The organism is Providencia sp. UF-224 (genome assembly GCF_058245955.1).
The window spans coordinates 401,987-459,657 of the sequence record NZ_JBSICC010000001.1 but is presented as its reverse complement, the minus strand read 5'-3'; the positions used below and the strand labels follow the sequence as shown (position 1 = coordinate 459,657).

General features: G+C 41.4%; 52 protein-coding genes, 1 tRNA gene and 3 pseudogenes (2 of these 56 running past the window's edge). 38 read left to right on the top strand and 18 right to left on the bottom strand.

Features of this window, described 5'->3' with window-relative positions; all coding sequences use genetic code 11:
• Positions 1-185 carry the 5' end (the start) of a CMD domain-containing protein gene (locus AC4IFO_RS02265; RefSeq protein ID WP_490731469.1) on the bottom strand. Its footprint begins 940 nt before the window's first position, so the window shows 185 of its 1,125 coding nt (coding positions 1-185); it begins with the start codon at positions 183-185; the stop codon falls past the left edge of the window.
• A 214-nt stretch (positions 186-399) separates the two neighbouring features.
• Here AC4IFO_RS02265 and AC4IFO_RS02260 point away from each other — a divergent pair, with 214 nt between their 5' ends.
• Together AC4IFO_RS02260 and AC4IFO_RS02255 are read left to right on the top strand one after the other, a co-directional pair.
• Positions 400-1,242: a MetQ/NlpA family ABC transporter substrate-binding protein gene (locus tag AC4IFO_RS02260; RefSeq protein ID WP_490731467.1), complete on the top strand. Its 843-nt coding sequence runs from the start codon at positions 400-402 to the stop codon at positions 1,240-1,242.
• Between the two features lie 210 nt (positions 1,243-1,452).
• Positions 1,453-2,190, top strand: coding sequence for a cyclase family protein (locus AC4IFO_RS02255; RefSeq protein ID WP_490731465.1), 738 nt, complete (start codon positions 1,453-1,455; stop codon positions 2,188-2,190).
• Positions 2,191-2,250: 60 nt separating this feature from the next.
• Here the strand turns inward: AC4IFO_RS02255 and AC4IFO_RS02250 are convergent, their stop codons facing one another.
• Positions 2,251-3,483, bottom strand: a complete 1,233-nt coding sequence (locus tag AC4IFO_RS02250; protein ID WP_490731463.1) for an ArsB/NhaD family transporter — start codon at positions 3,481-3,483, stop codon at positions 2,251-2,253.
• Positions 3,484-4,084: 601 nt separating this feature from the next.
• Between AC4IFO_RS02250 and AC4IFO_RS02245 the strand changes: the two genes are divergently transcribed.
• The 4 genes from AC4IFO_RS02245 (at position 4,085) to AC4IFO_RS02230 (ending at position 8,372) form a co-directional block, all read left to right on the top strand.
• On the top strand, positions 4,085-6,034 hold the full coding sequence (locus AC4IFO_RS02245) for a PTS mannitol transporter subunit IICBA (RefSeq protein ID WP_490731461.1): 1,950 nt from the start codon (positions 4,085-4,087) through the stop codon (positions 6,032-6,034).
• 11 nt (positions 6,035-6,045) lie between these two features.
• Positions 6,046-7,209: a mannitol-1-phosphate 5-dehydrogenase gene (locus AC4IFO_RS02240; RefSeq protein WP_490731459.1), complete on the top strand. Its 1,164-nt coding sequence runs from the start codon at positions 6,046-6,048 to the stop codon at positions 7,207-7,209.
• Positions 7,210-7,287: 78 nt separating this feature from the next.
• Complete coding sequence (locus tag AC4IFO_RS02235) at positions 7,288-7,836, top strand: MltR family transcriptional regulator (protein ID WP_490731457.1); 549 nt, start codon at positions 7,288-7,290, stop codon at positions 7,834-7,836.
• A 113-nt stretch (positions 7,837-7,949) separates the two neighbouring features.
• A complete protein-coding gene (locus tag AC4IFO_RS02230) occupies positions 7,950-8,372 on the top strand; it encodes a GNAT family N-acetyltransferase (protein ID WP_490731455.1) in 423 nt (140 codons plus the stop codon).
• Between the two features lie 21 nt (positions 8,373-8,393).
• Here the strand turns inward: AC4IFO_RS02230 and AC4IFO_RS02225 are convergent, their stop codons facing one another.
• Both AC4IFO_RS02225 and AC4IFO_RS02220 read right to left on the bottom strand, forming a co-directional pair.
• Positions 8,394-8,807, bottom strand: a complete 414-nt coding sequence (locus AC4IFO_RS02225; RefSeq protein ID WP_490731453.1) for a hypothetical protein — start codon at positions 8,805-8,807, stop codon at positions 8,394-8,396.
• Positions 8,808-9,710: 903 nt separating this feature from the next.
• Positions 9,711-9,887 carry a hypothetical protein gene (locus AC4IFO_RS02220; RefSeq protein WP_490731451.1) on the bottom strand — a complete coding sequence of 59 codons (177 nt, stop codon included), beginning with the start codon at positions 9,885-9,887 and terminating at the stop codon, positions 9,711-9,713.
• Positions 9,888-10,707: 820 nt separating this feature from the next.
• On the opposite strand from AC4IFO_RS02220, the gene AC4IFO_RS02215 reads away from it, so the two are divergent.
• A complete protein-coding gene (locus tag AC4IFO_RS02215; protein ID WP_490731449.1) occupies positions 10,708-11,835 on the top strand; it encodes a hypothetical protein in 1,128 nt (375 codons plus the stop codon).
• A gap of 61 nt (positions 11,836-11,896) precedes the next feature.
• On the opposite strand, the gene AC4IFO_RS02210 is transcribed toward AC4IFO_RS02215, so the two are convergent.
• Positions 11,897-12,223, bottom strand: coding sequence for a hypothetical protein (locus AC4IFO_RS02210; RefSeq protein WP_490731447.1), 327 nt, complete (start codon positions 12,221-12,223; stop codon positions 11,897-11,899).
• A gap of 127 nt (positions 12,224-12,350) precedes the next feature.
• Here AC4IFO_RS02210 and AC4IFO_RS02205 point away from each other — a divergent pair, with 127 nt between their 5' ends.
• The 4 genes and pseudogenes from AC4IFO_RS02205 (at position 12,351) to AC4IFO_RS02190 (ending at position 13,511) form a co-directional block, all read left to right on the top strand.
• On the top strand, positions 12,351-12,689 hold the full coding sequence (locus AC4IFO_RS02205; protein ID WP_490731445.1) for a hypothetical protein: 339 nt from the start codon (positions 12,351-12,353) through the stop codon (positions 12,687-12,689).
• A 168-nt stretch (positions 12,690-12,857) separates the two neighbouring features.
• Positions 12,858-13,193, top strand: coding sequence for a hypothetical protein (locus AC4IFO_RS02200; protein WP_490731510.1), 336 nt, complete (start codon positions 12,858-12,860; stop codon positions 13,191-13,193).
• Positions 13,133-13,324, top strand: a pseudogene (locus tag AC4IFO_RS02195) (hypothetical protein); the annotation flags it as partial. The gene AC4IFO_RS02200 and the pseudogene AC4IFO_RS02195, both read left to right, overlap by 61 nt.
• A 13-nt stretch (positions 13,325-13,337) precedes the next feature.
• A complete protein-coding gene (locus AC4IFO_RS02190; RefSeq protein ID WP_490731508.1) occupies positions 13,338-13,511 on the top strand; it encodes a hypothetical protein in 174 nt (57 codons plus the stop codon).
• 261 nt (positions 13,512-13,772) lie between these two features.
• On the opposite strand, the pseudogene AC4IFO_RS02185 reads toward AC4IFO_RS02190, so the two are convergent.
• Together AC4IFO_RS02185 and AC4IFO_RS02180 are read right to left on the bottom strand one after the other, a co-directional pair.
• Positions 13,773-13,883: pseudogene (locus tag AC4IFO_RS02185) on the bottom strand (Arm DNA-binding domain-containing protein); the annotation flags it as partial.
• A gap of 164 nt (positions 13,884-14,047) precedes the next feature.
• Positions 14,048-14,122: transfer RNA gene (locus AC4IFO_RS02180), tRNA-Arg, on the bottom strand.
• A 277-nt stretch (positions 14,123-14,399) separates the two neighbouring features.
• Between AC4IFO_RS02180 and AC4IFO_RS02175 the strand changes: the two genes are divergently transcribed.
• Together AC4IFO_RS02175 and mlaA are read left to right on the top strand one after the other, a co-directional pair.
• Positions 14,400-15,032, top strand: a complete 633-nt coding sequence (locus AC4IFO_RS02175; RefSeq protein ID WP_490731443.1) for a LysE family translocator — start codon at positions 14,400-14,402, stop codon at positions 15,030-15,032.
• A 281-nt stretch (positions 15,033-15,313) separates the two neighbouring features.
• Positions 15,314-16,066 (top strand): phospholipid-binding lipoprotein MlaA, encoded by a 753-nt coding sequence (gene mlaA, locus AC4IFO_RS02170; protein WP_206082411.1) that lies wholly within the window; start codon positions 15,314-15,316, stop codon positions 16,064-16,066.
• Between the two features lie 555 nt (positions 16,067-16,621).
• On the opposite strand, the gene fadL is transcribed toward mlaA, so the two are convergent.
• Complete coding sequence (gene fadL, locus AC4IFO_RS02165) at positions 16,622-17,905, bottom strand: long-chain fatty acid transporter FadL (protein WP_490731441.1); 1,284 nt, start codon at positions 17,903-17,905, stop codon at positions 16,622-16,624.
• A 353-nt stretch (positions 17,906-18,258) separates the two neighbouring features.
• Here fadL and AC4IFO_RS02160 point away from each other — a divergent pair, with 353 nt between their 5' ends.
• The 4 genes from AC4IFO_RS02160 to sixA all read left to right on the top strand — a co-directional run bounded on the left by AC4IFO_RS02160 (position 18,259) and on the right by sixA (position 23,144).
• A complete protein-coding gene (locus AC4IFO_RS02160) occupies positions 18,259-18,555 on the top strand; it encodes a YfcZ/YiiS family protein (RefSeq protein WP_275074618.1) in 297 nt (98 codons plus the stop codon).
• 272 nt (positions 18,556-18,827) lie between these two features.
• Positions 18,828-20,147, top strand: coding sequence for an acetyl-CoA C-acyltransferase FadI (gene fadI / locus AC4IFO_RS02155; RefSeq protein ID WP_490731439.1), 1,320 nt, complete (start codon positions 18,828-18,830; stop codon positions 20,145-20,147).
• Complete coding sequence (gene fadJ / locus AC4IFO_RS02150) at positions 20,147-22,336, top strand: fatty acid oxidation complex subunit alpha FadJ (protein ID WP_490731437.1); 2,190 nt, start codon at positions 20,147-20,149, stop codon at positions 22,334-22,336. Before fadI ends, fadJ begins: the two co-directional genes overlap by 1 nt.
• Positions 22,337-22,661: 325 nt before the next feature.
• Complete coding sequence (gene sixA, locus AC4IFO_RS02145; RefSeq protein WP_490731435.1) at positions 22,662-23,144, top strand: phosphohistidine phosphatase SixA; 483 nt, start codon at positions 22,662-22,664, stop codon at positions 23,142-23,144.
• A 20-nt stretch (positions 23,145-23,164) separates the two neighbouring features.
• On the opposite strand, the gene smrB is transcribed toward sixA, so the two are convergent.
• Entirely contained in the window at positions 23,165-23,710 is a 546-nt protein-coding gene (gene smrB / locus AC4IFO_RS02140) for an endonuclease SmrB (RefSeq protein WP_490731433.1), read from the bottom strand.
• Positions 23,711-23,928: 218 nt separating this feature from the next.
• Here smrB and hutI point away from each other — a divergent pair, with 218 nt between their 5' ends.
• The 11 genes from hutI (at position 23,929) to AC4IFO_RS02085 (ending at position 36,013) form a co-directional block, all read left to right on the top strand.
• Positions 23,929-25,167: an imidazolonepropionase gene (gene hutI / locus AC4IFO_RS02135; protein ID WP_490731431.1), complete on the top strand. Its 1,239-nt coding sequence runs from the start codon at positions 23,929-23,931 to the stop codon at positions 25,165-25,167.
• 302 nt (positions 25,168-25,469) lie between these two features.
• Positions 25,470-26,201 carry a histidine utilization transcriptional repressor HutC gene (gene hutC / locus AC4IFO_RS02130; RefSeq protein WP_490731429.1) on the top strand — a complete coding sequence of 244 codons (732 nt, stop codon included), beginning with the start codon at positions 25,470-25,472 and terminating at the stop codon, positions 26,199-26,201.
• 291 nt (positions 26,202-26,492) lie between these two features.
• On the top strand, positions 26,493-28,208 hold the full coding sequence (hutU, locus tag AC4IFO_RS02125) for a urocanate hydratase (protein ID WP_490731427.1): 1,716 nt from the start codon (positions 26,493-26,495) through the stop codon (positions 28,206-28,208).
• 12 nt (positions 28,209-28,220) lie between these two features.
• Complete coding sequence (gene hutH, locus AC4IFO_RS02120) at positions 28,221-29,753, top strand: histidine ammonia-lyase (protein WP_490731425.1); 1,533 nt, start codon at positions 28,221-28,223, stop codon at positions 29,751-29,753.
• Between the two features lie 90 nt (positions 29,754-29,843).
• On the top strand, positions 29,844-31,235 hold the full coding sequence (locus AC4IFO_RS02115) for an amino acid permease (protein ID WP_490731423.1): 1,392 nt from the start codon (positions 29,844-29,846) through the stop codon (positions 31,233-31,235).
• 212 nt (positions 31,236-31,447) lie between these two features.
• Complete coding sequence (gene prmB, locus AC4IFO_RS02110) at positions 31,448-32,380, top strand: 50S ribosomal protein L3 N(5)-glutamine methyltransferase (RefSeq protein ID WP_490731421.1); 933 nt, start codon at positions 31,448-31,450, stop codon at positions 32,378-32,380.
• Between the two features lie 113 nt (positions 32,381-32,493).
• Complete coding sequence (gene aroC, locus AC4IFO_RS02105) at positions 32,494-33,582, top strand: chorismate synthase (RefSeq protein ID WP_219247134.1); 1,089 nt, start codon at positions 32,494-32,496, stop codon at positions 33,580-33,582.
• A 173-nt stretch (positions 33,583-33,755) separates the two neighbouring features.
• Positions 33,756-34,559 carry a TSUP family transporter gene (locus tag AC4IFO_RS02100; RefSeq protein ID WP_353243200.1) on the top strand — a complete coding sequence of 268 codons (804 nt, stop codon included), beginning with the start codon at positions 33,756-33,758 and terminating at the stop codon, positions 34,557-34,559.
• Positions 34,560-34,576: 17 nt separating this feature from the next.
• Entirely contained in the window at positions 34,577-35,125 is a 549-nt protein-coding gene (locus tag AC4IFO_RS02095; protein ID WP_490731418.1) for an elongation factor P hydroxylase, read from the top strand.
• 27 nt (positions 35,126-35,152) lie between these two features.
• Entirely contained in the window at positions 35,153-35,425 is a 273-nt protein-coding gene (locus tag AC4IFO_RS02090; protein WP_219247140.1) for a YfcL family protein, read from the top strand.
• A 69-nt stretch (positions 35,426-35,494) separates the two neighbouring features.
• Complete coding sequence (locus tag AC4IFO_RS02085) at positions 35,495-36,013, top strand: GNAT family N-acetyltransferase (RefSeq protein ID WP_490731415.1); 519 nt, start codon at positions 35,495-35,497, stop codon at positions 36,011-36,013.
• Positions 36,014-36,048: 35 nt separating this feature from the next.
• Here AC4IFO_RS02085 and mnmC read toward each other — a convergent pair whose 3' ends face one another.
• The gene (mnmC, locus tag AC4IFO_RS02080; protein WP_490731413.1) at positions 36,049-38,088 is read right to left on the bottom strand and encodes a bifunctional tRNA (5-methylaminomethyl-2-thiouridine)(34)-methyltransferase MnmC2/FAD-dependent 5-carboxymethylaminomethyl-2-thiouridine(34) oxidoreductase MnmC1; all 2,040 of its coding nucleotides are present in this window, start codon (positions 38,086-38,088) and stop codon (positions 36,049-36,051) included.
• Between the two features lie 202 nt (positions 38,089-38,290).
• Here mnmC and fabB point away from each other — a divergent pair, with 202 nt between their 5' ends.
• Both fabB and AC4IFO_RS02070 read left to right on the top strand, forming a co-directional pair.
• A complete protein-coding gene (gene fabB / locus AC4IFO_RS02075) occupies positions 38,291-39,505 on the top strand; it encodes a beta-ketoacyl-ACP synthase I (protein WP_490731411.1) in 1,215 nt (404 codons plus the stop codon).
• 162 nt (positions 39,506-39,667) lie between these two features.
• Entirely contained in the window at positions 39,668-40,231 is a 564-nt protein-coding gene (locus AC4IFO_RS02070; RefSeq protein WP_490731409.1) for a hypothetical protein, read from the top strand.
• A gap of 44 nt (positions 40,232-40,275) precedes the next feature.
• Here the strand turns inward: AC4IFO_RS02070 and AC4IFO_RS02065 are convergent, their stop codons facing one another.
• The 4 genes from AC4IFO_RS02065 to AC4IFO_RS02050 form a co-directional block, all read right to left on the bottom strand.
• Positions 40,276-40,644 carry a hypothetical protein gene (locus AC4IFO_RS02065; protein ID WP_490731407.1) on the bottom strand — a complete coding sequence of 123 codons (369 nt, stop codon included), beginning with the start codon at positions 40,642-40,644 and terminating at the stop codon, positions 40,276-40,278.
• A gap of 602 nt (positions 40,645-41,246) precedes the next feature.
• Positions 41,247-42,755, bottom strand: a complete 1,509-nt coding sequence (locus tag AC4IFO_RS02060; protein ID WP_490731405.1) for a tripartite tricarboxylate transporter permease — start codon at positions 42,753-42,755, stop codon at positions 41,247-41,249.
• Between the two features lie 11 nt (positions 42,756-42,766).
• The gene (locus AC4IFO_RS02055; RefSeq protein ID WP_353243190.1) at positions 42,767-43,198 is read right to left on the bottom strand and encodes a tripartite tricarboxylate transporter TctB family protein; all 432 of its coding nucleotides are present in this window, start codon (positions 43,196-43,198) and stop codon (positions 42,767-42,769) included.
• 11 nt (positions 43,199-43,209) lie between these two features.
• Entirely contained in the window at positions 43,210-44,184 is a 975-nt protein-coding gene (locus AC4IFO_RS02050; protein WP_219247153.1) for a Bug family tripartite tricarboxylate transporter substrate binding protein, read from the bottom strand.
• Between the two features lie 312 nt (positions 44,185-44,496).
• Between AC4IFO_RS02050 and tctD the strand changes: the two genes are divergently transcribed.
• On the top strand, positions 44,497-45,165 hold the full coding sequence (gene tctD, locus AC4IFO_RS02045) for a transcriptional regulator TctD (protein ID WP_490731505.1): 669 nt from the start codon (positions 44,497-44,499) through the stop codon (positions 45,163-45,165).
• The gene (locus AC4IFO_RS02040) at positions 45,162-46,592 is read left to right on the top strand and encodes a sensor histidine kinase (protein ID WP_490731402.1); all 1,431 of its coding nucleotides are present in this window, start codon (positions 45,162-45,164) and stop codon (positions 46,590-46,592) included. The genes tctD and AC4IFO_RS02040 overlap by 4 nt, the downstream gene beginning before the upstream one ends.
• Before the next feature lie 43 nt (positions 46,593-46,635).
• Here AC4IFO_RS02040 and AC4IFO_RS02035 read toward each other — a convergent pair whose 3' ends face one another.
• From AC4IFO_RS02035 to AC4IFO_RS02020, 4 genes and pseudogenes are all read right to left on the bottom strand, one after another.
• Entirely contained in the window at positions 46,636-47,898 is a 1,263-nt protein-coding gene (locus tag AC4IFO_RS02035; RefSeq protein ID WP_490731503.1) for a hypothetical protein, read from the bottom strand.
• Positions 47,899-48,384: 486 nt separating this feature from the next.
• Positions 48,385-48,456, bottom strand: a pseudogene (locus AC4IFO_RS02030) (hypothetical protein); the annotation flags it as partial.
• Between the two features lie 12 nt (positions 48,457-48,468).
• Positions 48,469-51,303 (bottom strand): tetratricopeptide repeat protein, encoded by a 2,835-nt coding sequence (locus AC4IFO_RS02025; RefSeq protein WP_490731400.1) that lies wholly within the window; start codon positions 51,301-51,303, stop codon positions 48,469-48,471.
• Between the two features lie 364 nt (positions 51,304-51,667).
• The gene (locus tag AC4IFO_RS02020) at positions 51,668-52,588 is read right to left on the bottom strand and encodes a DMT family transporter (RefSeq protein WP_490731398.1); all 921 of its coding nucleotides are present in this window, start codon (positions 52,586-52,588) and stop codon (positions 51,668-51,670) included.
• Between the two features lie 101 nt (positions 52,589-52,689).
• Here AC4IFO_RS02020 and AC4IFO_RS02015 point away from each other — a divergent pair, with 101 nt between their 5' ends.
• The 6 genes from AC4IFO_RS02015 to accD all read left to right on the top strand — a co-directional run.
• Entirely contained in the window at positions 52,690-53,511 is an 822-nt protein-coding gene (locus AC4IFO_RS02015) for a helix-turn-helix transcriptional regulator (RefSeq protein WP_490731396.1), read from the top strand.
• Between the two features lie 78 nt (positions 53,512-53,589).
• Positions 53,590-54,726, top strand: coding sequence for a 4-phosphoerythronate dehydrogenase PdxB (gene pdxB / locus AC4IFO_RS02010; protein ID WP_490731394.1), 1,137 nt, complete (start codon positions 53,590-53,592; stop codon positions 54,724-54,726).
• A gap of 79 nt (positions 54,727-54,805) precedes the next feature.
• Positions 54,806-55,816, top strand: coding sequence for an aspartate-semialdehyde dehydrogenase (locus tag AC4IFO_RS02005; protein ID WP_490731392.1), 1,011 nt, complete (start codon positions 54,806-54,808; stop codon positions 55,814-55,816).
• Positions 55,816-56,631 (top strand): tRNA pseudouridine(38-40) synthase TruA, encoded by an 816-nt coding sequence (gene truA / locus AC4IFO_RS02000; RefSeq protein ID WP_490731390.1) that lies wholly within the window; start codon positions 55,816-55,818, stop codon positions 56,629-56,631. Before AC4IFO_RS02005 ends, truA begins: the two co-directional genes overlap by 1 nt.
• Before the next feature lie 65 nt (positions 56,632-56,696).
• Positions 56,697-57,383 carry a DedA family protein gene (locus tag AC4IFO_RS01995; protein WP_273839202.1) on the top strand — a complete coding sequence of 229 codons (687 nt, stop codon included), beginning with the start codon at positions 56,697-56,699 and terminating at the stop codon, positions 57,381-57,383.
• A gap of 104 nt (positions 57,384-57,487) precedes the next feature.
• Positions 57,488-57,671, top strand: partial view of an acetyl-CoA carboxylase, carboxyltransferase subunit beta gene (accD, locus tag AC4IFO_RS01990; protein ID WP_490731389.1) — the start only. It continues 788 nt past the right edge of the window; the window shows 184 of its 972 coding nt (coding positions 1-184); its start codon is at positions 57,488-57,490; the stop codon falls past the right edge of the window.

Sequence of the window (57,671 nt, the reverse complement as noted above, 5' to 3'; positions counted from 1 at the left end):
ACTTGATGTGCAAAATGATAACGAACATCAACAGGGAATAGTGTTGATGGAACAGAGAAAATTTCGCTGTATGCGGCTTGGGTATTTAATGTTGCAGCTGAACGGTCTTGGCGGATTAACGCTAAATCGGAATCTGGTGGCAAGTGTGTCAGTGTATTAATTAAATCATTATTGAAAATGGTCATAGAGTAACTCTCTTTTTTTAAACGTTTTTTTATCCCCTTCATTACATATCAATCACATCATTTATCGAACGATCTGTTTGTTATATCCATATAACCTAAAAGAATTAAAACTGATTCTTATATTACTAACAAACTAAGTTATAACTATCTGATCTAAGAACAACCAAATTAATATGATTATACTGGCTGAAATATTTTCACAGGGTTGTTACAAATGCTAAAACAAAAATTAATAAATCTATCTTTAATCGCGGCAGCTGTTATTGCGCTTTCAGCATGTGGCGATAACAATGAAAAAGATAATCCAAATAAAAAACAAATCACGATAGGTTTTGGGGTTGGAAATTATATCGATCAAGTTGATAAAGGCATTGTCCCTATTTTAGAGAAAAAGGGATATAAGGTTAATTTGCGCCAATTTTCACAAAATAGGCAAATCAACCCAGCATTTGAAGAAGGTTCTATTGACGCATCGGTGAATCAAAGCCGTGCGTACATGGATGCTTATAACAAAAAGAATAATATTAATATGGTGGCACTAACTGATTCACCAAGTGCGCCGCAAAGTTTACGTTCTAATAAGCATAAATCAATTGAAGATGTTAAAGATGGTATGATTGTTGCGTTATCTAACGACCCTGTTAATGCAGAGCGCGGCGCGAGGATCCTTGAGCAATTAGGTTGGATTAAAATTAAACCTAATGTCAGTACACTGAGCTTTAGCGTTAATGATATTTCGTCAGGTAAATATAACTTAGATGTGCGTGAAACGGATGCTGCTCAAGGTTTAAGATTACTTGATGATGTTGATTTTGTAGTGGTAAATGGAAATTATGTCGCAAGTGCAGGCCAACGTATTGCCGACGGGTTAGTTGTTGAAAACTCACCGTTAGAGCACCGTGTTATTGTCACTGTAATGCAAAAAGACCTTGATTCTCAATGGGCTAAAGACTTAAAAGAGGCCTTTGAATCTAAAGAATATGCAGATTATATTCGTTCCCAGCGTATTTATGATGGCTTTATTGAGCCAGAAAGCTGGAATAAATACCCTAAATAAAATCCTAGTCTAATTTTTTATATTTTTGTTCTTATCTAGCCACTTATTATTGAATTAATAAGTGGCTTTCTTATAAATTAATATGAAATTTATTCTTATTAAATTTCTAGACAACATAATGTTTTTGCTGCTATTAAATAGTTAAGTAACACAACAAAAAATACAACTTCATAAAAAGACAGAACAAAATCAACCTGACAGGGGAAAAATATGAGTCACGAACTGATTGATGCATTTAATATTATAAAACAGAAGAAATGGGTTGATTTAACACACAGCTTTGATGGCAACTCACCACACTTCTTTATGTTTGATTCAGCAGAGTTTAAAACCTTATTTGGTTATCCCGAAGGTTTCTTTGCTCAGCAATTTACCTTTCCGGGCCAATATGGTACGCACATTGATGCACCATGCCATTTTGTTGAAGGCAAACGTTTTTTGCATGAGTTAGAGCTAAAAGAGCTTGTCTTACCTTTAATTGTTATTGACCAGTCTGAAAGAGCGAAACACGATCCAAACTTTGCCTTTTCTCTTAATGATGTGCTGGCTTTTGAAGAGCAACACGGCAAAATCGAAGCTGACAGCTTTGTCGCGTTAAGAACAGATTGGAGCAAACGTTGGCCATCACAAGAGTTGATGGATAATAAAGATGTTGAAGGTAACAACCAAATTCCAGGCTGGGGAATGGATGCGTTAAAATTCTTATTTGAAGAGCGTGGTATTAAAGCAATTGGACATGAAACGTTTGATACCGATGCTGCGAAGGATTTTCGAAAAAATAATGCATTACTGGGTGAATATTACGTTTTAGAACAAGATACTTACCAAGTGGAGTTACTGGCAAACTTGGACAAAGTACCGACTCGCGGGGCAGTTATTTTTAATATTGTGGCTAAACCTAATAATGCGAGCGGATTTCCTGTGCGCTCATTTGCCATCCTTCCCTAAATATTGAAGTTTTATTACCAGCCATCATGGAGTATGGCTGGTAATAAACTGCAATTATTCCTACAAGACTAATACTACCCAGATTGCGGCTAAGAGCATGCATAACGCGGCAACAATGCCTCCCGATTTTGCAAACTCACTAAACGATATTTTCACACCATAAGCCGCAGCTTGTTCAACAACAATAATACCGGCAAGGCTACCAAAAACTAATAAATTGCTTGAAAAACCAGAGCCAAGTACTAATGCAGCACCAAGAGAATCTGCATTTCCATCAGGTGTTAAAAATGGTACAAGTAGCATGACGGAGGGGTTATTTCCTACGATTGTGCTGAGCACACCAGTTACTAAGAACAATGCCAGAGGGTTATTTAAATCGACACCATGAGCACGTAAATCATTGAGGAGTTGCTGAGGAATTCCTGTTGACGCAAAGGCCGCATTAACGACAAATAATCCCATAATTAAGAGTAATAAATTCCCATCGACTAATTTAAGCATATCGCTAGATGCAATTGAACGGTTCAATAATAAGAACCCTGCGGCAGTAAGGGCAATTAATTCTCTAGGAATATCGCTAATGATAAATGCGATAATAACGGCAAATGTAATAATCCCTGCCTTGGTTGTTTCCCACACATTTAATGTTTCTTGAGTTGTTGGTGCTTTTGTTTGCATTTCATCCTTAGCAATGTACCAGCGGTTGCGGTACAACCAAACGAGGACTAGCCATGTAATAGGTAACGAAATTAAGGCAGGGATTGCTGAGGCTTCTAATAAACCGACAAATGAGATGTCGAGTCCTTGAGCTGCAATCATATTCTGCGGGCTGCCAATTAATGAGCCAGCAGCACCGTTATTTGCTGCGAAACAAAAGCCTAATAAAAATGGGATAGGGTTTAAACCACGGGATAAGCTAATTGAAACTAATAATGGTGTCATGGCAACAACCACGACATCATTAGTTAATAGAGCAGAAAGGATCCCGCCAACACCGATTAATACCGCTAAAAGTGCCGGAGGAGAAACCTTTAACATAGCAACTCGGTTCGCTGTCCAGCTATAAAAGCCAGATACAACAAACGATGCAGATACCACCATTAAACCGAATAACATGCCAATTGTTCGATAATCAATGGCATTCCAAGCATGTGGTGGGGTAATACTACCGATAGCCATCATGGCTAAGGCGCCAATAACAGCAGCTCCCGTTCTGTCTACTTTAAAACCGGGCAACTTACCAAAGCCCATAGCAATATAAACCAAAAGAAAAACAATAATGGTTAAAGTCATTGTGTTCACATTTTAATGAATAAATTTAAGGATAATTTATCGGTGAATATCTTTTGAATCAAGGCTAAATATTCTTTTGATAATAATAAGTTGCAGTAAATCCTATTCTCAATCATCGCAAAAAGATAGAAAATTTAAAATAAGATGAATGCTAAGCCGACATATTCAGCTCAATATTCATTTCATTTGTGCTTTTTTGAAATATGCAGCGAGTGAAAATTAATTACAAAACTAAATCCAACAACAGTAAAAAGGCTAATTTAGCTTTTAAGAGATCTAAAAAATCGTGAATATGAAAATAATTCGTGATCAAGATCTCTGTTCTGAAAATTAAGTTAAGGATTTCAGTGTGATTAAAGTCACATTTTTTGTTTATTTTGCTTAAAAAATCGTCTTTGTAGTAAAGCTACACTGCATATTTGTGAAGCTGATCAATATTTATGAGGGGATAGATAGGGTATTTGGGTGATGTTCATCACATAAAGCCCGCGTGGTACGCATCTGACAAAGGTCATGTTAGAGTGAAAGTGTCGAAAAATTCACTAACGTTATTTGGCGATAACGTTACAACCTTATCGTTCTCGTACCACGGGGTTCTATCATGGTAACATCAAATATCAAATTAAAGGTACAGAATTTTGGGCGTTTCCTCAGTAATATGGTCATGCCTAATATCGGTGCTTTCATTGCGTGGGGTTTAATTACCGCGCTCTTTATCCCTACGGGCTGGTGGCCAAATGAAACATTGGCACAGCTTGTCGGCCCAATGATCACCTATTTATTACCGCTGCTCATTGGCTATACGGGCGGGCGCCTAGTTGGCGGTGAGCGCGGGGGGATTGTTGGGGCAATTACCACTATGGGGGTGATTGTTGGTGCCGACATGCCAATGTTTATGGGGGCAATGATAGCAGGGCCACTCGGTGGTTTTGCAATTAAACGCTTTGACCGTTGGATTGATGGCAAAGTGAAAACTGGCTTTGAAATGCTTGTGAATAACTTTTCATCTGGCATTATCGGCATGCTTTTGGCAATACTCGCATACCTTGCTATAGGTCCACTGGTTGCTGGTCTATCTAAAGTATTGGCAGCGGGCGTTAACGTGATGGTGGAAAACAACTTACTGCCGCTGACATCAATATTTGTTGAACCTGCAAAAATTCTCTTTCTAAACAATGCGATAAATCACGGGATATTTTCCCCATTAGGCATTCAGCAAGCCACTGAAACAGGTGCTTCTATTTTCTTCTTAATTGAAGCAAATCCAGGTCCAGGACTAGGTGTGTTACTTGCATATATGTTTTTCGGTAAGGGAAATGCAAAACAATCAGCACCCGGGGCTGCAATCATCCACTTTTTTGGTGGGATACACGAAATCTATTTTCCATATGTTTTAATGAATCCGCGCTTAATTCTTGCCGTTATTCTGGGGGGCATGACAGGCGTGTTTGTGATGAACTTATTCCATGCTGGTTTAGTATCGCCAGCCTCTCCAGGGTCAATCTTTGCAGTTTTACTGATGACACCAAAATCATCATTAATTGGTGTTATTTTATCCGTCACGAGTGCAACAGTCGTTTCCTTCTTAGTTTCTGCAATCTTATTAAAAAGAACCCGTGTTGGTGATGATGATGAATTAGATAATGCGACGAAAAAAATGCGTGATATGAAAACGCAGTCTAAATCATCAAATAAAGAGGCAACGAATAACCATTCAAGCGTTAATCTTGCAAATGTGCAAAATATCATTGTTGCTTGTGATGCCGGTATGGGCTCGAGTGCTATGGGGGCAGGTGTATTAGCTAAAAAAGTTCGTGATGCAGGGCTATTTGATATTAATGTCACCAATATGGCTATTAATGACCTTCCTGCGGATGTTGATATTGTTATCACTCATAAAGACCTCACTGAAAGAGCTAAAACATTTGCACCTAATGCAATGCATATTTCTTTAGCAAATTTCTTAGACGGTCAAACGTATAATGATCTCGTCACTAATTTAATTGCGAAAAAGCATCCTACTGCTGCAAATGACGGGCGTTTAATTAAGCAGACTATTGTAGCCGCAAATGACGAATCTTTTGATGTTGAAGATAAAGATGAAGCATTGTTTACACTCAGTGCTAAGCATATTCATTTAAATTTATCGGCGAAAAATAAAATACAAGCAATCCAATTTGCGGGGCAAAAATTAGTTGAAGGTGGATATGTTGAGCCTGACTATATTGATGCGATGTTGGCGAGAGAGAAATTAACGTCAACCTACCTTGGTGAGTCCATTGCAGTCCCACATGGAACCATTGAAGCGAAAGACCGTGTTTTAAAAACTGGCATTGTTATTTGCCAATATCCAGATGGTGTGCAATTTGGGGATGAACCCGATGAAATTGCTCGCCTCGTTATTGGTATAGCAGCACAAAATAATGAGCATATTGAAGTGATTACACGAATTACCTCAGCATTGGATGAGGATGGTGTTATCGAAAAATTGTGTAATACCCAAAATATTCAAGAAGTGCTCGAAATTTTAGCATCACAAAGTGCAGCGTAAGGAGAATAACAATGAAAGTCATTCATTTTGGTGCAGGAAATATCGGTCGTGGTTTTATTGGAAAAGTACTCGCAGATGCGAATTCACAACTTACATTTACCGATGTTAACCAACCTTTAATTGATCAATTAGAGCATCAACAGTCGTATCAGGTACATGTTGTTGGTCAAGAAAGTCGTATTGAAAAAGTGCAGCATGTGCACGCAATTAATTCTAATGACCCAAAGACAATCGAATATATCGCTACTGCGGATATGGTAACAACTGCAGTCGGCCCGCAAATCCTTGAAAAGATAGCAGGGACTTTAGCGCAAGGTATTACGTTAAGAAATACGTTAAATAACCAAAAACCACTCAATATTATAGCATGTGAAAATATGGTAAGAGGGACAAGCCAATTAAGGCAGCATGTTCTTGCACAATTGCCTGTAGAAATACATGGGTGGGTTGAACAACATATTGGTTTTGTCGACTCGGCGGTTGACCGTATTGTTCCTCCTATGGATGCGGCAAACGATGACCCTCTTTCGGTCACCGTCGAATCATTCAGTGAGTGGATTGTCGACAAAACACAATTTGTTGGCAATATTCCGAGCATTGATGGGATGGAGCTAACGGATAATTTAATGGCATTTGTTGAGCGCAAACTATTCACGTTAAATACAGGTCATGCGATTACTGCTTACCTAGGTCAGTTATATGGGCATCAAACAATTAGTGATGCTATTAATGACCCTAAAGTTCATGCTGTTGTAAAAGCAGCTATGGAAGAAAGCGGGCGAGTTTTAATTCAGAGATATGGATTTAACGCCGATAAGCACCAGCAATATATTGAAAAAATATTAAGCCGTTTTGCAAACCCCTATTTAAAGGATGATGTTAGCCGAGTAGGGCGTCAACCTATCCGTAAACTCAGCCCAGAAGATAGGTTGATTAAACCGTTACTAGGGACGTTTGAGTACCAATTACCTAATAATAATCTGATAATTGGTATTGCAGCTGCGCTTCATTTTAGGTGCTCTAATGATCCTCAGGCCATTGAGCTAGTTGAATTAATTAACGAAAATGGCATCTATCAGGCTACTATGGAGCTATGCGGTTTGCAGCAATACCCTGCCATTGTTGATAAAATTTGTACTCAATATGAGTTAATAAAGTTGAGTAATAAACAATAATTCGGGTAATAGGCTAATTATTGAGGTTCAATCACTTTATGGTTATTAGCGAATGAATATTAAGCAGGTGGCCATAAAGTGACAAAAAAAATTATTATGGAAAATAAGCAAGACATTGAAAATCATATCCTTGAGCGGTTAAACCAACGGCCTGAAATTCATTTATTTATTCAGGAGGTTATAACGCTAATTTCTCAAGCAATTGATAAGTTAATGTTAAAAGTATTTAGGAAGGATGATTATGCTGTAAAATATGCAGTTGAGCCTCTTTTGACAGGTAATGGACCATTAGGTGATTTATCTGTGCGTTTGAAACTGTTATTTGCTTTGGGGGCCATAACGCGTGAAACCTATGAAGATATTGAATTATTTCTAGCATTAAATGATTCTTTATCTTTCCAAGAATTAAAATTAGATTATATTGATGATGAAATAATCGGCAGTATTAAAATGTTGCACTGCATGGGTCCATTACCTGAAATGATGCGTTTTGATCAGCCTGAAGATATGGTAGATAAACAGCTAATTGATTTGCAAAAGCAGCGCTATCAGCAAATGGTCAAGTCGTCTTTGGTGTTATCTGTTGCTGATTTAATCGCACAAATACTAGAAACTGATGTTTTTTAATCAACGATTGGATTTATAATTTTTTTCTCTAAAAGCTTCGCTTATCTATTTACTTCATTATATAAATATGTTTGAAATACAAGTATGTATAATCGAACTTAAATGGTTTAAACATGAATATTATTATTACTCATGAAGTCACTCAAGAAGATAGAGATGAATTACTTACAGGGCTACGTAGCTATAACACCCAGTATTTAGATGCTTCCCGCTTTGGTCAATTAGGCGTGTATTTTAAAGATGGTGACGGTGTGATGCAGGGCGGCTTAATTGCGACAGTAAGAGCTAATTGGTTATGTATTGATTATTTATGGGTAAGTGAATCAGCGAGAAAAGAAGGGATAGGTAGTCAATTAATGCAAACAGCTGAACTTGAGGCGTCGAAAATAGGCTGTCTTCATGCTTTGGTTGATACTTTTAGTTTTCAAGCACTGCCATTTTATCAAAAATTAGGTTATATCCAGCAAATGTCCCTGCCAGATTTCCCCGAAACAGGAATGCAATCTCATTATTTGACTAAAATGAATTTAAAATAAATTTTTGATTGTTTTCACTACTCACATTTGAAAACAATCTACTCCATTTGTTTGGATATTTTTATTAGCACTAGCGGATGGGTCAACAGGTAAATTTAATTGATTTATCCAGCATGCTAGACTTTGTTTTGCATTTAATCTTATCCCAGCATTTTTATCATGAACTGAGCGAATGTTTATTGTTGAGTATTCCATCAGTTTATTATCCACAAAGATAAATACTCTGTCAGCTTTCTGGTTCGGTTGTTCAGCTAATAACTGGTCGGCATAAAAGAATAAATCATACTGGCCCCGAGTGGCTGAACTCTTAGGTATCCCTTCAATGTGAATGACTTCAGCTTTACTCATTCCAGAAATAACGACTAAAGACGGCTCTTCTTTTGTGCAAGCTAAAAGTAAAAGAGGCAAAAAAAGAAGAATGACAATTTTTTTCATTGAGTATTATCCAGTAAATACGCGTAACAGAATTGATAATAGAAGGTTCTATTCATGATCAAAATGATTAGATGAAAAATAGGATTTTTCTACTCGCAGCGATTCAATCAGCCATTTTTTGCGTTATATTTCTTCACATTGACTTTCAATATTCACTCGGCGGGCTACGATATAAATGATTAAGTGGCGTAGGTATGGTCGATTAGGTATATTGACTTAAACTTTTAATTGGTAATTTAAATGAATGAATCAAGCGGTTTGATAATTGCAGAAACGATAATTAATGTAAACAGCATCATGTTTTCAGATAATGCATTCTTTCTGCCTATCTATATTTTCAGAGCAGTAAATATCATTTATCAGGTGCATTTATTAATGTGATTTCCGTTAACATTGTATATTTGAGGGGGGAGCTCAACATTAGGTTAAATGGTGATTGCGAAAGCGACAAGAGTTACATAGATTGCAGATAAGACCAAGGTCACGCCTATGATTGTTCTAGCGAAGAGGCAGAAAACACTACTCGGTGGTGATTTTGGAAATAGAGCTGAAAAGCTCCAATAAGCAAGCCACAGGAGTAAAAAGACAGCAAATAAAAGATAAATAACGGTAAATGACACTACGTATGCCCCAATCTTTAAGTTAGGTAGATGATTGCTATGATGCAACGTACGCTATGATCATACCAAGCATACACATGATGACTATAAGGCATATTCCAGCGATAACTCGAATAAAAGACCAGAAAGTATTGGTTCGGCCTATATTCCAAAAGCAAAAAAATACTGCAATTCCTAATATGATTTCATAAATAATCAGTTCAGCCATGACGACGCACACATCCATATGATTAAGTGATTAACAATATACATAAGTCAAATATCAATAGCTATCAATTAAAGACTAAAGTTCTATCGACCACAATAACTTTTTGATTAGCATTTCCATTCGTGGATGATAGCTAACGGTAACCATTTTTTCTTTGCCTGCGTTTTCACCTTCTTTTATCGTTTTAATTTCATTGAGGATGAACTGATACTTATCAGATGTTATTACGTATTTACCTAATTTAATTTCCATTGTTATTCTCCGCATCCTTCATTAATAAATAAATTTCCATAGCAATTCGATAATAATTATCACCGTTAATTGCTATGCAATGGTTGTTAAATTGACGAGCTGACCAAATGTTATTAACTCGAACCATACTGATGCCGTTATCAATAATAATCGGCATTGATTGCAGCTTCCTTGCTGAAATATCGCCTATTCCTAGTTGGCGAGCAATAAACTTTCACCACCTCGGTAGTTACAGGCATGGTTATATCCTTTGGTTAAATCATATAAATAGCGTAGCGTAGGTAGGTGAGCCAAATGGGAGCCAAGAAAGTTATCAATGGACTCCTGTCACCATATAGTAAACATTATCAGCAAAGATAGAATTTACAGTAATGACTAATGTAATGTATTAACAACCCACCCACTTCGGTGGGTTTTTTATTGCTTGAAATTTGTGGGGTTATCAAAATGTACTATGTAGCCTTGATATCTTCATATGCCGAAAGTAGTTTGCTTTCAGTTTGTTTATGTGTGTAATTTATTGTGTATTTGTAATCCAATTATTGAAAGAGAAAATATGGATTATTTATTGCATTCACTCCTGCATTTAAACTGTCAAAAAATAAAAATTACTAAAAAACATTATTAATCAATGGGATATATATTTATTTAAGGCTGTTTGGCTGCATTGGTAATTTAACTCACCACACAAGATTATGATTAGCAGTTAGTAACAAAATAAGTAGTCATTTTCTTTATTTATATCGCAATTACACCTATATTGAGTTAAATAATTAAACAGTGGCATTAAATATAATGCATAACTAGAAGAAATGACGATATGAAAAAAAGAGTGCTACTTATAGCAACCTTATTTGCTGTTGCTATGCAAAGCTATGCTATCGAACTTAAGGTTCCGATCGGGGCAAGAGGTTATCTGGGGGAAGTTCAGCCCCCTGTTGCATCAGTATCTACCTACTTACAGACAGCATCAGACCTTGAGGCGAATACCATTCACTATCAAATAAGTTTACGGTGGTGGGGCGTTCTTGGTGAATTGGAGTATTTTCCTGAAATAAATACATCAGGTATTCAGTTTGTCAATACGACTAATCCAGACGGTGGGTCAATCGTGTTAACTATCAATGGAACTTTAAATGCATCATTTTTACGTTATGATGGGAAAACGATGCAGAATGTAACAGCGACATTGGTTAATGGAAAAAATGTTAGCATGAATGGGCTATATAGATTCCAAAATGAATACACAAGGTCTGAAGCGGCATGGGGAATAGCGCCAAAATTAGGAAGCAAAAATTTTTTCAAACATACATATAATGATAAGATAAACCCGGCCGTATTCACAGTTTCAAGTTACTCAGCTTATGCGATTGGTGGTGGCCTAAAGCCTGGTGTGTATAAAATTAATCCGAGTTATATTGGTGTGACTCTAATCGCTTCAGGATGGGGGTTCACAGAAAGTGCCCCGCTGTTTGACCAAAGTAGTAATGTGACAATAACAGCACTAAAAAGTTGCAAGTTGACACCTTCAACACAGACAAATATCCAATACCCCACACAGTTAAGCCAGAACTACCCTACACCGAAAAACTTAGCGAGTGAACAAGCGGTTGTGCAAGTGAGCTGCTATGAAGCAGGAAAGGAAGGTTTTTTAACTCTGGGGCCTATGAATCCAATGGTGACAGGAAGCACTACAGGGATGGTGTTAACGAGTTCAGAAAGTAATGCAGGTGACTTGCCTTATATTGCAACATCGGCGACAAGCCAAGGTGATAGCGTGTGTAATGCTAACTCATCAGATGCAATCCCTTATTTAGGTAGCCAATCAATTTCGACGATACCGGGCAAAGACTTTACGAAATCGCTCTTTTTCAATCTTTGTGCGAACGGTAATATTAAGCCGGGTAAATATAAAGGTGCGATTAACGTCTCTGTATTGGTAGAGTAGCAGCGTTAACTCAATCAAAAATCAGACCTGCTTCGGCAGGTTTTTTTGTTATGAGCATCGATTAAGGATATACCCAAGACTCTGGTTTATTATAAATACCACATTCATCATCCATGACTTTAGCATTTAGTTTTTTTGCGATTTCTAGCATTTTTATATAGAGAGCAGTATCAGGCCATGTGGTATAAACTCTACCGTTATCCCACTCAAGCCAAGGCTCATCATAGGTGCTATTTCCGATCCATATTGCATTAAATTCACCGTTAATAGCATTTATTTTTAGCTCAGGGTCTTGCTCAACAAGAGCTATCCACTCGTCGCTACTGATTGGATTGCTTTCACTATCAAACCAGCATTCAGCACGAGTAATATGAAATTCAACGCCCATACAGTCATCCTTATTAAATTGGTGGGAAATAAAATATCACTTAAATATATAATCTGAAAGTGTGCTTTGCTTCAATTTGCACTCCCGCTAAGCTAACATTACTGAAACTAATTGATGGGATGGTGAGATGAAAGGATACATAGCTGCTAGCTTGCTAATGATGATGTGCTTTGGTTTTAATGCGCACTCTAGCAATAGCATTGACTCATTAGCATCAGATGGGAACAGGTCTGATTATGGCGATTGGGATTTTATTTATGCTGAAAAAATGAGTTATGAGTTATGTAAGCTGTCGGCAGAGGTCATTTACGTATCTGGCACAATCAACCATAACATGACATCAGTGACTAATTTTGAACACGCGTACACATCAATGACACGTACACCAAAGCATGTAGTTAGGATTGATTGCAACGGCCATGGTGGAAATATAATGATATTGACCGCTGATTATATTGCTCAATAGTTAATCTAGCCCGTCCTTGGGCTGTGATTCGCTCTCTATATAAACATTATGCCCCATATCACACATTACGCCTCTTAACTGAGGTCTTTTGCTTTGTTATAAACAAGAATAGTAACACTTCCCCTAAAACAAATGGTTAAATCTCTCTCATTAATTTATGGGGGATTTATGACCGAAGATGAACAAAATAAAAAGAACGACGCTCAATTGAATTCGTTCTTTCGCTCAGTCACTAAAGAGAAGTTTTCTGAGTTTATGCAGCTAAAAGGCGTTGACATCCTAACCTGCAAGATGTGCGGTAGTGACAAAATATCAATGCCAGCAATAAGGCATGTCTCAGAAGATGGCTCTCCATCTCATCTAATACCAACAAGGGTAAAACAGTTAGATTTCAATAGTGATTATTTTTTGACTAACTATACTTACAGGGTACTATGCGCGAACAACCGCAGGAGCTTCACTTTGTTAATTACCCAGTACAAACGTCGATTAACAGCAGCGTAGTAACTTGGACTGGATCGGTAATCTGCCGCAAGCTGTTTAATGAAGATGACGAGTTTGGTGATTTAATTGTTGAGATACCGCCGAGAGATTGGGGCTTGCTAGATATCGTCGTCACAGAGCAATTACCACGATGCAAGGGGGAGAATGAAGTTAAGAGAGTACCGAGCGCAACGACCGATGCGTACATTCTACGAAACAATTCAATTCTATCACCCCTCATTCGGAAACATTCACTTAGTCAGTTTGCAGATAGAGCCTAAAGTTTTGGGTGGCGTTGAGTATCAGCAGTGTAACTTTGAGCTAGCAGAGAGCCAGTAAAGCAAAACACCGATTATCGATACTTCGGTTAAGTTTAGCCGGGCCGCACAGGACTTTAAGAAGCAACTGAAGAAATGGAAGTCTAATACGAGAATGAAACCAATATCCGCTTGCGAGTTGATGAAAATGGCATCACTGAAGGACTAGCGCGCACGCCTAATAAGATAGTTTTGCAGGGCTGTAGAAATCGCTATCAGGCAATGGATAGAGCCCAATGGTTAGAAGCTTTTCTTTTTTATCGAATCGGTATATTAAACGTCAAGATTTAGCACCGGTTGTTGATATATTAAGATATAAGTCGCCACCATCCGCAAGCTTGTACGGCTTATCTTGCGCTTTCGCTGCTTCTACTTGTTTAACATTTAGCTTCATAGAGGGTATTGAGTGTGAGTAAAATATACGATACCACCAATACTACCCGCGAAAATTTGTTTATAGCAGTATAGATTGGTTTAGCTCAGTTTAGTGTGGATGATTGTTACGCTTGGTTTTATGAGGGTTTTGTTTAGGTGGGAATAGGTCGGTTGAGTCTATTGTGGTGTCCCCTGCAGGAATCGAACCTGCAACTAGCCCTTAGGAGGGGCTCGTTATATCCATTTAACTAAGGGGACTTTGAGCTTATTACTAAGCAGGATTTGCATTTTACTGTCCACTTCCAATGGAATCAAGTTGTTACGGTGAATTAATTCAATTTATTGTGAAGATCGTTTTTTTGTTTGTTTTTTCGTACTAGTTTTGTCTAATAACTATTTCAGTTGCTGGTTTTATTTTGCTATGACTATAATCAATAGATGCGTGAAAGTTAACGTAAATTTAACAAGCTATGGGAAAATGTTAAGTGCAAAACTAGCTTAATTATCGGTCAATATTGAATTTTGGAGTGGGGAAATGCCAGAGATCGCTACATTATTTGCTTTTGGTCTAATTGCTCTTGGAATGGTATTAACGCCGGGTCCGAATATGATTTATTTAGTTTCTCGGTCTATTTGCCAAGGTCGACAAGCTGGGTTTATTTCACTTGCAGGTGTCGCACTCGGATTTGTTTTTTATATGTTATGCGCGGCCTTTGGTATCACCGCTTTTATCTTTGCAATTCCTTATGCGTATGATGTGTTACGAATTGCAGGGGCGATGTACTTGCTCTATTTAGCGTGGCAGGCAGTTAAGCCTAATGGGCGTTCAGCTTTCCAACTCCAAATATTGGATATCGATAGCCCTAGAAAACTTTTTATGATGGGGTTTTTAACGAATATCGCTAATCCTAAAATCGCGATTATGTATTTATCTTTACTGCCGCAATTTATTACACCAGATCATGGCAGTGTGTTGGTGCAATCAATGATATTAGGAACAATCCAAATATTGGTTAGCTTAACAATCAATGGGCTTATCGTGATTACAGCGGGAGCTATTTCATTATTACTGACTCGTCGTCCAACGTGGCAGTTAATTCAACGGTGGCTAATGGGGACAGTTTTGGCTGGGCTAGCCATCAAGATACTGGTTGAATCCAAAAAATAATTGTAAGGAGGAGTGTGGTCATGCGGCTTATTCTTTCATTTGATGTTTTTCAATTTGATAATTGATTTCTTAATTTACAGAAATATAAAGTAATGGTTTTTGTGCTAATTGCTCATAATTCTTATAATAATGGCATGATTAACTAGGGTATAATTAAAAGTTCATCTGTATAATCACTCAAAACGGTTAACAAAATTAATTTTTTCACCTTATTATTATCAAATTCGTGAATATTGTGGAAAGTACCATAGCAGGACGGTGCAGGGAATGGAGAGGGTGTTATGAAGTTTCGCATGACTAGCGTTTTTCTAGCGGGTGTATTAATTGCAGGTTGTGCAAGTAATATTGACCCGGATACGCAAGAACGTTCAGACCCATTAGAGGGTTTTAACCGAGCAATGTTTAATTTCAACTACAATGTTTTAGACCCTTATGTCTTAAGACCTGTTGCTGTAGCTTGGAATGATTATGTTCCTATGCCTGCGCGTAATGGCTTATCCAACTTCTTTGTTAACCTTGAAGAACCCGCGAGTATGCTGAATAGTTTCTTGCGCGGGGAAGTGACTCAAGGTTTTAAACACTTTAACCGCTTCTTCCTAAATACTGTCTTTGGTATGGGTGGGTTGATTGATGTGGCAACAATGGCAAACCCGCAGTTAGCCAAAGAAGATCCTAAACGTTTCGGTAATACACTTGGCTACTATGATGTCGGTTATGGCCCTTATGTCGTTTTACCCGGATATGGGAGCGCAACACCACGTGAGGAAGGTGGGGATTTAGCGGATGGTTTATACCCAATGTTAAGTTACCTGACATTTTGGATGTCCGCTGGTAAATGGGCGCTTGAAGGGATAGAAACAAGAGCACGACTGCTGGATTCAGATGGATTACTTAAAAACTCTTCAGACCCGTACTTGATGATGCGTGAAGCTTACTTCCAACGAAATGATTTCTTATCAAATGGCGGCGTATTGAAAGCAACTGAAAACCCAAATGCGGCTGCGATTGAAGGGGATCTTGATTCGATTGATTAATTTAGTGAATTGACTCAGGAAGGTTTATCACTCTCTTGTCTGTATTAAAACGTGAGAGTGATAAATTAACAGCTAGTCATTGTCTCGCTTTCCTCGTTGGGTAACAGTGTCAATCAAGGCGATTACCCCTAAAACCCCAATAAATCCTACTGTAAATAATGTTCCCATAAAACCTCCTACGTTTTTGTCATTGTGGCCTCTTTTGTACTTTTACTGCGAATGTATCGCATTAATAATACAGTTTGATGAATGGATACGTATTTTTTGTGTATCTGTATTCTAAAATATGTGTATAGATTGTGCTTGCAAATAAGAACATTCAGAGAAAGAAAGGTAATCTAATGAAATATAAAAGGAATTATCTTAAAAGAAGCTTATAAGGCTAATTTTCAACGTGAAAACAGTTGTTAGAATGCAAATTATTTATTTAACAATTAATCTACATATATGAGTAGTAAGGTGTCAAGATAAATTTATGATAGGGATGTTTTTTTGAATAGTGGGATAGTAGGGCTATCAGGGAGTTGCCTCCCCGATAGTTAAGCATTCGATTTATTAGAATGCGTAGTTAAAGTTCACGCCGTATAACCAAGCAGAGCCTTCAGATTTGAAGCGAGTAGTTGTGCTTGGATCACCTTCTTTTAGCATTTCATTGATATTGACTTTTTTGCCATACATATAGGCAATACCAACGTCAACAGAGGCATTTTCATTAAATGCATAGGTTGTACCCGCACTTAACCAATAGCGGTCTTGGTCAGGAATCGAAATAGAGCGGTATTCTGAACGTACAGGAGTTTGGTCATAGGCAATACCTGTACGGAAAGTCCAACTGTCATCATAAAAATAAGTAGTACCAAGTGCTAAACGCCAAGCATCTTTAAAGTGCTCAGGTTTATGAAACAGTTCTTTACCATTGCTTTTTTGATAAGCTGTGAGTTCTTTAAACTCACTCCAGCCTGTATAGGCTGCACTATAGTGTAGAGCCCATTTTGGTGCGACTTTATGGTAACCAGAAAACTCCCAGATATCTGGTAGGTTAAGATCCAATTTTCCTTTAACGCTAGAACCAGCCAGTCCACCTGCCATTGCTGGTAAGTCATTTGAGAATTTGCCATCCTCAAATTTAACTTTAACCTTTGAGCGGTAAGTTAAGCTTAGGCGGTTATCTTGGTTGAATTCATATAAAACACCTGCATTCCAGCCATAACCCCAGTCATCACCTTTTAATTTCGCAGCAGTTGTACTTGGTGTAACACCTAATGCCGGAGGAAGCTTTGCAGCTCCTATACCTACATGACGAGTAATTTCAGCATCAGCATAGACAGCGTTAGCACCTAAACCAAAGCTAAAATTATCATTTAGGCGGTATGCACCACTTAAATTTAAGTTAACAGTTTTTAAATCAGTTTTTCCGCCAACAGGCCCACCTGCATAACTTTTTGGAAAATCGGTCGCTAAACCGAAGTTTGTTGTCATGGACGTACCAACAGCCCATTTATCATTAATTGGGAAAATAAAATGCGCATTAGGCACAACGGCACTTGGCGCGATATCATTAGCAGTAAATGCGCTGTTATCACGACCTTTAATATCAACACTTGGGTCAATATACACCGCGCCTACAGACAGAGATGGTCGGTCAAATAGCATCATCGCAGCAGGGTTACGGCTCCCTTCACTTGCGTTGTCGCCCATCGCACCAGCTCCCGAAAATGCGCGTCCCAGTGCGGATGTAGAATATTCATTTAGTAAGAAACCCGCCGCGCCGGCGTTAGAAGATACAATTGCCACTGCTATTGCTAAAGCTGATTTCGAAACCAGGTTTTTCTGGCTCATGACCAAAACCCTCTTATGTTTTATTTTAAATAAAGCGACTTCTATCGCAAGAAGCGCAGAATTGTAGGGTCCATTGCCGTCATGACAAATCAGACCAGTTACTAGAGTATAGGTCTGACCACCTGATATGTTGCAAGCTTGTTTTGTATTTATTGTGACTTCGTTTTCAAAAATGCGATGCATTTAACAAAATAGCAACATTAGGTGACTGTTTTGGAGTAATAAATAATCAAATACGGGGTAAGATCAAACTTATGTTTAATTATTAGCAATAAGTTTTGATACATACTGGTTTTTACCACTTTTTCAGCGTTATGATAGCCACTTAACAGTTTGTTTATTTGGAGAGTAAAATGACTGATGCGATTAACCGTTGTAGTGCGGATGAAACAGCAGCTTGCTGTTGTGTGGATGTAGGCACAGTGCTGGATAATAAAGACTGTACTGCGTCGTATCAGCATGTTTTTGCCACCCAAGGTGAAGCGGAATCCATGTTGAAGATGCTCACAGAAAAAGCGAAGTCTGTTGAGTCAGATCCCTGTGCGATTAATCATACTTTTAAACAAGTTGATGGCGGTGTTGAACTGAGCGCAGAATTTAGTTTTAGCTGTGAAGCTGAAAGTCTGATTTTTCAGTTAGGCCTTCGTTAATCAAACGTTTGAATTCATTAAGTGAACCCTTCTATAGTGATAGCACCTTTTATTAGATGCTAAGTAATAGAAGGGTTTTTTATATTTGTTAAATCCATTCCTTTTCTTTTCAGCACTATTTTTATACCAACTTGCGTGCGCGCTCCCATTTTTTAGTCAATGCAATTGATAATTGTGAAAGTTATGTTAACAATCATTACAGGTCAGACCTCTTTCGGCCCATCGTGAAAAAATAAACAATAATTTTTATTTATGCTTTTGCAGGAGCGACCATGAATCAACATTCCCACCATGGTGACAGTACATATTCAACAAAAGAGCGCATTGCCATTGTTAGTGGCTTACGTTTACCGTTTGCAAAGCAGTCAACGGCCTATCAAGGCATTGCTGCTGTGGATTTAGGCAAAGCGGTTGTCGCTGAATTATTAGTTCGTAGCGATTTAGATAATCAGCTGATTGAACAACTTGTCTTTGGTCAAGTGGTTCAAATGCCTGAAGCACCAAACATTGCGCGGGAAATAGTGCTTGGCACAGGGATGAGCGTTTCAACGGATGCATACAGTGTTTCAAGGGCGTGTGCGACAAGCTTTCAAGCCATTGTGAATGTGGCTCAAAGTATGATGGTTGGGGATATTTCCGTTGGGGTTGCGGGCGGGGCAGACTCTTCTTCAGTTTTACCAATAGGCGTTTCAAAAAAATTAGCAGCAACGTTACTTGCACTGAGTAAGGCAAAGTCGGTTGGGCAAAAATTATCGCTTATCACAAAATTACGCTTAAAAGACTTAATGCCCGTTGCGCCTGGAGTAGCTGAATACTCGACAGGGCTTCGCATGGGGGACACCGCGGAGCAAATGGCGAAAAGCTACCACATCACGAGAGAACAACAAGATGAATTAGCGCATCGTTCTCACGTTCTTGCGGCTAAAGCGTGGGAAAGTGGTTTATTGAATGATGAAGTCATGACGGCGTATATGCCACCTTTTAAGCAAGCCTTTTCGCAAGATAACAATGTACGAGGTAACTCCGTCTTATCTTCTTACGCTAAATTAAAACCTGCATTTGACCGCAAGCATGGCAGTGTCACCGCGGCGAATAGCACGCCTTTAACAGATGGTGCAGCCGCTGTATTGATGATGACAGAATCAAGGGCAAAAGCATTGGGTTATACCCCACTAGGTTATATTCGTAGCTATGCTTTTAGCGCGATTGATGTATGGGAAGATATGCTATTGGGGCCATCTTATGCAACGCCTATTGCCTTGAAACGTGCGGGGTTAACTTTACAAGATCTCACGTTAATTGATATGCATGAAGCCTTCGCGGCTCAAACATTGGCTAACGTCAAAATGTTTGGTAGTCGCCAATTTGCACAAGACAAACTAGGTTTAAAAAACGCCATTGGCGAGATAGACATGGACAAATTTAATGTTCTCGGCGGTTCTATCGCTTATGGTCACCCGTTTGCGGCTACGGGTGCAAGAATGGTGACACAAACACTGAATGAACTTCGTCGTCGTGGCGGTGGCTTTGGTTTAACAACAGCTTGTGCTGCGGGTGGTTTGGGTGCAGCTATGATTTTAGAGGTGGAATAATGACGCAAAATTCTACTACGGAATTGGTGATAGATAAGGCACAGCAAGCTTTCTCATTAGAAATTTATGATGAAAATGTAGGTGTGATTTTCATTGATGTTCCAAATGAAAAGGTTAATACACTAAAAGCTGAATTTGCTGAGCAATTTCTTGCAATCTTACAAAAAGCACAATCCACTTCGGGCTTAAAGGGGTTAGTGATCACCTCGGGCAAAAAAGATAACTTTATTGCAGGCGCCGATATCAGCATGATTGCGCATTGTGAATCGAAGGCGCAAGCCAGTGAGCTATCAAAATCAGGGCATATACTCTTTGATAAAATCGATAATTACCCATTACCGATTATTGCCGCTATCCATGGAGCATGTTTAGGTGGCGGTTTAGAGTTGGCATTAGCCTGTCATGCAAGGGTGTGTTCAAATGATGATAAAACGCGCCTCGGCTTGCCTGAAGTTCAGTTAGGCTTATTACCTGGCTCTGGTGGTACGCAGCGCTTGCCACGCTTAATCGGTATTCCCCAGGCGTTAGATTTGATGTTAACGGGTCGCCAGTTAAAAGCTAAACAAGCACTTAAATTGGGCCTTGTTGATGATGTTGTCCCTGAGTCAATTCTATTAGATGTCGCCGTTAAAATGGTTAAAAAAGGCGGTATTCAACGACCAGCTATTCATTGGCAGCAACGTTTACTGAGTAGCAAATTACTTCGCAACCAAGTGTTTAATGGGGCAAAGCAAAAAGTATTGAGTAAAACCAAAGGCCATTACCCTGCACCAGAAAAAATCATTCATGCGGTAAAAACGGGGATGAATCAAGGGTTATCTGCAGGGTTTGCCGAAGAGGCCAAAGCATTTGGTGAGTTAGCGATGTCCCCCGAGTCAGCAGCATTACGCAATTTATTCTTTGCTGTTACTGCGCTGAAAAATGAAACCGGTGCACACGCTAAGCCACTTAACGTTAACCAAGTCGGAGTATTAGGTGGTGGGTTAATGGGCGGGGGGATTGCCTATGTGAGCGCAACGCAAGGAAAAGCGTCTGTTCGAATTAAGGATATATCAGAAAAAGGCATTGCTCAGGCTTTGAAATATAGCTGGGACTTATTGACCCAGCGAGTGAGCAAACGCCGATTATTGGCGCGCGAACGTGCTGCAACAATGGCTAAAATATCAGGAACATTGAATTATCAGGGGTTAGAAACCGCTGATCTCATTATTGAGGCTGTTTTTGAGGATTTAGCGCTGAAAAGAAAGATGGTTTCTGATGTTGAAAAAATGACGAGAAAGGATGTTATTTTTGCATCGAATACATCTTCATTACCTATTCACCAAATAGCCGCTAATGCCCAACATCCAGAGCGTGTCATTGGTTTACATTATTTCAGTCCCGTCGATAAAATGCCATTGGTTGAAGTTATTCCGCATAAACAAACGGATGAAACAACGATTGCTACAGTGGTCGCATTCGCTAAGCGCCAAGGTAAAACGGCGATTGTGGTTGGTGATGATGCGGGTTTTTATGTTAATCGAATTCTTGCCCCTTTTTTATGCGAGGCGGCGCAGTGCCTTATTGAAGGTGAGTCTATCGATTATATTGACAGTGCATTAGTTGAGTTCGGTTTCCCTGTAGGGCCGTTTAATTTACTCGATGAAGTTGGTATTGATGTCGGCACTAAAATCTTACCTATTTTAGTAGGACGATTTGGGGATAGATTCAAAGCACCAGATATCCTAGATAAAGTTGTAAAAGATGACCGCAAAGGTAAGAAAAACGGAAAAGGCTTTTATGAGTACGGCCATTCTTCACCTAAGTTACTATTTTGGAAGAAAAATAAAAAACGCCAAGTGGATAAATCGATTTATTCTCTTATCGGCATCGTGCCAGAAAATAATTTAAGTAAGACAGATATCGCCCAACGTTGCGTGATGATGATGCTAAATGAAGCGGCTCGTTGTCTTGATGAGAAAATTATTCGCAGTGCAAGGGATGGTGATGTTGGCGCCGTCTTTGGTATTGGTTTCCCACCATTTTTTGGCGGTCCGTTCAGGTATATGGATAATTTTGGCATCACAAAAACGGTCGAGACACTAAAAGTGCTTGCAACACGCCATGGCGATAAATTCCAACCGTGTGATTTATTGTGTCAAATGGCAGAGAACAACCAAACGTTTTATTCAGTTGATGGTCAAGAATAACAACTGAAAACTAGTTCGTTTTTGGGGCTTAATAGCATTATACGATAAGCTAATAATGCGGTTGAGCGTAAGGAAAGCGTTAAGCCTGAGCTGAATATTAATCCATTCAGTTATCAGGCTTTTTTAATCGGTAGATTTAATTAACTGGAGTTATGTTTTGATAAAGGCACGTTAAAAAATCAATAAAAAGTCATTTAAATCATTTTAATTGTTGGTCATTTAATGCAGAATCACTTTTCACCCCAACTGATGGTTACTTTTACAACAATTATCTTAACAAAAAGAATAGCCACTTTACGTAAGTAGGCTACTCAGATGGTGGATTATGCAAGTTTATATTATGCGTCACGGCGATGCGGCGTTACATGCACCAAGCGATGCCGAAAGGCCATTAACACAAAAGGGAATAGATGAGTCAGTATTAATGGCTGAGTGGTTGAGAAATCGCGGCATTGAGATTGATACTGTATTGGTTAGCCCTTATCTAAGAGCATTACAAACTGAAAAAGTAGTAAGTGAACACCTTAAACTTCCATCAACAAATGAAGTTTTAGCGCAATTAACCCCAGGTGGAAATGCGGCTTTTGTGGCCGACCATATACGCGATTTAGCGGTGACAGGTGCAAAGGCAATCTTGGTTGTATCCCATTTACCGTTAGTGGGGTATCTAGTGTCAGAGCTTTGTCCGCAGAAAGAACCGCCGATGTTTACAACATCAACGATTGCATGCATTGAATTGGATTTGGTTCACCAAAAAAGTGATGTTGAATGGATGCTAAGTCCATCTCAATTATTATTTGCTAAATAAATTCTCGCTAAACAGAGCACTTAACGACGAGTGCTCTCTTCATTTTCGATCAAAAGTAACAAAGCTGCATTGCCACCCCATTCTTTAGGCGCTTGGTGAAACGCAATAATATCAGGATGTTGTGCAAGCCATAGTGGTGTCTGTTGCTTTAATATATGTTTGCCATGCCCATGCATGATGCAGGCACAATAGACATTTTCACGTTTACAAGCTGCTATCAGCGCGCCAATTTCTTGCTTAGCTTCCATCTGAGTTAACCCATGTAAATCAAGAAACAGCTCTGGCGTGTAGTCTCCTCGACGTAATTTTTTGAGCTCATAAGGGTTAGAATCAGGTTTTAAATAACGAGTAGGACCTTCATTGTCTAATTGTGGCTGAAATTCGTCCGAAAAGTAGAAAGATGCATCGACTTGTTCCTGTTTCATTTTTTTTTCAGAAGGTTGCGTGACTTTCACACGCACGGGAGCATGCAGGACTTGATCCTGATTAATTTTTTTTGCGCCGCGAATTGCTTCTTTAAATAGATGAATTTCATCATCTTTCAGTCCAAATTTATTTTTCGTCATTTTAATAATATGTATAGAGCCATTTTGCAGGTCACTAGTGTAACCTATTTTCGTGAGATATGGGGACAAATGCATTTTTTAGCGTGACATAACAAAATTGTTACCTTTTGAGTCGCAGAGATTGACAAATGGTGTATAACTAGTCTAATTGTATATACATATCTATACCATTATTTTTCAAACTAATAAATCAACCTGCCACGACAATAGGAAAACTGATGTTATTTAAAACGCTACCGCAAGATGTGATCTGGCGTCATGGTCGTATTGCGACAATGGACCCAGATCGGATTGAGCCTTACGGGCTAATCGAAAATCATGACATAGTCGTTCGTGATAACCAAATTATTGCAATCTTACCACCAAAGGAAATTGAACAAAATCAATGTCAGGTTGTTGATGTAAAAGGAAAACTAATTACTCCTGGTTTGATTGACTGCCATACTCATTTAGTCTTTGGCGGAGATCGCGCTTCTGAATGGGAGCAGCGTATGAATGGTGTTTCTTATGAAACTATAAGTGCACAGGGCGGTGGAATTAACTCAACCGTTCGTGCTACAAGGCAAATGAGCGAAACAGAGCTATTTGAAAAAGCGCAGCCAAGGTTAGATGCATTAATTCGTGAAGGTGTGACGAGCATTGAAATGAAATCAGGTTATGGACTTGATTACCAAAACGAAGAAAAACAATTGCGGGTCGCAAAAAAATTACTTGCAGAATATCCTATTTCCATTTCTTCAACGCTCTTATCTGCTCATACGGTACCGCCAGAATTTAAAGGTAAACCAGACGAATATATTGACCTTATTTGCCAAAAAATTATGCCCGAATTATGGAATAAGGGGCTATTTGATGCTGTTGATGTGTTTTGTGAAAGTGTTGGCTTTTCTCTTAAGCAAAGTGAGAAATTATTTGCCGCTGCCCAGCAATTAGGCATACCGGTGAAGGGCCATGTTGAGCAATTATCTAATCTCGGTGGTAGTGAGTTAGTTGCACGCTATCATGGTCTATCGGTTGACCATATTGAGTACTTAGATTTAGCTGGAATTAAAGCACTTAAAGAAAGCGGAACAGTCGCTGTGTTGTTACCCGGTGCATTTTATTTCTTACGAGAAACGAAGTTGCCACCCATTGACTTATTACGTGAACACCAAGTACCAATGGCGATATCAACGGATTTTAACCCTGGAACAAGTCCATTTGCATCATTACGCCTGATCATGAATATGGCGGCAGTATTATTTAAATTAACGCCAGAGGAAATCTGGGCTGGAGTGACCCGTCATGCAGCAAAAGCCTTAGGGAAAGAACACACACATGGTCAGTTAAAAGCTGGTTTTACCGCAGATTTTATTGTTTGGAATGCCAAAGAGCCTGTAGAAATGATATATGAGCAGGGGAGTAACCCGATGCATATACGTGTCTATCAAGGGCAAATCACACACCATAACCAATAATATTGATAACCGTTAGCATAAAAAAAGACATTTAAATTGGCGTGATAATCGCCATAATTAATTAATAAAGTTCTTATTGCCGTATATAGTGTAAGTGGTCACTATATACGGGCAGTATTTTGTTTTTAATTTTTTATTAAGCATCATTGTTTAATTACACAACTAACGTGTTTAAAAAATGGTGAATTTTATTCGCGACTGTCAGGATGACGATATCCGATAGCACTGAGGCGGTGTTGCGTGATGATGATTAAAATAGCATACGCACATTCAAGATTTTAATGACTAATTTGGAATGAACAGTGACAGCCGAACAAAAAAATAAATCAGGAACGCCAGTTCCACTCTATTTGCAAGTTAAGCAATCAATCATTGAAAAAATACACACCGCAGAATGGCGTACGAATGACCGTATTCCGTCTGAGTCTGAACTTGTTTCTCAATTTCAATGCAGCCGAATGACAGCTAACCGTGCTTTAAGAGAATTAACAGCGGAAGGGCTGCTTGTTCGTTTACAAGGTGTTGGGACGTTTGTTGCTGAGCCGAAAGGGCAATCCGCATTATTTGAAATTCACAGTATTGAAGCTGAAATTCTTGCTAGGAATCACAAATATAGTTGTCGGATTATTAAACTTGAAGAAATTCAAGCCTCTGCTGCACTAGCAAGTGAACTTAATATTCCTACTGAAGCCCCTGTTTTTCATTCGGTGATTATCCATATGGAAAATGATGTGCCAGTGCAAATTGAAGACCGTTATGTGAATGCGTTAGCTGCACCTGATTACCTTAAGCAAAACTTTTTGTCGATCACACCTCACGATTATTTATCACAAGTGGCGCCATTGACCCAAGGTGAACATATAGTTGAAGCTATTGAGGCCGATGAGCGCTCAGCAAGGTTACTACAAATAAATGTTGGTGCTTCATGCTTATTGATTACCCGACGCACATGGTCGCAAGCTTATATTGTGACAAGCACGAAATTATTGTTCCCAGGGCATCGTTATAAGCTTAAAGGCAGTTTTTCCTCTTAACTCATTAATTGATAAACGGAATTTTGCTTAACGCAATTTTCCGTTTATCACCCTCCAAAACACAATTCTGCATTTTTTATCCTTTACCTACTAAGTGTAAATTTGTTGTGAAATAAATGTGATCGAGTAGGCAAATTTAGAAGAAAAAAACAGCGTTTATAAAAAATATAAAATATTCATCTCAATGTTTTTTCAGGCAAAAAAACCTTTTTATATCAAATTTTTTTAATTTTTATGTTAAAAAATGGATTGATCGTACATGTATATACAACTATATCTATATAAACATGAATGGTATCCAATGATTCGATAAAAGAGGGTATACAAGTGACAGCACTGAATAATAAATACAGAAATATCGAAATTAGAGCGCCGCACGGAAATACATTAACGGCAAAAAGTTGGCTGACGGAAGCGCCACTGAGAATGTTAATGAATAACCTTGACCCTGATGTTGCTGAAAACCCCCATGAGCTGGTGGTGTATGGCGGAATTGGTCGCGCTGCACGTAACTGGCAATGCTATGACCAAATCATTGAATCACTAAAGCAACTTGAAAACGACGAAACGTTGCTTGTGCAATCAGGTAAACCTGTGGGTGTATTTAAAACACATTCGAATGCGCCACGCGTATTAATTGCTAACTCAAACTTAGTTCCGCACTGGGCAAACTGGGAGCATTTCAATGAGCTAGATGCAAAAGGTTTAGCAATGTACGGGCAAATGACCGCGGGGAGTTGGATTTACATTGGCAGCCAAGGCATTGTGCAAGGAACCTACGAAACGTTTGTTGAAGCTGCTCGTCAGCATTTTAATGGTGATTTAACGGGGCGCTGGGTGTTAACTGCTGGCTTAGGTGGAATGGGCGGTGCTCAACCATTAGCTGCCACATTAGCAGGGGCCTGTTCACTTAATATTGAATGCCAACAAAGCCGTATCGATTTTCGTTTAAGAACTCACTACATTGATGAGCAAGCAACTGATCTTGATGATGCTCTTGCTCGTATCAAAGAATACACCGCGCAAGGTAAAGCCATTTCTATTGCGTTGTGTGCAAATGCCGCAGAAGTCCTGCCTGAACTGGTTAAACGCGGAGTAAAACCCGATATGGTGACAGATCAAACTAGTGCACACGACCCACTAAATGGCTATTTACCGATTGGCATGACGTGGGATGAATACCGAGAGCAAAGCGTAAAAGACCCGCAAGGCACCGCGTTAGCTGCGAAAAAATCCATGGCTGAACATGTCAAAGCGATGTTAGCGTTTAAAAAACAAGGCATTCCAACGTTTGATTATGGCAATAATATTCGCCAAATGGCGTTGGAAATGGGCGTCGAAAATGCTTTTGACTTCCCTGGCTTTGTTCCTGCCTACATTCGTCCATTATTCTGTCGCGGGATTGGCCCGTTCCGTTGGGTCGCTCTATCTGGCGACCCTGAGGATATTTATAAAACGGATGCCAAGGTTAAAGAATTATTACCTGATGACAAACACTTACACCGCTGGCTAGATATGGCGCGTGAGCGTATTAGCTTCCAGGGATTACCTGCGCGTATTTGCTGGGTAGGGCTAGGGGATAGAGCAAAACTCGGCTTAGCATTCAATGAAATGGTTAGAAGTGGTGAGGTTTCCGCACCCATAGTCATTGGGCGCGACCATTTAGACTCAGGTTCTGTCGCAAGTCCAAACCGTGAAACAGAATCCATGAAAGATGGCTCTGATGCCGTATCAGACTGGCCATTACTCAATGCATTATTGAATACAGCTAGTGGCGCTACGTGGGTTTCACTACACCATGGTGGTGGCGTTGGCATGGGCTTTTCACAGCATTCAGGTGTCGTCATTGTGTGTGACGGAACCGATGAAGCGGCTGAACGCATTGCGCGTGTGCTTCACAATGACCCTGCAACAGGGGTTATGCGCCATGCGGATGCAGGGTATGAGATTGCAATTGATTGTGCGAAAGAAAAAAACCTTAATTTACCTATGATTAAAACTCGCTAAGGAGTGCCATTAATGACTAAGTTAACTATCCATCCAGGAAAAATGACACTCGATGAGTTACGTATTGTTTTCCAACAAACAGTGACCGTTTCCCTTGATAAACGTGCACAGGCTGCGATTGAAAAAAGCGTTGCAACCGTCAATAAGATCATCGCGGAAGATAAAACTGCATATGGTATCAATACAGGTTTTGGCTTGCTTGCAAACACCCGTATTGCCACGAAAGATTTGCAGTCATTACAACGTTCTATTGTGATGTCCCATGCGGCAGGTGTTGGCGAACCACTTGATGATGAACTGGTTCGCTTGATTATGGTTCTAAAGATCAATAGCTTAGCGAGAGGGTTTTCAGGTATCCGTCTTGAAGTCATTAATGCGCTGATCGCATTAGTGAATGCGCAAGTTTATCCGTTCATTCCAGCTAAGGGTTCTGTTGGGGCATCAGGAGATTTAGCGCCTTTAGCACATATGAGTTTGATTTTATTAGGGGAAGGTAAAGCCCGTTTTGAAGGTAAATGGATTTCAGCGAAGAAAGCACTGGAAAAAGCAGGCCTGTCGGCACTGAAGTTAGAAGCCAAAGAAGGTTTGGCATTATTAAATGGCACACAAACCTCAACTGCATTTGCGCTTAAAGGGTTATTCGAAGCGGAAAAACTCCTGCTTTCAGGTATTGTTTGCGGTGCATTAAGTGTTGAAGCCACGCTAGGTTCACGTAAACCATTTGACCCACGTGTACAAGAAGTTCGTGGGCAAAAGGGGCAAATCGATGTGGCAGCCATGTTCCGTGAAATTTTATCGCCAACGAGTGAATTAGCCAAATCCCACGAAAACTGCGTAAAAGTGCAAGACCCCTATTCACTACGTTGCCAACCGCAAGTGATGGGCGCGTGTTTAACGCAAATTCGCCAAGCGGCTGAAGTGATTTTAATTGAATCGAATGCAGTGTCAGATAACCCGCTGGTCTTTACAGATAACGGTGACATTATTTCAGGCGGGAACTTCCACGCAGAGCCTGTGGCGATGGCGTCAGATAATATTGCTCTTGCGCTGGCTGAAATCGGTGCATTGTCAGAACGCCGTATTGCATTATTAATGGATACACATATGTCACAATTACCACCTTTCCTTGTCAATAATGGTGGTGTGAATTCAGGCTTTATGATTGCACAGGTGACCGCTGCTGCATTAGCAAGCGAAAACAAAGCATTAGCGCATCCGTCTAGCGTTGATAGCTTACCAACCTCTGCAAATCAGGAAGATCACGTATCAATGGCACCTGCGGCGGGTCGTCGTTTATGGGAAATGGCAAAAAATGTCACGGGTATTTTGGCAATAGAGTGGTTATCCGCTTGTCAGGGTATGGATTTCCGTGAAGGCTTAAAATCTAGTGAAGCACTCGAAAAAGCACGTAAAACACTGCGTGACCAAGTGGCTTACTATGATAAAGACCGTTATTTTGCCCCTGATATTGAAGCGGCAATAAACCTCATTAATCAACACAAACTCTCAACACTCTTTACGGTAGGGACCGTCTTCCCTAAATAGCACATCAAGCAAATAAAAGGTGGCCGGCAATGTATCGGCCGCCTGAAGTATTTATCTGCACGACTAATAAAATAATACGAAGGATAAATCATGCAAAGCACATCACAACTTGCGCGAGGGCTTTCTGCGCGCCACATCCGATTTATGGCTCTTGGCTCTGCGATTGGTACAGGGCTATTTTACGGTTCAGCAAAAGCGATAGAAACTGCAGGCCCGGCGGTCCTGCTGGCATATATCATTGGTGGCGCGGCCGTATTTATGGTGATGCGTGCACTCGGTGAAATGGCCGTTCACCGCCCGCTGGCGGGGTCTTTTTCCCAGTATGCAAGCCATTATTTAGGTGCTAGAGCTGGCTTTTTTGCTGGCTGGACTTATGTATTTGAAATGCTAATTGTTTGTCTCGCAGATGTCACGGCATTCGGCGTGTATATGAAACTGTGGTTCCCAGAAGTTGAACAATGGATTTGGGTGCTCAGCATTATATTTTTTATCGGTGCGATTAACTTATGCCACGTAAAAACCTTTGGTGAAATGGAGTTTTGGCTTTCCATTATCAAAGTGGTGGCGATTATTGCGATGATAGTGGGCGGTGCTGCAATTATGTTGTTTGGCTTTGGTCAGGCAGCAGACCATGCAGTGGGTGTATCTAACTTATTTATTCATGACGGGTTTATGCCGAATGGAATAGGTGGGGTGATTGCGTCATTTGCCGTAGTGATGTTTGCGTTCGGGGGCATTGAGGTTATAGGTATTACAGCAAGTGAAGCGAAAAACCCTGAAACGACGATCCCAAGGGCCATTAACGCCGTACCAATTCGTATCTTACTTTTTTATGTCCTGACGTTATTTGTATTGATGTGTATATACCCATGGAACCAAATTGGTCAACAAGGTAGCCCATTCGTCCAAATTTTCGATAGCTTAGGGATACAGTCCGCTGCAAATATTTTGAATGTGGTGGTGATCACCGCGGCGATATCAGCGATCAATAGCGATATTTTTGGTGCAGGGCGCATGATGTACGGGATGGCGCATGAAGGACAAGCGCCGAAAGCCTTCACTAAGCTAACAAAAAATGGTGTGCCATGGATGACTGTGCTCGTAATGGTGGGAGTTCTGTTAGTAGGTGTCGTCTTGAACTACGTTATTCCTGATGATGTGTTTGTCGTGATTGCATCCATTGCGACATTTGCCACGATTTGGGTCTGGCTGATGATTTTGCTGTCACAATTTGCGATGCGCAAAAAAATGTCTCCTGAAGAAATTAGTCAATTGAAATTCCCGGTGCCGATGTGGCCTGTCGCACCAATTCTCGCGATTGCTTTTATGGTGTTTATCTTTGGTGTGCTTGGCTATTTCGAAAGCACGCGAATTGCCTTGTATGTTGGTATCGGTTGGTTAGTACTATTAACTATCGCTTATGCGTTATGGGTTAAAAAGCCTGCAAAAGAAACGGAAGCGCTCGTCCAAAGTGAAAGTTAATCTCGCCATTTTTCTCTGATTGTTTTGGTATCTTCATTCATGCCCTTTAGCGTCTTAAAGGGCATTTTTGCATCAAATTGCTATTCAAAGGTGCGATTTGGTCGTTTTGTTAATTATTTTATTGCATTAATCTGCTGATTTGTCTTTCACTTCGTGGCAAACTTTAGCTATTCGCATTTTCCCTTTCAAAAATCACGCTGGAGAAACCCTTCTTGGAAAAGATCTTCGTTGATGAAGCTGTTGCAGAACTTCATACCATTCAGGATATTTTACGTTGGACGATGAGTCGTTTTAATGCCGCCAATGTATATTATGGCCACGGAACCGATAACCCGTGGGATGAGGCGCTGCAATTAGTGTTGCCAACGCTTTATTTACCGTTAGATCTGCCGGATGAACTTCTCACATCGCGCTTAACGCCAACTGAGCGCCACCGTATTATTGAGCGTGTTTTACGGCGCATTAATGACCGTATTCCAGTGGCCTACTTGACCAACCGTTCATGGTTCTGCGGCCATGAATTCTATGTGGATGAGCGGGTGCTGATCCCACGTTCACCAATTGGAGAGCTGATTAATAACCACTTTGTTGGGTTATTAGCAGATGAACCACAGACTATTTTAGATTTATGCACCGGCAGCGGCTGCATTGCTATTGCGTGTGCTTATGAATTCCCTGATGCAGAAGTGGATGCGGTTGATATTTCTAGTGATGTTCTTGCTGTTGCCGAAGAAAATATCGCTAACCACGGTTTAGATCACCGTGTAGTACCTATCCGTTCAGACTTATTCCGTGATATGCCAGAGGTAAAATATGACCTCATCGTCACGAATCCCCCGTATGTAGATGCCGAGGACATGGGGGACTTACCAGAGGAATTCCGTGTTGAACCTGAACTGGCACTTGCTGCGGGCAGTGATGGTTTAAAACTGGTTCGTCGAATTCTGGCAAATGCGCCGCGTTTTCTCACTGAAGAGGGAATTCTGGTGTGTGAAGTCGGTAACAGCATGGTGCATCTCATTGAACAATACCCAGAGATCCCATTTATTTGGTTAGATTTCGAATACGGTGGTGATGGCGTATTTATGTTAACGCGTGAACAGCTGGTTGAGCATCATGCGCATTTTGATTTATATATTGATTAATCAATAGTTGCACGATGGATTAGTATAGGGTAATCAATAAGAACAACATAACAACATCATTATTAACAACCACATTCTTGGTATTCAAGAACGGCTTAAAATAGGAAACTCCGATGGCTGGAAATTCAATTGGGCAACTGTTTCGTGTGACCACATTTGGTGAGTCACACGGTGTGGCATTAGGTTGCATCGTCGATGGCGTACCTCCGGGGTTAGCACTGACAGAAGCAGATTTACAAATCGATTTAGACCGTCGCCGCCCAGGTACATCACGTTATACAACAGCGCGCCGTGAACCTGATCAGGTTAAAATTCTTTCGGGTGTATTTAATGGTATTACGACAGGGACAAGCATTGGCCTGTTGATTGAAAATACTGACCAACGTTCACAAGACTACGGTGCAATCAAAGATGTCTTTAGGCCAGGGCATGCCGATTACACCTATGAGCAGAAATATGGCCAACGGGATTACCGTGGTGGTGGGCGTTCATCAGCACGTGAAACCGCAATGCGTGTTGCTGCTGGTGCCATTGCAAAAAAATACCTGCAAGAGAAATTAGGTATTCAAATTCGCGGTTGTTTAACACAGATGGGCCCTGTTGAGTGTGAAATTAAAGATTGGTCAATCGTTGAAGAAAACCCATTCTTTTGCCCTGACCCTAGCAAATTAGACGCCCTTGATGAATTACTGCGTGGCTTGAAAAAAGAAGGCGACTCCATTGGTGCGAAAATTACCGTTGTTGCTGAGCATGTTCCTGCTGGATTAGGCGAACCTGTATTTGACCGATTAGATGCGGATATTGCCCATGCACTAATGAGCATTAATGCGGTTAAAGGGGTGGAAATTGGTGATGGCTTTGGTGTTATTGGCCTGAAAGGCAGTGAAAACCGTGATGAAATTACCCGTGCAGGTTTTACGTCAAATCATGCTGGGGGAATTTTAGGGGGGATTAGCAGCAGCCAACCTATTATTGCCCATATTGCTTTAAAACCGACCTCAAGCATTACAGTTTCAGGTAAAACATTGAATCGTGATGGTGAAGAAGTGGATATGATCACCAAAGGTCGCCATGACCCTTGTGTGGGGATCCGCGCTGTGCCTATCGCAGAAGCGATGTTGGCGATTGTGTTAATGGACCATTTCTTGCGCCACCGTGGTCAGTGTGCGGATGTGACTCCTGCAATGCAACCATTTGAATAACAGTAAAAAATAGCTAATGTTATCAGAGGAGCGAAGCAGTTAGTCGCTCTTCTAAAATGAAGGTTTGGATGACACCTCCTTAAAAATATTTCATCTGGGTTGTGATATCGCAATGCAAAGTTGCGATAAATTACGCGTTAACATCATGATGTTTCTCATTTTTGGATTGAAAAATGGATTGGCTAACCGCCGTTGCACCTGAAGTTTATGCCTTACTTTTCTTTGTTGCACTTTTTGCTGGTTTTATTGACTCCATTGCGGGCGGTGGCGGGTTATTAACGATACCTGCGCTGTTGTCTGTTGGTATCACACCTGTTGAAGCGTTAGCGACCAATAAGCTCCAAGCCGTTGGGGGCTCATTTTCTTCCACTTTATATTTTGTTAGGCGCAAAGCGATTGACCTACGCGAGCAAATATTCCCCTTCATTATGACAATGTTTGGTGCGATGCTCGGGGCGATTGTTATTCAAATGATTGATACCGCCTTCCTTAAGCAGTTGCTTCCCGTATTGGTTATCTGCGTTGGTCTCTATTTTTTATTAACGCCATCAATCGGTGTACAAGATAGACAGCAACGTGTGAGCATGCCATTTTTTGGCATTGCTATTGGTATGACTCTGGGCTTCTATGATGGCGCATTTGGGCCGGGTACAGGTTCATTTTTGGCTTTAGGTTATGTGCTGCTGCTCGGTTATAATCTGGCAAAAGCCACTGCTCATGCAAAATTACTCAACTTCGCCTCCAATTTCGGCTCTTTAGTGTTTTTTATTATCGGAGGTCATGTTCTTTGGATGCTCGGTTTTGTTATGCTGGCGGGCCAAATGATAGGCGCACGATTAGGCGCTCGTTTGGTGCTAACTAAAGGACAAAAACTGATCAGGCCGATGATTGTGGTGATTTCGTTATTGATGAGTATTAAGTTACTCCACGATAGCCATGGTGATGTGATTAAAGCTTGGTTCCTCTCATTATTTTAAGATGATTTAAATTATTCATGAGTAAACATAATTATCAGGACTTGATTAATATTTTTGATGGATGTTTTGGTGAAACTTATAACACCAAGCTGGTAAAAGGGGACGATGAACCCATTTATTTACCTGCCGATGAGGCCGTTCCTTATCACCGTATTGTGTTTGCCCATGGCTTTTTTACCAGCGGGTTGCATGAAATTTCTCACTGGTGTATCGCGGGTGAAGCACGGCGCCAGCAGGTAGATTACGGTTATTGGTATTGCCCTGATGGGCGTGATGAAAAAACACAATGTGAGTTTGAAGTCGTTGAAATAAAGCCTCAAGCCCTTGATTGGCTATTTTGTGTTGCAGTAGGAATTCCTTTTAATGTTAGCTGCGATAATTTGGAAGGGAATTTTGAACCCGATCGCATCGCATTTATGCGCAAAGTTCATACACAAGTGATGACTTATTTGCAAAATGGCATTCCTGAGCGCCCATTATGCTTTATTAATGCGTTACAATCGTTTTACAATACGCCTCCACTTTGTGCAGAAGACTTTCCCTATCCGGAAGACATTTTTGCCTGATTGACACATTTAAAGTAAGGATTAAGCATGCTTGCGGATTTAGAAACACGCATACTGACAAAAATTGATGATATGGTTGAACACGCTAGCGACGATGAATTATTCGCAGGCGGCTATCTGCGTGGTCACTTAACCCTTGCTGTGGCTGAGCTTGAAGAAGAAAACGAAACCAGCTCAGAAGCGTTGTATCAACGCGTTGAAGAAAGCATTCAAACTGCCATTAAAGCGGGTGAGTTAACACCCCCTGACCAAATTTTGGTTTTAGGTATGTGGAAAAATTTATTAAATAACGCAATTTAATTTTCTGTGTTATGAATTGGAAGCGGGGGAACCCGCTTTTTTGTTAGCTAAATTTTGTGATAAGTAAACATGATGGCGCATACTCGCTTAGCTAAATTGGCAGATGCCAAATACCTCCCTGCGGTTGAAGCCTCCGCTGGGCAGGCATTCACGACTATTGAAAAATATAAATGGCTTGCTGAAGGTGATGGGCAAACAGAGCAAGATCACCTTGATTTTATTGCCAAGCAATTAGAATGGGTGGCAGTGAATGATAACGGTAGACCCATTGGTTTTATTAATGCTGAAATCCATCATGATAGCCTGTTTATTTGTGAGGTTTCAGTTTGCCAACAATGGCAAGGGCAGGGGCTGGGTAAAAAACTGATCAAGCAGGTTTTGGATGCGGCGTTGGCACGTAATATAGCGACTGTAACGTTGACCACTTGCCGCGATGTACCTTGGAATGCACCTTATTACCAACGCTTAGGTTTTGAAATAATTGATGAAAGCCAACTAACTGACGCACTGCGTGATATTTTACAAGCTGAAATCGACGCAGGGTTCAAAGCAACAGACCGCTGTGCGATGGCAATTCAATTAACTTAAAGCAGGCTTAAATTTATAGGCCTGCCAGTTGGTTGTTAGTAAGGTATTTTTACGGGGCGGCCTACCCGCAATTTTTTTACCCAAAAACGATTTGGGTTCAATTCAGCCAACGTTTCATCATCTAATGGTAGAGGCTGCCCAAAAATCTGTGAAGCAAGAATTTCCGCACACAGTGGGGCGGTGGATAGCCCTCTTGAGCCCAGCGCACCAAAGATAAACAAGTTGGGGTAAACGGGGGCATCCTCAATGGGTTGGCTCTTTGCGATTTTTGCCTGCAAATCATGATAAGCAGCTAAATGCTGCTCATAATTTGGCACGTTTCCTAAGAGTGGAAAATGGTCACGTATGACGCAGCGAATGCCTTGGCGCGATTGTTGTTGTGAAATATTGATATCATGTGGCCATGAAACACCGGGTAAATTATCAATCAGCTTTTGGCGGTTAGCTTGCTGCTCAGCTTCATTGTAGTCTAAATCGAGGTAGTCACGTTGATAGCTGGCGCCTAAACAATGTTGCTTGCCTGTATTGTCCGCAGGGGTTAAATAGCCCTCAAAACACAACACATTTTTAAGTTTTTGCAGCATTGGGTTGGTCGGAATATGGCTGACTTGCCCCCGTACCGCGTTTATGGGCAAATTAACGGTTTGTGAATATTGGCGCAGTTTATGGCCATTAGCAATAACTACAGTTGGGTGTACACGTGTTAGCTCATTTTGTTCTGGTGTTGTTATCTTCAATTGCCAGTCGCGTTCGTTTTGCACTAATGCCGTGACATCATGATTGAAATAAAACTGAACACCTTGGTGTTGCAGATAATGATACAAGCCCTCGCACAGATCAGCAGGGCAGAGCCAGCCACCAGATGGATAATGAATACCATCGTAATTGACATCAACGCCACAAATATCATTGAGTTGCTGGTGGTTTTTACCCACGGCAAAATCTTCAGGCCAATCGGTATCTAGCATTCCCGCAATTTTACGGGCGATTTTTTCGTTATAGGCTAACTGAGTAACGCCACACCACTGACCATCAAAGGGAATTTCCAAGGTGGCAAGCTGGTGGTAAAAGCGTTTAGCAAATGGGAAAGCACTGACAAAAAAACGTTCGAGAGGGTCATTCGCGCCTGTTAATAAAGGGTAAATAGCACCTTGGCGGTTACCCGATGCATTTTGGGCAACATTGGCATCTTTACAATACAGTGTGACGTTGGCACCGCGTTTCATAAGAAAGTAGGCGGCAGTTAAACTAGCAAGCCCACCACCAATAATGGCAATATCATGCGGGTTATCAGCAGGTTGCCTTTTACTCCACGGCATTGAACTCTGGTAAGTGTTTTCAGCTAATATGCCTGTTAACATTTCGCGTTTTTGCCCAAAACCTTTGGCTTTTTGCAGTGTAAATCCTGCTTGTTGCAACCCGCGTTTGACAAAGCCAGCCACGGTAAATGTGGAGAATGTTGCACCTTTTCGAGCCAGTTTCACCATTGTAGCGAACAGCTGTTCACTCCACATTTGTGGGTTTTTAGAAGGTGCGAAACCATCCAAAAACCAAGCATCTATCTTGTTGTTTAAATTGTCTTTAAGAAGCGATATTTGCTCATTAACATCCCCAAACCATAAATCTAATGTGATATCACCATTTTCCAAAATAATTCTTTGGTTACCCGCTAATGCAGGCGGCCAGTTTTCACATAATTCGGTAGATAGCGCAGAAAGCTCAGGCCAGCATCGATGCGCAGCAATTAAGTCCGCTTTTGTTAGGGGGAATTGTTCAAAACTAATGAAATGTAACCGCTTAAGGGGGGATTGTGGATACTGAGCTTTGAACTGCACAAATGATTGCCATAAAACGAGGAAATTCAAACCTGTACCGAACCCTGTTTCAGCGATTACACAGGTTTCATCAGAATGGGTCTTAAAACGCTCAGGGAAATGATTTCCGTGCAAAAAAACATGGCGGGACTCTTCTAACCCATTTTGGTTAGAGAAATAGATATCTGCAAATTGCTCAGACATGGGAGTGCCTTCATCATTCCAGCTAAGGCGTGCGGTTTGTACTGCGCTCTTTTTCACGATAAAGCCTATGATCACCAAATAATCGCTAAATTTTACCGCTGATAGTCGTGTAAGGCTACTGTCATAAAAAAGTGTTATTACTGCCGTAGAGAAAAAAATACAAAAATTTACCCTGATCGGACTTGTTCAGCGTACAAGTGTAAGCTAAAGTGACACCCTGTAATCCCGCAATCATATAAATATAGACATGAGGTAACGAATGAAGCGTGCAGTCATCACTGGTCTAGGTATCGTTTCCAGCCTTGGTAATAACCAGGAAGAAGTACTGGCTTCTCTGAAGGAAGGTCGTTCCGGGATCACTTTCTCAGAAGAATTCAAAGAGGCAGGGCTTCGTAGCCATGTCTGGGGTAATGTCAAAAATTTAGATCCCAAAGACCTGATCGACCGTAAAATGTACCGTTTTATGAGTGATTGTTCCGCATATGCTTACTTGTCTATGGAACAGGCGATTGCGGATTCAGGTTTAACTGAAGAACAAGTTTCGAATTTACGTACGGGTATTGTTGTTGGTTCAGGCGGTGGTTCTCCACGTAACCAAGTCGCGGGTTCAGACGGCATGCGTGCTAAAGGTTTACGCGGTGTAGGTCCATACATGGTGACCCGTGCAATGGCATCAGGTATCTCTGCTTGCTTAGCAACACCGTTTAAAATTAAAGGTGTGAACTACTCAATCAGTTCTGCTTGCTCCACATCTGCGCACTGTATCGGTCATGCAGTTGAATTAATTCAACTGGGCAAACAAGATGTGATTTTCGCCGGTGGTGGTGAAGAGCTGAGCTGGGAAATGACTTGTGAGTTCGATGCAATGGGCGCGTTGTCTACCAAGTATAATGAAACGCCAGATAAAGCATCAAGAACGTACGATAAAGACCGTGATGGTTTCGTTATTGCAGGCGGCGGTGGTATTGTTGTTGTTGAAGAGTTAGAACACGCATTAGCACGTGGCGCACACATCTACGCTGAAATCGTGGGCTACGGTGCAACATCTGACGGTGCTGACATGGTTGCTCCATCTGGTGAAGGCGCTGTGCGTTGTATGCAAATGGCAATGCAAGGTATTGATAAAATTGATTATATCAATACTCACGGTACCTCAACACCTGTTGGTGATACGAAAGAGTTAGAAGCTATCCAAGAAGTATTTGGTGATAACTCTCCGGCTATCTCTGCAACGAAAGCAATGAGCGGTCACTCATTGGGCGCTGCGGGTGTACACGAAGCTATCTACAGTTTATTAATGTTAGAACACGGCTTTATTGCGCCAAGCATTAACGTTGAAAACTTAGATGAGAAAGCAGCTGGTTTGAATATCGTGACTAAACCAACGGAACAAGCGTTGAATACAGTGATGTCAAACAGCTTCGGCTTTGGTGGTACTAACGCCACATTAGTGATGAGCAAATATAAAGCGTAATTTATATCACTAATACAAATAAGATATTGATAAGCGAGGTCTTTGGATCTCGCTTTTTTATTTTTATAAATCGATTTGTTGTAGTTTCTTTTTTTGAAAGCATCCCTTTGTCCCGTGGGCTATAAATACCGCTCATTTTTATTATTAAGACAAGGAATGTAGATGAGTTTTTCTTTAGCGGGTCATCAAATACACAATGGAATACGCAATAATAGAGCTGAAATTGCCTCAGGCTTGGTCATGCTTCCTGTGTATGCAGGTTTAATTACCGTAGGAATTGCTGACGCCTTAATGGGCGTGAATACATCATTATCAGGTTGTGGTAATTGTTTGCCATTATTAGAAACGAAAAATCGCTGCGCAACTTCAGCAAAGGTGATTAAAGCGATTGAGCAACCTACAGAAAATAATGTCTTAAAGGCATTTATTTCACAAATGAAAAAGGTGAATAATTTAGATGTGAATGATAGTCATAAAGCAAAATATGAACAAAGGTTATCAGATGTCTATTCGTCTTATATAAATAAGTTATACCCTGAAACTAAAAATATTAAATCACCTATTATGTTTTCTATTAAACCAGAAAGCCACACATCAATGGTTCATTTCGATAAGAGTATAAGCGATGGCATTAAAGAGATTATTAAAACAAAAATGGAAGAAGATGAATCACATTTCAATAATATCATGCCAGATAATAAAATCTATTTAAGGTTTGATTTTTAGGAACAATAAAATGAATGGCAGTGTTGTTTTCTGCCATTTTTGACTTAATCACCACCCCCATCACCCCCGCCAGAATCCGATGAAGAACAGTCTGAGCTTGAATTATCATTCGAACAAAAACTGCTACTTGTACGGTGGTTATCATCATTGGATGAATTGTCATAATAGGGTGGTACATAACTTGAGTTTGAATGACTGGAGTTTATTTTTTTCGTTGTATCCTTCACATTTTTGCACACTTCAAAAATTTGGCTTTTCCCTTTTGCCCAGCCAATGGTCACCAAACTGGTGTTTTTTTTCACGGTAACATGCAGCATTTTCCCGCAGAAAATATACATTTTACCAACGGATTTTATTTGAATATAACCGCTGTCTTTCTCTGCGATAATGACAGGGTTTTGGCTGTGGATCACGTAATTGTCACCGTGAACATTAACCGTGCGGATATATGCTAATGGTTTAGGGTGGATATTAAAAAGAACAAAAAACAATCTATCAAGCATATCGTTTATTATTTTAGTGAATGAAGTTTGTAAGTTAATTGATTGGTGCTATTGCGCCAATCGTCTTTGTCTGATTAAACATTTACAGTAGTCAATTCGAATAATAAAACATCATTTTCTGAAATTATTACTATCAAGTTAGTGCGATGATATTAGCGTCAAATAAGGTTAATCAGAGGCACTAATATGAACTTCACACGATGCAAAATTTGGAAAAATGACTTAAAAATTTTAGGTAGCGCTTTAATTAACAGTATTAAAAGCCTATTCGCAGTCAGAATTAAATGCATATTTAATAATAACAAGCCATTTCCGCTGTCTGCCAAACATCCAAAACCCTCACTGCTCATGCCAATGCCAGAATCAAAATATGTCTATTATGGTGAAAGCGCACACAATAAAAATGTGATATTGCTAAGTTATACAAAGCTTCCTGTTAATTGATAAGTAAAAAAAATGCCCCGAAAGCAACCTGGGGCAAAGTTTTACAGAGAAGGTACCCGCAAGGCGAGCTAAGAGAGAGTGTGTTGCAATTTACGTTTGCGAATGCGTTTAATAATTGGTGGAAGTACCAGTACCAACACTGCAAGGACTAATAAGCTTTGTGAAATGGTGCTGCTCCACAAAATATCGAAATCACCGTTACTGATAGACAGCGAGCGGCGCAAGTTTTGCTCCAACATTTCGCCTAATACAAAACCTAAAATTAACGGGGAAAGGGGGAAATTCATTTTCCGTAAAATAAAGCCAAACACCCCAAGCCCCATCATCAACAGTAAGTCAAATGTCGTACTGTGAACCGCATAGACGCCTACGGCTGAAACACACGCGATAGCAGGGACTAAAAACCAAAGCGGTACCGTTAACATACGGGTGAATAAGCCAATTAATGGGATATTCATGATAAGTAACACCACGTTGGCAATCAGCAGGGCGGCAATCAGCCCCCACACGATGTCCGGTTGCTCGGTGAACATTCCAGGCCCCGGCGTGATGTTATACAGCGTTAATGCCCCCATCATGACTGCGGTTGTTCCCGAACCCGGCACGCCAAGAGTTAGCATCGGAATAAATGACCCACATGCAGAGGCATTATTAGCCGCTTCTGGTGCTGCAACACCGCGCACATCACCATTACCAAAATCACCTTTTTCACCACTGATTTTTTTCTCCGTCATGTAGGTGATAGCACTGGCAATCGTTGCGCCTGCTCCCGGTAATACCCCAACGAAGAAGCCAATAAATGACGAGCGCAGAGCTGGGCCCGCACAGGCTTTGGCTTCTTTGCGGTTAAACAGCATGCGGCCTGTTTTACGGATCAAACCTTGCCCTGCCGCTGTGCTTTCTAACATCAGCAGAATTTCGCTGACGGAAAACAAACCAATCACGACAACAATAAATTGCACGCCATCCGATAAGTGCACACTATCGAACGTAAAACGGTATTCTCCAGAGTTAGCATCGACCCCGACGGTGGCGAGTGACAAACCAATTAACGCCGCAAGCAGGGATTTAATCGGGTTTTGGCTCATCATGCTACCAAGGCAGGCGATGGCAAATACCATTAGTGCAAAGTATTCGGCGGGCCCAAAGGCGAGTGACCACTGGGCAAGTAACGGGGCGAACAAAATAATACCGACGATAGCGATGGTTGAACCGATAAAGGAACTTACCGCTGAAATTGACAGCGCTACGCCACCACGACCTTGTTTTGCCATAGGATAACCATCTAACGTCGTCATTATCGCGGCGGCATCACCGGGGACATTCAGTAAAATAGAGGATATCCGGCCGCCATATTCACAGCCTAAATACACGGTGGCGAGTAAAATCAGCGCAGACTCGGCGGGCAGTTTTAAGGCAAAGGCGAGTGGCAGTAAAATCGCTACGCCATTAATCGGCCCTAACCCCGGTAACATGCCTACGACGGTGCCAATAAAGCAACCGATTAAGGCAATCAAGATATTTTGAGGGACAAGGGCGACCTCAAAACCTTGCGATAGATACATCCAAGTTTCCATATTGTCGCTCCTTAACTCAGCAGGCTGCCAATGGGCAGAGTCACATCCAACAGCTTATCAAAGGCATAGAAAAGAAATATGCCAAGGACAGGCCCTGAAATCACCGCGGCGATAGGGGTTGCGCCGAATAACAGCGCGACACTGATGGTCAATAAACTGGTGGCGATGGGAAAACCCAACCACTCAAACGCCCATGCATAAATCACCAAGGATAAAATTAATAATGCAAGGCGGCGCAGTACATAAGGTTTCGGCCACTCAACGGCTTCTTGCTTACCAAACAGCAGGGCAAGCGCACACATCGCCATTAAGGAGAGTATGGCAACCGGAAAAGGGCGGGGGCCCAGTGGTTCATAAGAGAACTCACTTTGGATCCCCCAGCCAATATAAATTCCGATGACACACAATATCAGCCAGACTAGGGCAAATATGCGTTGGCTCATCGTCGGCTCCGTTATTTGGCTAAACCAAATGCACGGGCTTGTTCACGATATTGCTCGATTTCTTTTTTCACATAGCTATCGAGCTCTTGCCCCGTTAAGTTGTATTCAAATAACCCGCGCAATTCGCGTTGCTTCTTGAATTCGTCGGTTTGTTGCAGTTTTTGGAAGGCTTCAACCCATTGGTTGTAATCTGCATCAGAGACTTTTGGCCCCATATAGAACCCACGAATAATCGGCCAAACAATGTCATAGCCTTGTTCTTTGGCAGTTGGAATATCAGCTAAACCATCACCTAGGCGTTTGTCTGCATACACGGCAAGAATGCGAATTTTGCCTTCATTGATATACGGGGTCATTTCACTGATATCCCCCGATAACACTTGAATATGGTTACCTAACAACGCCGTTAAGGTTTCCCCGCCGCCTTCAAAGGCAACATAGCGCATTTTGCGTGGGTCTATATCAATGGCTTTAGCGAGTAACGCAGTCTTCATCCAGTCTTGGCTGCCAATAGAACCCCCTGCACCGAAGACAATGCTATTGGGGTCTTTTTTAAAGGTATCCATTAAATCTTTGAGGGATTTATACGGGGAGTCAGCACGTACCGCTATCATGCCGTAATCGCTACCCACACTGGCAAGCCAACGCACATCGTTTTCGTTATAACGGCCAAATTTACCTTGGGCGAGATTGAGTAGCGAACCACCCGAAAAGGCGACAATGGTGCCGGGTTCCGCAGGGCGCTGTGCGACGATGGCATTGTAGGCGACTGCACCAATTCCACCCGGCATGTAGGTCACCCGCATTGGTTTTTCAATTTCTTTGGTTTCCAACATGGAAACTTGGACTAGCTTACAAGTTAAATCAAATCCACCCCCCGGTTTAGCAGGGGCGATACATTCAGTCCGCTCAGGAAGCGCAACTGCGGAGTTTATACCAACTAAAAATATTGCTGTTGCTAAGGTGTTTAATGTGAACTTTTTCATTCTTTATTTCCTTACTAAGCCAATAATTAGAGGAACAAATTGTGGATTTCTTATTGTGTTTGCGAGCTCATCATTGGCTGAGGAAGCTTTCATTTACCTTTCATTAACAAATAATATTATTTTTATGTGATATATATCAGATTGTTTTATATTTTCGCTTCTTTGTTATGTTAATTTAATGTTAATTTAACGCCATTAACGTGCTTGTAACGTCAGAGTTGTGATGAACACAGTAAAAATGATGACAATTGCTTTTCATTCATGATGGGGAATGCCAACGTATACCAATAAGTAATAATAATGAGTGTGCGTATGCGAATTTTATTGGTTGAAGATCATGATGAATTATCGTTGTGGTTACAAAAGGCCTTAACGTCGTCAGGGTTTGCCGTGGATGTAGCACCTGATGGTGCGATTGCAGATCAGTTGTTACAGACTGAAAATTACACGTTAGTCGTTTTGGATGTATCCCTTCCTCGAATGAGTGGGCTTGAAGTATTGGCGCAAATGCGAAAACGTCATCAAGAAACGCCTGTTTTATTGTTAACGGCGAACTCCGATGTGGCAGACCGCGTGCAAGGGTTGAACGCAGGGGCGGATGATTACCTCACCAAACCATTTGATATCGCGGAGTTAGAAGCGCGAATTCGTGCACTGTTAAGGCGTAGCCAAGGGCAGGTGAATGAGCCTCAGCGTTTTGGTTCGCTGTGTTACCACGAAGAAGGTTATTTTTTATTATGCCAAGAGCCATTAGGGCTCACGCCTAGGGAATATGCGGTATTAAATACCTTATTCCATCGGCGAGGGCGGCCTGTTTCAAAAACGCAATTATTTGAGCAGGTTTTTTCGTTGTCAGATGAAGCCAATTTACAAAGTATTGAATTATATGTGCATCGCGTAAGAAAAAAATTAGCGGGTTCAGACATTAATATCAATACGTTACGCGGATTGGGATACCGATTAGAGCAGTGTAGTGTATGAAATTAGTCTCTCATCCACGCTCTCTCTTTCATCAGTTACTGCTTTTTTTCGGTATCCCGCTCATTTTGTTGGGCAGCTTTTCTGTTTATACCCACTACTACAGTGCAAAATATGCGTCTAATTTGGCGTATGATCGCACGCTTCTTGCCTCCGCACGGACGGTTGCAGAAAGGCTACAAGTTACCGATGGTCACTTATCAGTTAATGTGCCCTACGTGGTGCTTGATAGCTTCGAATTGAATAATAACGACAGAATTTTTTACCAAGTGATTTCCCCTGAGGGGGAAACTATTTCGGGTTATGATGACCTACCTCCCATCCCCCCTTATTGGATGCGCTCCCAGCACTATACCGCTCTGGTTTACTTTTATGATGCGGAATATAAAGGCCTACCGATACGCATCGCCACTTTTTTTCAGCCCATAAATGAAGGTGGTATTGCGGGAATGGTGGAAATCCGTGTGGCAGAAACCGTCTATTCACGGCAAGATTTAGCCAATCAATTATTAATATCCGCATTAATGAGCCAAGGAACCGTGGTGTTTTTAACCTTGTTACTTGCCTATATTTTATTGAGTAAGCTTTTGACTCCATTGAAAAAACTATCAAACTTGATGTTAGGGCGCTCAGCGAATGATTTGACGCCATTGCCGAACCTGTTGCCGTGGTCGGATTTATCACCGTTAATTGAGGCACTTAACCGTTATATATCGCGATTAAAACGCATGGTAAGGCGCCAAGAACGCTTTAGTGCGGATGCCTCTCACCAATTAAAAACGCCATTAACCGTGTTAAAAACCCAAGTGTCCGTTGCCATTAATACTGAAGATGAAAGCCAGCGCCAACAAAGCTTACAAGCGATCAATCAAACGCTGGATAACACCATCGTACTGACGGATAGGCTTTTGCAATTATCTCGCTTAAAAGCCCATGAAAAATCGGCAGTTAGCCAATATAGGGCGATTAACTTAGTGGAGATTGTGCATCAAGCCTGTTTTACTCGACTCGGCCAGGCAGAAAGCCAGCGGATTGATTTGGGCTATGAAGGGCTTGATACAGCATGGATTAAAGGTGAACCTCTTTTGCTTGCTGAGATGTGTGCCAATTTAATTGATAACGCGATTAAATATACCCCTGAAGGCGGGGTGGTGACTGTGCGAGTGGTGAAGGATGAAAGTACTCAGCAGATTGTTTTAGAGGTTGAAGATTCTGGTCCCGGTATCCCTGATGCGAAAATTAGCCGCTCCATGGAGGCATTTACACGGTTAAATAATGCATTAGGGAAAGAGGGAGCAGGGCTTGGCTTAGCATTGGTAAAAGATATTGCCAGTTACCATGATTCAGAACCGCAATTATTAAAAAGTGAATCATTGGGTGGGTTGCTTGTACGCATTGCTTTTACCGCGAGTCATGCGCCAACTCGTTAAAAAATAAGGGCACTCTTGATTGAGCGCCCTTTGTTTCTACATTTTATTTTTTTAGTGCACTAAAATCCCATTTTTCTAAGGCTTTGATGGAATCTTTGTCTTGGTATTTAGCCCCTAACTCAAGGTAATCATGGGCTTTTTGCAGATCTTCTTTGCTCTTGGTGCCAACCCAACCGTTATAGTACATATAGGCAAGTTTGTATTTTGCCATGGCATGGTGAGTGCCTTGTTCTAAATCGGTCATATCATAGTACTTGGCTGCTCGAACGTAATCTTTTGGCATACCTTGGCCGAAGTAGAGCATATCTCCTGCTAAGTGTGCGGTATTACTGTCATTTTGCTGGGCGCCTAAATCAAAATAATACAGGGCTTTTGCAAAATCCTTTTCAAGTCCACGCTCGTTGTCTTTACGGTATAGGTTGCCCAAAATGTTGTAGGCTCTTGGGTAGCCATTTTTACCAGCAAGTTCATAATAATAAATCATTTTTTGTGTGTCTTCAGGGACCATTTCGCCTCGTGCGTAGTTGATCCCTAACGAGAACGCGGCCATTTTATCACCTGCTTCAGCTTTGACGCGCTTCGCTTCAATTTGTTCAGCAAAACGGCCATATTTTTGGAAGTCTTGCTCTTCTTTAAAGCGTTTATCAATTTCTTGCTTATCTTCCGCTGAAAGGTTATTCATCAACTCAATCTTGTCAGTGTCTTTTTCCAACTTTAACGCGATGTAATACGCGTGTTTGGCATCATTTTTGCGAGTGTAGGCATTATAGAGGCTACCAAGTGCGTATTTATCGTGATATTTCAAGGAAATTTCAAACCATTCAATGGCTTTATCGAGATCTTGCTCAACACTACATTCACCTTCGAGATAGAGGTCGCCCATGGCACGAGATAAATCCTCAGGTTCTTGAATATAGGTTCTATCCGTATTTTTCTCGAACTTGCCTTTTTCTAACCACTCTTTCAGGTAGGTGCCTGCTTTATCCATATCCGTATTGCGGCTATTGGAACAGTAGCGCCCTGGGGAATTAATTTCATAGAGCATTTTGATTGCACCCATATCCCCTTGTTTATAGGCCTGTTCCAGATACTCTAACGCTTTTTGTGGATCACTACTGGCGTAATAGTGATATAAGCGTTTGAGGGCGTCAGGGCGGTTTTGGGCTTCACTTTCGAGTAAAGCAAAGTATTTCTTATCATCTTTGCTACGATTAAGGTCGTTCTTCTCGCTGCGAATACCTTTTTGGTACAAGTTTGCTAAGGAATTAAACGCTTGTTTTGAAAGATCGCTATCAGTAGATTTCATCCCCTCTTGCAGATATTGAATTGCAGTGTTGTACTCGTCAGATTCAAAGAGAACACGGCTATCATATAAGTAATCACCTGCGAGTTGCACTTTAGAGAACAAGTCGCCCCTTGCTACGCCATCAAGGTAATTTTGGCGCTTGGCTTGGCTACTTTCGGTCACATTGTCTAGAGATGGATAAACAGCGAGGTTACCGCCAGCAATGGCTTTTTTGTACCAAAGCTGCGCGGCAGAAGCGCGGCCACGGGATTTATACCAATCCCCTAGTTGACCAGCGGCCGCCGCATCGCCATTTTGTGCAGGGACGACGGTGGTGTCATACAGTTTTGTGTATTCTTCAACACGGCTCGGGTTAGAATATTTTCTCAAGTAAACAATGGCTTCATCCCAATTTGGTTCAACAATCAGCGTTTCCTTATCGTCTGAGAGCTCGCCCATATACAGTATTTCACTGTACAGAATAATGGCGTTATCGTTTCCTTCATCACTGGCCATTTTCAAATATTTCTTGGCTTGCTGGCGGTCTTCTTTCACACCGTTACCATACAAATAGGCACGGCCAACCTTGTATTATGCGGTTGCATTTTCATTTAGCGTTTTCATTCCAATATCAAAGTCATCCATGTATTTGATATATTCATTTCCCCAACTACCTGATTTTAGGTAGTATTCACGGGCTTTTTGGCGATTAGCTTCGACTAATGGACTACCATTTAAATATTGGTGAGCCAGTTCGCGGGTATAGTTTTTGCTACCAAGGGCGGCGAGTTGGTCATAATAACCAATGATTTTGCTTTTGTTCGCGCTCAGAAGTTCGGTATTTTCATTATAATAGTCAATCAGCTCTTCAAGTGCCGTTTCGTTATTCAGTTTGGCGCTTTTCGCTAAGTATTCCAGCCATTTTTGCTGATCGACTTTTTGCCCATAATTTCCGAATTTATACGCATTGGCGAGGGTGCGAATTGCATCTGAGTCATTGTTTTTTGCATTGGCCTGAATGGTAATAAACGAGGCTCTCGCTTTTTCAATTTCTCTTTTACGTGATTTTAAAAAACTGAAATCAGGGTCAGAGATTTTGTTGAAATACTCCATCGCGAGGTCATAGTTTGCATCTTCCCCATAATCCCCTTTTTGGTAGATTTCACCCAGTTCATATAAGCAACGGTTACTGCCTAATGCTGCACAACGTTTATATTGTGGGACGATGTCATCGGGTGTTAACCCTGAGATGGCTTGGAAGCGGTCTTTATAATAGGCCTTGTCATTGATGTAATTCACGCGGTCAAGGTTTTGCACAATGTATAACATTGCGGATGTACTGCCTAAATCTGCTGCGTTTAAAATGGTCTCGTAGTAAGGTTTGAGTTCGTCATTGGTTAGCGCGCTAACATTCTTTAAGTTTGTGAGTTGGTTTATGCCATATTGATAAGTGATATCGGCGTCAGTGCCAATCAGTGGCTCAATCAATTTTTGCGCTTCGGCGTTTTTTTCATTAGTCGCTAAGTGAACGAGTAATGTTTTGGTATCACTGCGATTTAAGCCTATTTTAAATAAAATATCGTAGGCGGTGGCCAGTTCTTCGGGCGTTAACGAGGATTTTGCACGAGATGAGTCGAGCAAATCCACCAGTATATTGGCGATGGTATTGGTTTCAGAGGGCTGATATTTAAGCAGGGCTGCAGCGTAATAGACACGCCCGTTATAATCGTATTTACTTGCTTTTTCATATAGTTCAAAGGCTAATTTTTTATTATTTTCTGGGTCTTGGCGCAGTAAGTAATCCGCATAGTAATGCGCTAATGCATCATTGTCGCGTTCGATAACGTCTTTCTTTAAGATATCAACAATGGTTTTTTCATCCACAAATTCTTTTATATCATAACGATAGTATAAATGAACTAGCATGCGATCTGCGGTGGATGGGTAGCCTCGTGAATCTAAGTTATCTTTCAGTATTTGCGTGGCTTTTTCGAGGTTTTTTTCAGTACCGAAGCCATTAATATAACCACGAGCAAGTTGCATTTGGGTTTCATAACTTGGCTTAATGCGATTTGCTTTTACTGTCGCCTCAAAAGATTTTTCTGGTGAATATAATACACTGCCTTCCGTGCCATAAACTTGGCTGGCAAGGATTTGCGCCTTTGCTGAATTTGGGTACTTCTTCATTAACTCAGGCAGATATTTCGCCACTGTCTCATTGAGTTTTTTCGTGGGAAAATCATAGTTAGAGATAGCGCGCTGAGTAATGGTAATCAGTGCTTCTTGATGGCCAATATCGGCTGCAGAGGTTAAATATTTGTTGGCTAAGGCATCATCTCGGTCAATAGAACTAAAAGTGGTACCTGAATAAGCGCGATAAGCCTCATACATTGCGTCAGGGTATTGCTGGTCAGCAGCCTCGGTGAGCGCTTTAATTTTTTTATTATCAGCAAGGTAACTTAGGTACAGTGCTTTGGGTTTCTTTTGTTGTATCAGAGGGCGCAAATAGGCCATGGCGCGCAATTCACTGCGCTTTACTCCGTCACCCTCACTGTATTTGTGATAGAGCGTGTAAATGGCGTATTCTTCACCTTTACTGGCTCTTTCTTCAAGATTGGCGAGAACTTGTTGTTTCTCTTCAGCCGTCTGTGAACCATACAGCGATAAAGGCGCTGGCTCTATATCATTGCTTTGGGAAATAAAATCTAACGTAGAGGAATAAGACATGCGCTCGTATTTTTTCGCCAATGCAGGGTTTGGTGCAATCCCATCGCCACCGTTTTCATAAATAGTGGCAAGCAGCATGGCAGGTAATGGGAAATCTCTGCTAACCAGCGGCGTTAAGATTTCAACGGCCTTTTTATTGTCTTTATCAAATTGATGGGCAATATAACCCAGCGCAAATTTTGATAAGTTGGAGCCTTGATCAGCGGCTAAGGTAAAGTATTGGCGTGCCAGTTTGATATCTTGGGGGATTTCGTCGTATCTGTCCTCCATGTACACGCTGCCCACTAACTCTTGCGCTTCGATAACGCCTAAATCCGCGGCTTTGGTGAGTGACGTGAGACCACTTCTATCTTCAGGCGTATCATCCATCTCGCGGTTATAGCGGTAATAACCGAGGTTATAGAGCGCATTCTTATTATTAGCTTCAGCGGCCTTGATTAAATAACGCTGCGCAGCTTCATCATCAGGCTCAATACCAATTCCATCTTTATACATCATGGCTAAGGCATACGCAGATTGAGGATCGTTGTCGGCATTTTTTTGGAACTGCTCAACAGCGGCTTTAGTATCACCTTGTTGATATAAGTCGTACCCAGCTTGGGCTGAGTTGGATTGGCTTGATGCATTGATAAAATAAATGCCGGCTGCAATAGCGATTATTATCAATGCAAACAAACCTATCTTAAGCTGTTTAGTCATGGTTTTTCCTTGTCATGGCTTATCAGATTGTTTGCCACGCTCCTGTGTTTAGTGCATACCCTAGGCTAATACTACTAAAGAGGTATTTTGTTTGGCTTAAGTCTAATTGCTTATGGAGAAGATTCAATCGGATTAGGTCTACAATGAGCAATAAGGTGACTTTGAGCTTACCAATGGCAGAAAAATAATGAATAACTGAGTGATGATAAAATGTCACAAAGCATTAAGGTTGATAAAAAAGAGTCAAAAAAATTAAGAAAGTGAGGGAAAAGCATGGATTATTTTGTGAGGGGCTTTCAAACATAGCCCCACAATGTGGGGCATATGAGTGACGACATTGCTTTATTGCTTTTGTAATTCTATTTTACTGGCAAGTATCCTTTTGAACCACCTTTTTTTCACGGCGGAACATTTGTGTGAGCGGGGTTCGTAACTGCTGCGCTAGCATCACACCCAGTAATACCACGCCTCCACCGATTAAATGATAGCTTTTTAGTTCTTCACCCAAGGCGAAAATAGCGATAATTGCAGTGAATACTGGGGCGAGATTCATAAATATGGACGTGGTATTTGCCCCTAAGCGCATCACGCCTTGGATCCACATAGCGGGTGCGATAATTGAGGCGGCAATCCCCGCAAACATCACTAACCCAATGTTGTGGCTATTCAGTGCCACATCGTCTGCCATTAAAAAGTTTGGTAACAGTAAAATCACCCCAAAGAAAATTTGTACATAGAGCGAATCCCAGCTAGAAAGCTGAATTGACCAACGTTTAGTGAGTACACCATAGAGGGCGTAAGCCGCAGAGGCAACAATCATCATTAACTCGCCTTGGCCTAACCCATGGGAGAGTAATGAACTTGGATTGCCTTGACTGACCAACCACAGTAAGCCAAACAGCGACAAAGCGGAGCCAAGAACGATGCCCACTGTTGGGATCACTCGCAAAACAAAAATACTGATGATAACTGTTAATAATGGGATCAGTGAGTTCATGATCCCCATAAACGTGGCGCTGACACTGTGTGCGGCATAATAGGCTAAGCTTTGGTATAGCATCATTCCTAGCGCCCCTAAAATGGCTAATTGCCACCAATGTTTCATCACCACTTTATGGTTTCGTAGCACAGAGCGCAGTACAAAAGGCGTCATAACAACTAGCGCAAGTGCCCAGCGGTAAAAGGAAATTGCCGCAGGATCAATGGCCGTGGACGCCGCTTTGTTGACGATGGCGTTGACTGACCATAACAAAACCGCAATCAGCGGAAAAAGCAAATTCTTCATTAACACATTCTCCCATATCGAATGTGATCCAGTATACATCTGACCGATTTTTTATATATACTGATAACCAGACAATCGATAACGCTTTTCAGACAGGTATCATGGGAAATTCAAAATTAGATATTTGGCAAATCAGTGAATGCAATATTATTGAGCCTGAACTTATTGCATTTCGCCACGAACAAACCGCTGCACTTACCGAATACAAGTCACATTCACACCCATTTGGGCAGATGCTGTATGTGGTGTGCGGTATTATGGAAATGGAAGTGGCTGGAAAGCACTACTTGGCGCCGCCTGAATTTTGTATTTGGATCCCCGCGAATATCCCCCATGCTAGCTTTAATAAAGAAAGTGTCAAATTTCGTATCGTGGATTTCTCACATGAATATAATGAGGTGTTAGCTCAGCGCCCTTGTGTGGTTCGTTTAAGCCCGATATTTCAATCCATTATGACGGATATGTACCAACGGGGGGTTGTTCAACCCGAAACGGAACAAGATTTACGCCTTGCCAATGTGTTGATTGACCAATTTTCACTTTCCCCATGTCAAGACACCTATTTGCCCGCCACTAAGGACAAATTTTTAGCTCCGATTTTACAAGAACTGCAAAACGACCCCGCTGATAACACCACGCTGGCGGAATGGGCAAAACGTTATTATACCTCAGAGCGAACGTTATCAAGGCGTTGCCAACAAGAACTCGGTATGTCATTTAGTGAATGGCGGCAACGTTTACGCTACTTACATGCCGTCGCTGGCTTAGAGCGCGGAAAAAGCGTGCATGAAGTCGCGTTAGATGTGGGATATAGCTCAGCATCGGCATTTATTGCCATGTTTCAACAAATTTCTGGGGTGACACCTGACCGTTTTCGTGTGAAAGAATTTGCGATGGACGATAACTTTAGCCTAGAGCGCTAACTCTCGTAGGCATCTGGGGTAAACCGTGGCAAAATATTGTGATACAGAGCAAAATTACCAATCATTGGGACACACAGCGTGAAAATTTTAGTTGATGAAAATATGCCTTATGCTCAGGCACTGTTTAGTGAGCTAGGCGACGTCAAAGCTGTACCAGGACGTCCAATTCCTGAACAAGAACTCATTGATGCAGATGCATTAATGGTTCGCTCCATCACCAAGGTCAATGAATCACTTCTGAGTAATACGCCGGTTAAATTTGTCGGCACTGCAACTGCGGGCTTTGACCATGTGGATACAGCATGGTTATCCAGCGCCAATATTGGTTTTTCTTCTGCGCCAGGCTGTAATGCCATTGCGGTGGTGGAATACGTATTTTCCGCTTTATTACTGCTCGCTGAGCGCGATAACTTTGATTTACGTGATAAAACGGTTGGGATCATTGGTGTTGGCAATGTAGGTGGCCGTTTAGCCACGCGTTTAAATGCATGGGGCGTGAAAACGGTTTTATGCGATCCGCCACGTGCTGCAAAAGGGCAAGATGGGCCATTTGTGGCTTTTGATGCGCTGCTTGCTCAGGCTGATGTACTGACTTTCCATACCCCGCTGAATATGGCAGGGGAATATCAAACCTTCCATTTGATGGACAAAACCCGCTTAGAAAACTTGCGTGACGGCACCATTTTAATCAATGCCAGCCGTGGTGAAGTGGTTGATAACCAAGCGTTACTGGCTGCACTTCAGCAAGGAAAGAAAATAAGTGTTGTGCTGGATGTTTGGGAGCCAGAGCCTGACTTAAATACCGACCTGCTCCATTTAGTCGACATCGGTACGCCACATATTGCAGGCTATACCTTAGAGGGCAAAGCGCGCGGAACGACGCAAGTTTATGAAGCTTACTGTCAGTTTCTCGGCAAATCGGCGCACGTTTCCCTCTCATCGCTATTGCCAAAACCCGATATCAGCGAATTGACTTTCAATGGTAAATTAACGCAAAACCAGCTCAAAAGGTTAGTGCATCTAGTGTATGATGTGCGCCGTGATGATGGCGCATTAAGAGCCGTTGCAGGTATCAAAGGTGAATTTGATAAGCTGCGCAAAAATTACCAAGAGCGCCGCGAATGGTCATCCCTGAATGTGATTTGTGATGACCCGCAAACTGCTATGTTGCTCAGCGAGCTTGGTTTTCAGGCGCGCTTAATTCACGCATCATAGATTTTAGTAATATGAACTTCTGATTAAATGACTTCAATTATTGAGGTCATTTAATTTTTTATTTTTTAGAGGAATAGCCATGACTAAAGGTTGGAATATTGCAGTATTGGGTGCAACCGGTGCTGTGGGTGAAGCGATAATTTCACTGTTACAAGAAAGAGAATTCCCAGTCGGTGAGCTGTATTTACTGGCCAGCGAGCGCAGTGCGGGGGAGAGCGTGCGTGTTAATGGCAAAAGTATTCAAGTTATTGATGCCAAAGATTTCGATTGGTCACAAGCTCAAATAGCCTTTTTCGCGGCAGGTGAAGCGGCTTCATTGCAATATGCCGAGTCCGCAGCGCAAGATGGCTGCATCGTGATTGATACTAGCGGCGTATTTGCCCAAGAGCCTGATGTGCCATTAATTGTGCCGGGTGTGAACCCGCAAGTATTAGCGGATTACCGTAACCGTAATATTATTTCGTTAGCAGATAGCGCCGTCAGCCAGTTATTAACAGCCATTAAACCGTTAGTGGATGCCGCCGGTTTAGGCCGTATCACATTAACCAATATGTTGTCTGTTTCTAGCTATGGTAAAGCCGCAGTCGATGAGTTAGCAGGGCAAAGCGCACGTTTATTAAATGGTATTCCTGCGGAAGAAGGGCGTTTTAGCAAGCAATTAGCTTTCAACATGCTGCCATTGTTGGCGGATATGGATGGCAGCGTGGCGCACGAACGTCGCTTAGTTGAACAAGTACGTAAAGTGTTGCAGGACGATGGCCTACCTGTCGCGGTTAGCTTTATTCAATCCCCTGTTTTCTATGGTAATGCGCAAGTGGTTCACCTCGAAACGTTACGCCCAATCAGTGCGGAAGAAGCGAACGATGAATTTGAACGTTTTGACGATATTCAGGTCTCAGAAGAGGGCGATTATCCAACGCAAGTGACTGAAGCATCGGGTAATGACCAACTCAGCATTGGTTGTGTGCGTAATGACTACGGTATTCCCGAAATTTTACAGTTCTGGTCAGTGGCAGATAACGTACGTTTCGGTGGTGCATTAATGGCGGTTGAAACGGCGGAAAAACTGGCTCAGGAGCTGTTTTACTGATGTCCGAGTCAACAAAGTTGCATCGTATCGCGTTAGGTATTGAATACAACGGCAGCCGATATTTTGGTTGGCAACGCCAGCAAGAAGTAAAAAGTGTACAAGGCTGCCTAGAGGAAGCATTGTCGAAAATCGCCGCTGAGCCGATTAGTGTGTTTTGCGCGGGGCGAACGGACGCAGGCGTTCACGCAACGGGGCAAGTGGTGCATTTTGAAACGTCGGCTGAACGCAAAGAAGCGGCTTGGACGATGGGGGCAAATACTCACTTACCGCCAGATATTGCGGTACGTTGGTGTCAACCTGTTAATGATGAGTTTCATGCACGTTTTAGTGCAACGGCGCGCCGTTATCGCTATGTGATTTTTAATCACCGTTATCGGCCTGCCATTTTATCCAGTGGTGTGACCCATTTTCATTATCCACTGGATGAAAAACGAATGCACGAAGCGGCGCAAGCACTGATTGGGGAGCGTGATTTTACCTCATTCAGAGCAGTCCAGTGTCAGTCTAGAACACCTTGGCGTAATGTTATGCACGTCAATGTGAGCCGCCACGGGAATTATGTGGTGGTAGATATTAAAGCCAATGCGTTTGTTCACCATATGGTGAGAAATATTGTTGGTAGTTTGCTGGAGATTGGCTGCGGAAATCAAGAGATTGATTGGATGGCTCATCTTCTTGAATTAAAAGACCGAACTAAAGCTGCCGCCACGGCAAAAGCGGAAGGGCTCTATTTGGTCAGTGTGGATTATCCAGAGAAATTTGCGCTCCCAAGTAATGTCATGGGGCCACTTTTTCTTGGCGATGAACTGATGTAAATCGACGTTAACTTTATCTCATAATTACTGCAAATAGCACGGATGCTATTATTAATGAGGATTATATGGAATTTATCAGTTTTATTATCGACTTTATTTTACATATCGATGTGCACCTCGCTGAACTGGTCAGAGATTATGGCACGTGGGTATATGGTATTCTATTCCTGATCCTATTTTGCGAAACAGGGTTAGTGGTCACACCATTTTTGCCGGGGGATTCGTTATTATTTGTCGCGGGCGCCATTTCGTCCTTAGACAGTAACGACCTTAACGTGCATTTAATGGTAGCGCTAATGATCACTGCGGCAATTATTGGTGATGCGGTAAACTATACGATTGGGCGTATTTTTGGGGAAAGATTATTTAAAAATCCAGATTCAAAGATTTTTCGTCGAGTCTATTTAGACAAAACCCATGCATTTTATGAGAAACACGGCGGTAAAGCGATTATACTGGCGCGTTTCGTGCCGATAGTTAGAACTTTTGCACCTTTCGTTGCAGGAATGGGCAAAATGTCTTATCGTCACTTTGCATTTTATAATGTGACGGGCGCATTTATTTGGGTATTATTATTCACTTATGCAGGGTATTTCTTTGGTGAATTACCGTTCGTACAAAAGAATTTGAAATTACTGATAGTCGCGATTATCTTTGTTTCAATTCTGCCGGGCGTGGTTGAAATTATTCGTCATCGCCGAATTGCAGCAAAAGAAAAGCGTGCGGCAGCGCAAAAAATCGATAACCACTAAGTGGTTTAAAAAGTTTTTATCTACAGTGAGATATCATTGTGGTTTAATGGCAAAAAATTACATACTGGTGATAACCAGAGTGAATCAGACAAAAAGGTCCATTAATGAGCTGGATTGAAAAAATTTTAAAGAAAGGTAACTTGACCCAATCTCACAAAGCCAACATCCCAGAAGGGGTTTGGACTAAATGCGATAGCTGTGGACAAGTTTTATACGGTGCTGAATTAGAACGCAATTTATCTGTGTGTCCAAAATGTGACCACCATATGCGTATCCATGCCCGTCAGC

What these genes read in the sequence shown, in the direction of transcription:
- AC4IFO_RS02260 (WP_490731467.1), top strand. Translation starts at nt 400, where the DNA reads ATGCTAAAACAAAAATTAATAAATCTATCTTTAATCGCGGCAGCTGTT.
- AC4IFO_RS02255 (WP_490731465.1), top strand. Translation starts at nt 1,453, where the DNA reads ATGAGTCACGAACTGATTGATGCATTTAATATTATAAAACAGAAGAAA.
- AC4IFO_RS02250 (WP_490731463.1), bottom strand. Translation starts at nt 3,483, where the DNA reads ATGACTTTAACCATTATTGTTTTTCTTTTGGTTTATATTGCTATGGGC.
- AC4IFO_RS02245 (WP_490731461.1), top strand. Translation starts at nt 4,085, where the DNA reads ATGGTAACATCAAATATCAAATTAAAGGTACAGAATTTTGGGCGTTTC.
- AC4IFO_RS02240 (WP_490731459.1), top strand. Translation starts at nt 6,046, where the DNA reads ATGAAAGTCATTCATTTTGGTGCAGGAAATATCGGTCGTGGTTTTATT.
- AC4IFO_RS02230 (WP_490731455.1), top strand. Translation starts at nt 7,950, where the DNA reads ATGAATATTATTATTACTCATGAAGTCACTCAAGAAGATAGAGATGAA.
- AC4IFO_RS02225 (WP_490731453.1), bottom strand. Translation starts at nt 8,807, where the DNA reads ATGAAAAAAATTGTCATTCTTCTTTTTTTGCCTCTTTTACTTTTAGCT.
- AC4IFO_RS02220 (WP_490731451.1), bottom strand. Translation starts at nt 9,887, where the DNA reads ATGGAAATTAAATTAGGTAAATACGTAATAACATCTGATAAGTATCAG.
- AC4IFO_RS02215 (WP_490731449.1), top strand. Translation starts at nt 10,708, where the DNA reads ATGAAAAAAAGAGTGCTACTTATAGCAACCTTATTTGCTGTTGCTATG.
- AC4IFO_RS02210 (WP_490731447.1), bottom strand. Translation starts at nt 12,223, where the DNA reads ATGGGCGTTGAATTTCATATTACTCGTGCTGAATGCTGGTTTGATAGT.
- AC4IFO_RS02205 (WP_490731445.1), top strand. Translation starts at nt 12,351, where the DNA reads ATGAAAGGATACATAGCTGCTAGCTTGCTAATGATGATGTGCTTTGGT.
- AC4IFO_RS02200 (WP_490731510.1), top strand. Translation starts at nt 12,858, where the DNA reads ATGACCGAAGATGAACAAAATAAAAAGAACGACGCTCAATTGAATTCG.
- AC4IFO_RS02190 (WP_490731508.1), top strand. Translation starts at nt 13,338, where the DNA reads ATGAAGTTAAGAGAGTACCGAGCGCAACGACCGATGCGTACATTCTAC.
- AC4IFO_RS02175 (WP_490731443.1), top strand. Translation starts at nt 14,400, where the DNA reads ATGCCAGAGATCGCTACATTATTTGCTTTTGGTCTAATTGCTCTTGGA.
- mlaA (WP_206082411.1), top strand. Translation starts at nt 15,314, where the DNA reads ATGAAGTTTCGCATGACTAGCGTTTTTCTAGCGGGTGTATTAATTGCA.
- fadL (WP_490731441.1), bottom strand. Translation starts at nt 17,905, where the DNA reads ATGAGCCAGAAAAACCTGGTTTCGAAATCAGCTTTAGCAATAGCAGTG.
- AC4IFO_RS02160 (WP_275074618.1), top strand. Translation starts at nt 18,259, where the DNA reads ATGACTGATGCGATTAACCGTTGTAGTGCGGATGAAACAGCAGCTTGC.
- fadI (WP_490731439.1), top strand. Translation starts at nt 18,828, where the DNA reads ATGAATCAACATTCCCACCATGGTGACAGTACATATTCAACAAAAGAG.
- fadJ (WP_490731437.1), top strand. Translation starts at nt 20,147, where the DNA reads ATGACGCAAAATTCTACTACGGAATTGGTGATAGATAAGGCACAGCAA.
- sixA (WP_490731435.1), top strand. Translation starts at nt 22,662, where the DNA reads ATGCAAGTTTATATTATGCGTCACGGCGATGCGGCGTTACATGCACCA.
- smrB (WP_490731433.1), bottom strand. Translation starts at nt 23,710, where the DNA reads ATGACGAAAAATAAATTTGGACTGAAAGATGATGAAATTCATCTATTT.
- hutI (WP_490731431.1), top strand. Translation starts at nt 23,929, where the DNA reads ATGTTATTTAAAACGCTACCGCAAGATGTGATCTGGCGTCATGGTCGT.
- hutU (WP_490731427.1), top strand. Translation starts at nt 26,493, where the DNA reads ATGGTATCCAATGATTCGATAAAAGAGGGTATACAAGTGACAGCACTG.
- hutH (WP_490731425.1), top strand. Translation starts at nt 28,221, where the DNA reads ATGACTAAGTTAACTATCCATCCAGGAAAAATGACACTCGATGAGTTA.
- AC4IFO_RS02115 (WP_490731423.1), top strand. Translation starts at nt 29,844, where the DNA reads ATGCAAAGCACATCACAACTTGCGCGAGGGCTTTCTGCGCGCCACATC.
- aroC (WP_219247134.1), top strand. Translation starts at nt 32,494, where the DNA reads ATGGCTGGAAATTCAATTGGGCAACTGTTTCGTGTGACCACATTTGGT.
- AC4IFO_RS02100 (WP_353243200.1), top strand. Translation starts at nt 33,756, where the DNA reads ATGGATTGGCTAACCGCCGTTGCACCTGAAGTTTATGCCTTACTTTTC.
- AC4IFO_RS02095 (WP_490731418.1), top strand. Translation starts at nt 34,577, where the DNA reads ATGAGTAAACATAATTATCAGGACTTGATTAATATTTTTGATGGATGT.
- AC4IFO_RS02090 (WP_219247140.1), top strand. Translation starts at nt 35,153, where the DNA reads ATGCTTGCGGATTTAGAAACACGCATACTGACAAAAATTGATGATATG.
- AC4IFO_RS02085 (WP_490731415.1), top strand. Translation starts at nt 35,495, where the DNA reads ATGATGGCGCATACTCGCTTAGCTAAATTGGCAGATGCCAAATACCTC.
- fabB (WP_490731411.1), top strand. Translation starts at nt 38,291, where the DNA reads ATGAAGCGTGCAGTCATCACTGGTCTAGGTATCGTTTCCAGCCTTGGT.
- AC4IFO_RS02070 (WP_490731409.1), top strand. Translation starts at nt 39,668, where the DNA reads ATGAGTTTTTCTTTAGCGGGTCATCAAATACACAATGGAATACGCAAT.
- AC4IFO_RS02060 (WP_490731405.1), bottom strand. Translation starts at nt 42,755, where the DNA reads ATGGAAACTTGGATGTATCTATCGCAAGGTTTTGAGGTCGCCCTTGTC.
- AC4IFO_RS02055 (WP_353243190.1), bottom strand. Translation starts at nt 43,198, where the DNA reads ATGAGCCAACGCATATTTGCCCTAGTCTGGCTGATATTGTGTGTCATC.
- AC4IFO_RS02050 (WP_219247153.1), bottom strand. Translation starts at nt 44,184, where the DNA reads ATGAAAAAGTTCACATTAAACACCTTAGCAACAGCAATATTTTTAGTT.
- tctD (WP_490731505.1), top strand. Translation starts at nt 44,497, where the DNA reads ATGCGAATTTTATTGGTTGAAGATCATGATGAATTATCGTTGTGGTTA.
- AC4IFO_RS02040 (WP_490731402.1), top strand. Translation starts at nt 45,162, where the DNA reads ATGAAATTAGTCTCTCATCCACGCTCTCTCTTTCATCAGTTACTGCTT.
- AC4IFO_RS02035 (WP_490731503.1), bottom strand. Translation starts at nt 47,898, where the DNA reads ATGAAATCTACTGATAGCGATCTTTCAAAACAAGCGTTTAATTCCTTA.
- AC4IFO_RS02025 (WP_490731400.1), bottom strand. Translation starts at nt 51,303, where the DNA reads ATGACTAAACAGCTTAAGATAGGTTTGTTTGCATTGATAATAATCGCT.
- AC4IFO_RS02020 (WP_490731398.1), bottom strand. Translation starts at nt 52,588, where the DNA reads ATGAAGAATTTGCTTTTTCCGCTGATTGCGGTTTTGTTATGGTCAGTC.
- AC4IFO_RS02015 (WP_490731396.1), top strand. Translation starts at nt 52,690, where the DNA reads ATGGGAAATTCAAAATTAGATATTTGGCAAATCAGTGAATGCAATATT.
- AC4IFO_RS02005 (WP_490731392.1), top strand. Translation starts at nt 54,806, where the DNA reads ATGACTAAAGGTTGGAATATTGCAGTATTGGGTGCAACCGGTGCTGTG.
- truA (WP_490731390.1), top strand. Translation starts at nt 55,816, where the DNA reads ATGTCCGAGTCAACAAAGTTGCATCGTATCGCGTTAGGTATTGAATAC.
- AC4IFO_RS01995 (WP_273839202.1), top strand. Translation starts at nt 56,697, where the DNA reads ATGGAATTTATCAGTTTTATTATCGACTTTATTTTACATATCGATGTG.